The following is a 54656-nucleotide window of genomic DNA, read 5'->3' on the forward strand; positions in this document are numbered from 1 at the left end:
CCGCAGGAACAACACCCTGGCGTCCTGATCCGCAGCGCTTGGCCAGGCTGAAAACACAAAACCCCGACCAGTTGCCTGGCCGGGGTTTTGTTTTGTAGCAGGGAGGGTCAGCGGGTAACGCGGCTGGTACCGTTGACCGTCATGATGCGCACGCGGTCGCCCACGCGGAACACTTCGTTTTCCTGAACCTGCTGCACATAGGCACGCATGCTGCCGTCGTCTTCACGCACGGTGATTTCAACGCCCTGGGTACGGGTCAGGCCTTCTTCAGTGGCCGAGCCCAGCAGGCCGCCGGCTACTGCACCGATAACTGCGGTGACGATGCTGCCACGGCCGCCGCCGATGGCGCTGCCGCCAACGCCGCCGATCACAGCACCTGCAGCGCCGCCGATCGGGGTCTTGGTGCCTTCGATTTTCACCGGACGCAGGGATTCGATGGTGCCCATGCGCACGGTTTGCACACGACGCGCTTCATCACGGGAATAGGAGTCACCGGTCAGGTTGGAGGCACAGCCACCGAGCAACATTGCCATCGTGGTGAAGGATGCAACCAGCAAAACAGACTTACGCATAGGATCAACTCCAAAGGACAGATAATCATTAGACTCCGCAGCTTGACGCCTGTCACGGCGTCGCCCGGATAAAATTGCTTTCATTCAGCCAAAGTACAGGCTGCGTAAACGCCAGGCTTTCTCATTACGGTAGCTCCAGCTCCCTGCATAGCGCCACCGAACAAAGGATTTTCCATGGACTACTTCATCATCATCGCAACCACCGCAGCTGGCTTGTATTTCCACTGGTGGCTGTATGTACGCATCAAGCGTTGGACCGATCGGGACCTGGCCCTCTCCCTGGCCGGAACCGATGCCCAGAAGAAGCAATTCATGCTGGAGCAACTGGCCGAGGCCCAGCGCCAGAAAGTAAAACGCCGGGACCTGCCGCAATGGCTGGAAACCGCTGCGGCCGGCTACCCCGGCGAGTGACCTGCAATCCGATCAAGGAGCCAGACGTTCGCGGACCCACTCCTGGCCTTGCAGGCGATAGTTCAAACGGTCATGCAGTCGGCTGGGGCGCCCCTGCCAGAACTCGATGCGCTCCGGCAGCAAGCGATAACCACCCCAGTGTTCCGGGCAATCGGGCTGGCTATCGCTGAAGCGAGCCTCAGTGGCCTTGAGCAACTCTTGCAGTTCGTCACGATCGGCGATCACCCGGCTCTGCGGTGAAGCCCAGGCTCCCAGCCGGCTGCCCAGGGGGCGCACCTGATAATAGGCATCGGACTCCTGTGGAGTGACCTTGACCACCCGCCCTTCAATCCGCACCTGACGCTCCAGGGTCGGCCAGAAGAACGTCATGGCGGCGAAGGGCCGTGCAGCCAGCTGCTGGCCCTTGGCGCTCTCGTAGTTGGTGAAGAAGGTGAAGCCCTGCTCATCCAGGCCCTTGAGCAACAGGATGCGGCAGTGGGGGCGACCATCGGTATCGACGGTCGCCACGGTCATGGCATTGGCTTCCACCGGCGGTTGCTCGGTTTTCACCGCATCGGCAAACCACTGGTGGAACAGCGCAAAAGGTTCAGCCGGGGCCTGCGCCTCGGACAAGCCGTCGCGAGTGTAGTCGCGGCGCATATCAGCCAGGGACTGAGTCATGCCTGCTTCCTTATCCTTGAAAATCAGTTTTTAGCCTGGGCGGTAGCCGTTGCGGTCTTCGAAGAGGCGGCGGCCTTCTTCACCGGAGCCTTCTTGGCTGCCGGCTTCTTGGCCACGGTAGCCTTCTTCGCAGGCGCCGCTTTCTTGGCAGAAGCCGCGGGTACTGGAGGCACGGCATCCTGTACGGCAACCATTTCAGTCTCGGAAGGCGTCGGCTGGTTGTACTTGCTCAGCAGGCCCAGCATGGTGCTGCGCTGGGTCAGCATGATTTCCACCCGACGGTTCAGCGAGCGACCCTGGGGGCTGTCGTTGGCGGCACGCGGCATCACCGAACCCATGCCACGCAGCATCAGGCGGTCCTGCTTCAGGCCGCTGAGACTGAAGATTGCCGCTACGGACTGGGCACGATCACGGCTCAGTTTCTGGTTGGCCAGGGTCGGGCCGGTGGCGTCGGCATGGCCGAGAATCAGTACGGCAGTCTTCGGATCACCTTCCACCGCCTTGGCGACGCGGGTGAACGGACCCAAGGTGACCGGCAGCAGCATGGCTGGACGATCCGGGTTGAACGAGGCATCTACCAGCGCAGTGACCACCAGCACGTTTTCACGACGCTCGATCTGCAGCTTGCTGTCCTTCACCGCTTCGCGCAGGCGTGGCTCGTAGTCGTCCAGCCAGGCCTGGGTGATTTTCGGGTCGGGCATCGGGATGTCCGCTACATTGACCTTGCTCAAAGGCTTGGGCTGGCTCTTGGGGAACGGCCACCACCAGTGGGTTTCGGAGTCGGCTGCCGCTGCCACTGCCGGCGCTGGGGCAGGCTCGGCCTTCTTCGCTTCGGCCACTGGCTTGTCGGAAGAATCCTTGGAGGAGAACGGCCACCACCACTTGCTGCTCTCGGCCTTGGCGGCAGGAGCGGCAGGGGCTGCGGCAACGACCGGCGCTGGAGCTGGAGCTGGAGCGGGCTCGGCAGCAGCGACAGGCGCCGGCTTGGCGCCAGCAGCGGCCTTGGCGGCAGGGGCCGGGTGCTTGCCAGCGGCTGTGTTCTTGGCAGCAGGGGCCGGTGCAGCGGCCTTGGCCACTACCGCAGGCTTGCTTGCAGAAGCGGCAGGTGCGGCTTCAGTGGTGGCAACCGGCTTTTCAGGCGCAGCTGGGGTTTCCTTGCTGCTGGCCTTATCGGAGCCGAATGACCACCAGTGGCCGCCATCCGCTTCATTTTGTGGGGTTTGCGCGCAACCGGTGACGGTCAGGCAGATGGCCAAGGCTAGAGACTTGTTCGACGACATGGGATATCCACAAAATGAGATAAAAAATTCGGTCTAAACAACCGTTACAAACAGACGCTTGGAAATTATAAAAGCCACAGGGTTCCATCCTGCAGCTTTCCAAGCATGTTTAAGCAAAAAAGTTCTTAACAGCAACCCTTTTACAGACAATCCGACAAAACCCGCACCAGCTTCTGTGCCCGAGGGTCCATCAACACATAAGGCCCCAGGGTATTTGTCACAAAACCGAACGCCACATCGTGCTCCGGGTCAGCAAAACCGATGGAGCCCCCTGCCCCCGGATGCCCGAACGCCCGCGCGCCCAGGCCAAAGGTGGCATTGGCTACCTGGGGCTGGTCGAGCATGCAACCCAGGCCGAAGCGGGTCTGGGTCAGCAACGTCTTGTCCATGCCCAGGCTGTGTTCCCGAGTCAGCTCTTCGAGCATGTCGGCTTCCAGCAAACTGCCGTCCAGCAGGCCGCTGTAGAACCCGGCGAGGCTGCGGGCATTGCCGTGGCCGTTGGCCGCCGGCTGCTGCATGCGCCGCCACTCGGGTTTATTGGTGCTGGTCAGGATAGACGGTGGATTGGTAAACGCCCGAGTACTCATCGCATCGGGTTCGCGCATGGTGACTTGCAGCAGGCGCTGGGCCGCAGCATCGCCGATGTTGCCCTTGCCACGGGCGATATGCGCCACGCGGTAGAACTCCTCATCGGCCAGGCCGACATGGAAGTCCAGCCCCAAAGGCCTGGCGACCCGGGCCACGATGGACTCCCCCGGCCCGCGCCCATCGGCACGCCGGATCAACTCGCCCACCAGCCAGCCATAGGTGATGGCTGCGTAGCCGTGCCCCTCACCGGGCGTCCACCAGGGCTGCTCGGCGGCCAGGGCATCGACCATGGTCTGCCATTCGTACAGGGCTTGCGCGGGCAACAGCTCGCGCACTGCCGGCAGGCCGGCCTGATGGCAGAGCAACTGGCGCAAAGTAATGGCTGCCTTGCCCGCCGCGGCGAATTCCGGCCAGTAGTCGGCCACGGGCGCATCCAGCTTGAGCTTGCCCTCGGCCACCAACTGCAGCGCGGTGACTGCGGTAAAGGTCTTGGTGCAGGAGAACAGGTTGGCGATGGTGTCGCTGTGCCAGGCCTCGGCGCCGTCCTTGTCCGCGGTACCGGCCCACAGATCGATGACGGTTTCCCCGCCGACCTGGATGCACAGCGCCGCGCCGCGCTCCTGGGAGTCCTCGAACAGGGCGGCGAACGCCTCGCGTACCGCTTCGAATTTAAGCTCGTAATGACCTTGAATCTGCACCCCTGACTCCCCCTGCAACAAAGCTCGACAACGTGGCGCGCATTGTTCCAGCCCCGAAGGCATTTGGGAACAGCCGGCGAGCTGCCGGCTATCACCGGCAAACCCTCGTTTCAGAGGGCTGCCCGGGGTTTCCCGGAAAGCCGCTCAGGCCTTGTGAACGTCAATGACCGTTGCCGGCATGGCCTCCGGCGTGCCCGCCCGGGCCCTTGCCGGCGCGGCCTTTGTCAGCACCATCGCTCCCATGCTCGCCAGCCACGGCCTGTTCCGCCTCGACCCGAGCCTGCTCCGCGGCCTTGCCCAACTGGTCAATGGCCTGCAGGTTGCTCTTGCGCACGCTGTCGACAAAGCCCTGGAACGGCACATCGGTGATGCCCACCAGGCCGAAATGGCCGTTTTCACCGTCCAGCAGGCGCCCGGTCACCGGCTGGTCCAGATACTGGAACCAGTGCACGCCGACAATCGACGGCTCGCTGACCGCCTGCTTGAGGAAGTTGGCATAGGCCGGGCCACGGTCCTCTTCCCGGGCCAGCTCGGTCACACCGCCCCAGAACGGACCGCGATCCCGGGAACCGAAGTTGAACTCGGTCACCAGTACCGGCTTGTCGAGGCTGCGCAGGTAGGCAAAGTCCTGACCGTCCTGGGGCTTGAGGGTGTACATGTTGAAGCTCAAAACATCGCAGTACTGGGCGCAGGAAGCCACGGCCTCAGGGTTGCTCACGGCAAACCGCCCGCCCAGCAGCAGGTGGTTGGGGGCGTGCCATTTCAGCGAGTCGGAGATGGTCTTGAAGTAGGTATCGGCGAAGACCTTCTGGAAATACTTGAAGTCGGCCTCGATCTCCGGGTGCTCCGGGCTCGGCAACGGCGGCACGAACCCCGGGTCTTCCATCAACTCCCAGGCCGGCAGATCGATGCCCCAGGCTTTCGACAGCCCGGCCTGGTTGCGGTACTTGTCCCGCAGTTGCTTGAGAAACGCGCGCTTGGCCGGTACGTCGGTGGTCAGGCGCAGGGTGCCGTAGGCCAGGGCATAGCGGGATTTGGCATCGTCGCCGGGGCCGGCCCAGGCCAATTCGTTGTCGGCAAAGTAGCCGATCAGCCAGGGGTCGTCCCGATGGTCGCGGGCGGCAATGGCCACGGCACGTTCGGTGGCCATGGCAAAGCGCGGGTCGAAAGGATCCGGCATGCCGCCCCACCAGTCACTGCCGGTGCTGATGCTGGCGTAATCACCCACGATCGACAGCGGCAAGGTGTAAGGCACCCGGTCGGCCAGCCCCAGGGCCGGAGCGCTCCAGTTGCCGATGGTATTGAAGCCCCAGGCCTGCAAGCGGTCCAGGGTGTGGCCAACCCAGCGTTTCTGGTCGAAGGCCGGTGCCACGCAAGGAGTTGCCTGGGGCGCCGGCGAGGTGTCGGCCGGCGCCTGCTGCGCAGTGGCACTGTTCGCGGTGCAGGGCTTGCCGTAGGTCCGTTGCAGGTTGGCCTGATAGAAGTCATACCAGCGCCCTGAACCATAGCCACGGCCCTGGTCGGCGCCATTGCCGCCACGGTTGTCGCCTTCACCGTAATACGCCGCCAGGGGTTCGTCGTCCTTGGGCAAGGCGCCGAACATCCATTCCCGGCCCGCGACATAGGTCTGGTTGTTGTCGGGCGCCACAGTATTGACCCCCAGGGAATAGAACGGATGCCCCTGCGGGGTCACGAGGAACCAGCGGCCATCTCGTTTTTCCGTGCGAAAGAAGCCGCTGGCCTTGAAGCTCGGCCCCTTGTTCCAGCCACCGTAGCTGTCCAGCGAAGCCTTCTCGCGCTCCCCCAGCCAGCCCTGGAGCTGTTGCTGCTCCTTGGCGTCGGCCGCCTTGAGCTGATCGTCGCTGGTGATCTTTTCCGGCCAGCGGGCCCGGGTCGATTGACCGTAGGCATCCACCAGGGAACCGTAGACCGCCTTGATCACCCCCTCGCCGTCCTGCACGCCGAAACGCTCCAGCAGAATGCTCTGGGCCGCCTTGGGGTTGTCCATGGACAAGGTCACCGACACCACCTGGCTGCGGTCCAGTTGCCCTTCACTGCTGGCCAGCAGGATGCGCTGGCCGTCCAGGGTCATCGGCATCGGTGGCGCGGCCTTCATGCCCTGGCTCAGCGGACTGCTGGCCACCAGCGGCACCAGCAGGGTCTGCGCCGGGCCGGCCGGGAGGTCGACGCGGCTGACCAGAGTCTTGCCATCATTGCTCTGGATGGCCACGTAGAGGGTCAGGGCCCAGTTCATCGCGCTCTGGATACGCAGGCTCATCATCCCCGACTGCGACCAGTCCCAGGCCCCGCTCTGGGGCGCCAGGCTCAGGCTCGGCCGGCTCGTGGGGTTGAAGATGATGCGCCGCAGCACTTCGCCTTCGGCCGTTTGCTCTGCGTTGGATTGCGGCAGGCTGGCATCCTGTGTCGCCACCTGCACCACAGCAGCAGGTCGGACAAAGTTGAACAGCGTCTGTTGTCCGGCAGGGGCCGCCCAGACGGGCGCGGCAAACAACAGGGCAAATACAGCGGGCAACGAACGGCGAATCATATGAACCTGGCTCTCCCTAAAGACCGATGAACGGCCGGTGCTGAAGCGGTGACATGAAATAGACAGCACGGCACGCAAATATGCGGGCCGTGCTTAAGATATTTCTCGGCGAAACGGCGGCAAGGCATTGAGGATAGCCTTGCCATAGCGCTGGGTGACCAGACGGCGGTCCAGCAGAGTGATGGTGCCGCGGTCCTGTTCGGTGCGCAGCAGGCGACCGCAGGCCTGGACCAGCTTGAGGGATGCATCCGGCACCGAGATTTCCATGAACGGGTTGCCGCCACGGGCTTCGATCCACTCCGCCAGCGCCGCCTCCACCGGGTCATCCGGCACCGAGAACGGGATCTTGGCGATCACCACGTGTTCGCAGTAGGCCCCGGGCAAGTCCACCCCTTCGGCGAAACTCGCCAGGCCGAACAGCACGCTGGAATCGCCACCGTCGACCCGCGCCTTGTGCTTGTTCAGGGTTTCCTGCTTGGACAGGTTGCCCTGGATGAACACCTGCTTGCGCCAGTCCCGGTCCAGGCCGTCGAACACGTCCTGCATCTGCTTGCGCGAGGAGAACAGCACCAGGGTGCCCCGCGAGCCCTCCACCAGTTCCGGCAGGTCGCGGATGATCGCCGCGGTATGCGCCGGCGCGTCCCGCGGGTCGGCCCGCAGGTCGGGCACCCGCAGCACCCCGGCATCGGCATGGTGGAAAGGGCTCGGCACCACGGCGGTCACGGCCTTTTTCGGCAGGCCGGCACGCATGCGGAAACGGTCGAAAGTGCCCAGGGCAGTCAGGGTCGCCGACGTAACCAGGGCACCGTAGGCCACGTTCCACAGATTGCGCCGGAGCATTTCCGCAGCGAGGATCGGGCTGGCGTTGACCTCGATGTCGAACAGCGAGCCGCTTTCGGCCAGGGTCAGCCAACGGGCCATGGGCGGATTGTCTTCCGGGTCCTCGACGGTGAACGCGGTCCACAGTTCCCAGTTGCCCGAGGCACGGGCCAGCAGGCTGCCGAACAGCGGGTACCACTCTTCGGCCTGGTTGCTGGCGATACCGATGTTGACCTCGCCATCCATGCCTTCCTTGAGCAACTCGGTCAGGCGGGTGAACAGGTCGGTGAGACGGGAAAAGCCCTTTTTCAACTCAAGGCCCATCTCGCGCATATGCTCGGGGATCAGCCCGCCGACAAAACGGTGGCGTGGCCGCTCGCGGCCTTCCATGTCCTCGCCGGTGCGGAAATCAGCGATCTGCTCGCAGGCGGTGAACATGAACTGCTGCTGGGTCTTGATCTCCCGCGCCAGCTCCGGCACCTGCTCGATCAGGCGTCCCAGATCACCCGGCAACGGGTGCTGGGCCAGCAGCTTGGTGAGGTTCTTGGCGGTCTGCTCCAGCCAGTCGGCAGTGGAGCGCAGGCGGGTGTAATGGGCGAAGTGGCCAATGGCCTTGTCCGGCAGGTGGTGACCTTCGTCGAACACATAGAGAGTGTCGCGCGGGTCCGGCAGCACGGCGCCGCCACCCAGGGCCAGGTCGGCCAGGACCATGTCGTGGTTGGTGACAATCACATCGACCTTGCCCATGCCTTCCCGAGCCTTATAGAAGGCGCACTGGCCGAAGTTCGGGCAATGGCGGTTGGTGCACTGGCTGTGGTCGGTGGTCAGGCGCGCCCAGTCGGCGTCTTCCAGGGCCGTGGGCCAGCTGTCGCGGTCGCCGTCCCATTTATTGCCGGCGAGTTTTTCGATCATGCTGGTGAACAGCTTCTGGCTGGCTTCATCCACTTCGATCTTGAAGCCTTCTTCCTCGAACAGCTGGGCCGTGGCGGTCTGGGCGTGGCCTTCCTGGAGCAGCATGTCGAGCTTGGACAGGCACATGTAGCGACCGCGGCCCTTGGCCAGGGAGAAGCTGAAGTTCAGCCCGCTGTTGCGCATCAGGTCGGGCAGGTCCTTGTAGACGATCTGCTCCTGCAGGGCGACGGTGGCGGTAGCGATCACCAGGCGCTTGCCAGCGGCCTTGGCCGTGGGAATTGCCGCCAGGCTGTAGGCCACGGTCTTGCCGGTACCGGTGCCGGCTTCCACGGCGACCACCGCCGGGTCGCCACTGCGCCGACCTTCGTCGTCGGTGTCGATATCACCCAGGACCTTGGCCACTTCGGCGATCATCAGGCGCTGGCCGTAACGCGGCTTGAGGCTCTTGGCTTCGAGAAAACGCGAGTAGGCGCCCTGGATCGTGGTTTTGAGTTCGTTGCTGATCATGGTTTTTCGGGCGCATAAAACGCTGGATAAATTTTCAGTGGTTCGAATCGGCCGCTATCATACCCCGCTAATTCATCCCGCGCAGAACGGAGTACCCGAATGACCCCTTTCGCCCTTGCCTACACCCTGCATGTCCTGGCCGCCCTGGTCTGGGTCGGCGGCATGTTCTTCGCCTGGATGGTCCTGCGCCCGGCGGCCATGGTGGCCCTGGAGGGGCCGGCGCGGCTGAAGTTGTGGGCGCAAGTGTTTCCGCGTTTTTTCGTCTGGGTGTGGATCGCCGTGGTGCTGTTGCCGATCAGCGGTATCGGCCTGCTGCATTTGCGCTTCAGCGGCTTTGAAACCGCGCCCAAGTATGTGCAGATCATGATGGGCCTGTACCTGGTGATGACCGCCCTGTTCATCCGCATCCAGTCCCTGCAGTTGCCGGAGCTGCGCAAGGCAGTAGCGGCCGAGGATTGGCCCGCTGGTGCCGCGGCGCTGGGCAAGATCCGCCGGCTGGTGGGCAGCAACCTGATCATCGGCCTGGTGCTGGTCGCCCTGGCGGCGGCCCGGCCGACCTTCTGAAAACAGGCCGCCCGCTACAGAAGCGGGCGGCCGGGCAAGGTTCAACGCAAGCGTTACGGCTTACAGGCGCTGCACCGTCAGCGCGCCAGGCTCGCCGGCCGGGCCGGGCTGCCCCTGGGCGCCGGGCCGTCCGCTCTTGCCACCGTCGGTGCGGTACACCAGGCACCCCTTGGACTTGCCGCCCGCACCCGGCTTGCCACCGGCACCGGCCAGCCCGCCTGCGCCACCATCGACCCAGACCTTGATCTGCTCGCTGGGGAAGTCCCGCGGCAGTTCCACCCGGACCTGGGCGCCTGCCGCACCAGGACGGCCATCGCCGCCATTGTCACCGTCAGCCCCACGCCCCGCGCTGCCCCAGGTGCAGCCCGGTTCCTGGCCATTGGCGCCATCCAGACCGACATAACCCGGCGCACCGGCACCACCCCGGGCGTCCACGGACAGCGTCTCGGCCTGTAACGACTCGATGCGCAGGTTCAGGTTGCGCCCCGGCTTGGCGGCCTTCAGGTAGGTACCCGGCGCGCCGCGGGAAGTGATCTGGCTGCCCGCTTCCAGCTCCGCACGGCGGACAGTCAAGTGCAGGCTCTGTTCGGTAGGGACGATGGCGATCCGCGCCTCATGCCCCAGCCGCAGTTCGTCCACCTTGAGTTCGGTGACATTGGCCGGGATCAGCAAGGTGCCATAGTCCGCCACTTCCAGCCGCTCCAGTTGCAGAGTGCTGGCGGTATTGGGCAGACGCATCAGGGAGTTGGTTTCGACCTTGACCACCTGGGCCATGGCCAGGGGGCTGCAGAAAAGAGCCAGCAGGCAGAGCTTACGCATGGTCGGCCTCGACAACGACAGGAGCAGGAAGAGTCTGCAGGTGGAAGATCCCCACCAGCAGGATGTACAGCCGGTCACGCCAGGGATGTGGCCGATCCTTGAGGCTGCCGTTGAACAGCAGCAGTTCCAGCAAATGGGTCAGCAGCAACAGGCTGCCCGCCAGATTCACTAGAAGATGCAGCGGGTTGATCAACGGCCTGGCCAGGTTGATCAGCACCACCAACCAGAAAACCAAGGTCAGAAACTTCCCCAGCCCCCATAAAACCTTCATACGCTCCCCTCGTGAATTATTCTTTGCGCGCACAGTAACGACTTATCCCGGGGGTAAGCCAGAGGGGAATGAAAATTCTTCACGAAGTGGCTGTTTAGCCACCGGATCGACGAGGATCGCCCGTTACAGACAGGCTGAGCCCATCGCCGAGAAGACACCGGGATCAAAGGCTCCTGCGCCATCAGCATGGTCCTGGCACAGGAGCAGAGGCGGCCACGTGCGGCTCGTCGCCGCACAGGCCCTGGGGTTTCAGCGGTTGATCTGGATTTCCGTACGACGGTTCATCGCCCGGCCTTCGGCGGTCTTGTTATCCGCCACTGGCTTGCTTTCACCGGCGCCGGTTACCGAGACGAAGCTGCTGCGGGGAATGCCGTTGCTGATCAGGTACTCCACGACCGAGTGGGCGCGCTTGTCCGAGAGTTTCTGGTTGTAGGCATCGCTGCCGACGCTGTCGGTATGGCCGGTCACTCGCAGTTGGGCACTCGACGCCTCCTGTTTCAGTCGGGTGACAATGGTGTTGAGCTTGGTTTTGTCGGCATCGGTCAGCTTGGCCGAGTCGAAATGGAAGTGCACATCACGAATGACAATGGTTTCTTCCTTGACCACTACCACCTCTTCTACCACCGGTGGCGGTGGTGGGCAGCCGTTGGCATCGACCTGGACGCCTCTGGGAGTGTGGGGGCACTTGTCGCGGCTGTCCGGCACGCCATCGCCGTCCTCGTCGCCATCACCTTTTACCCAGCAGTACGCACCCGCCAGGCCGCCGACCAACAGTGCGCCGCCGCCCGCCCACGAGGAGCTTTCGGTGGCGCCCAGCGCCGCGCCCGTGACGCCACCTACCGCGGCGCAGATCGGCCAGTCGGTTTTCTGCAAACCTGCACAACCAGTCAACACACTGGTTAACAGAACCAGGGGTACTGCCGTCCGAATGATGCTCATCTGATTTCTCCTGAGGGATCGGCTCAAGGCCGATTCACGGAGTAAAGACCGCGCATTTCATCTGCGCCAGCACCCGGCTATCACCGGTTTCGCCCTGTAAACACGGGAGGTTCGCCGATTTAGTGGTGAACCGCTCTAGGCCCGCAGATGCCGGCGCGCTAGTCTTTAGCGTTCTGACCGAGGAGCTAAGATGAGCGCCGGCATTTCCGACCGTACCCCGCAGCAGGCCCTGGCGGCTTTGCTGGATCGCTACGCACCACAACAGCTGCTGCTGATCGGTGCCAGCGACTTCCCCGCCCTGGCTGCCTTCAAGGAGGCCCACCCCACGACCCAAGTGGCCCAGGCGGCACCCGGCCCTCTGCCTGTGGAACTGGCAGCGCGGCGCTTCGACCTGGCCCTGGCCGTGGATTGCCTGGAGCACTTGCCCAAGCGCGACGGCCTGAACCTGCTGGGAGGCATCCGCAACCTCAATGCCAGCCGGATCGCCGTACTGGCCGATCTGCAGGCCTGCGGCTGGCAGGAAACCGACTTCTATTCCCTGGCGTTGCAGGCCAGCGAACGTTTTCAGCGCGATGAACAGGTCTTGACCCTGTTCACCTACGATCTGCTTGAATACAAGCAAGTGCCCGATTGGCTCAATTCACGCTTCTGGGCAAACCCGGAAAACTTTGGAAAGTATTGGTGGTAACACAATGAGTGCCTCGATTTGTCCCTGCGGCAGCGGCAACCTGCTGGATGCCTGCTGCGGCCACTACCATGCCGGTCATCCGGCGCCCTGCGCGGAAGCCCTGATGCGTTCGCGCTACAGCGCCTATGTGCTGGGGCAGGTGGATTACCTGCTGGCCACCACCCTGCCGGCGCAACAGGCGGGCCTGGATCGCCAGTCCATCAGCGACTGGAGCGCCCAAAGCACCTGGCTGGGGTTGCAGGTCGAAAGCTCGGAAGTCTTCGGCGGCCAGCCCGAGCATGCCTTTGTCACCTTTACTGCCCGCTGGCACGACAGCCAGGGCGAGCATAGCCACCGCGAACGCTCATCCTTCGTGCAGAACCAGGGACGCTGGTATTTCATCGACCCCACGGTTCCCCTCAAATCCGGCCGCAACGACGCCTGCCCCTGTGGCAGCGGGCACAAGTTCAAGAAGTGCTGCGCCAGCTATTTCAGCCGCTGAGCCGCGACCGGCCGCTACCAACCCGGGCCCAGGATGGGCACCGGCATCCAGAGGGAGTCTTGCAATGATCGGTGAGCTGCGTGCGTTACGAACCTTGTGCCTGCTCGGCGCGCTGAGCCTGACGGGTTGTGCCTCCTGGTTCAGCGATGAGTCCGTCGACCCGACGGTGCATCTGGTCAAGGTCGAGGTGGTCAAGGCCAACCTGCTGGAACAACGCTTCACCCTGCACCTGCGGGTGGATAACCCCAACGACAGCGACCTGACCGTGCGTCGCCTGACCTACAAGGTCTACCTGGAGCGCTTCCTGCTCAGCGAAGGCGAGCACGAACACTGGTTCACCGTCACGCCCCACAGCAGCCGCTTCTTCAAGGTGCCGGTGCGGACCAACCTGTGGCCGCAGATCCGCGATGTGGTGAAATTGCTGCGCAAGCCCGAGCGACCTATCCCCTACCGCCTCGAAGGGGAACTGGAAATCGGATTATTCATCGGCCAGGACGTGCACCTGAAGCGCAATGGCGTGATAATTCCCGGCGATTTTATCCCGGAGTAACCCGCAATGACCCAGCAACCTCATGTCCATGGCCCTGACTGCAACCACGATCATGACCATCACGATCACGACCATGGCCATGTTCACGGCCCGCACTGCAACCACGCTCACCAGGAGCCGGTACGCAACGCACTGAAAGACGTTGGCCGCAACGACCCTTGCCCATGCGGCAGCAGCAAGAAATTCAAGAAGTGCCACGGCGCCTGACTTGAGCGCGGGCGGGGCCTGCCTTAGCACTTGCGCCTTCAGCTGCCCCCGGCCTCCTGGGCCAGCAACTGCGCCAGGTCCAGGACGGTGGCGTACTCGCCATCCAGATTGGCCAGCGACATGGCATGCACCTCCTCGGCACTACGGGCCCGACCGTTGAAGTCGGGCTTGTCGAAGGTGTAGCAGGCGTCGGCCACCACCCACACGGCAAAGCCCAGGTTGCCAGCCGTACGCGCCGTCGACTCCACAGAGTTGTTGGTGGCAACACCGACAATCACCAACCCGGCAATCCCCTCGCGCCGCAAATCCGCTTCCAGCGAATTGGCGCAAAACGCATCCGGCACCTGCTTCTGAACCCGCCATTCCCCGTCCCGGAGCTCAAAGCACGGTTGAAACTCCACCCCCGACTGCCCGGGCCAGAACACCGAATCCGGCGAACGCGACAGGTGTTGCACATGGATCACCGGCCAGCCGCGGGCGCGCCAGTGGGCCAGCAGTTCGAGCATCCGCTCCTGCGCCTCGGGGTTGTTGCGCGGGCCAAGCCGAGGCTGGAGGATGCCTTGCTGCTGGTCGATGAGCATCAGTGCGGTGGTGGCCGGAAGGGGCATGTTTTTCTCTGTGGAGGTCATTGAATTTGCCGCACTTGAGCATCACTTAGCTGTTCAGGCAAGCCATCGAATGCAGACAGGACGACCTAATGCCGGAGTTTGCTGTCCTTAAGCACAGATACATCCCAATTGGAGCGTTCCATGATCGACCTGTATTACTGGACCACCCCCAACGGCCACAAGATCTCCCTGTTCCTGGAAGAAACCGGCCTGCCCTACACCCTGTACCCGGTGAACATCGGCCTGGGTGAGCAGTTCAAGCCCGAGTTCCTGAAGATCGCGCCCAACAACCGCATTCCGGCGATCGTTGACCACCAACCCGCCGATGGCGGCCAGCCACTGTCGCTGTTCGAGTCCGGGGCGATCCTGTTGTACCTCGCGGAAAAGACCGGCCAGTTCCTGCCCCAGGACCTGCGCGGGCGCCAGGAAGCCCTGCAATGGCTGTTCTGGCAGATGGGCGGGCTGGGACCGATGGCTGGGCAGAATCATCACTTCAGCCAGTTCGCCCCGGAAAAGATCCCCTACGCCATCAAACGTTATGTGGATGAAACCGCGCGCCTGTACGGCGTGCTCGATCGGCGCCTGGCGGACCGCAAGTTCGTCGCCGGCAGCGACTACAGCATTGCCGACATGGCGATCTATCCCTGGATCGCTTCCTACAAGAAGCAGAGCCAGAAACTCGAGGACTTCCCGCATCTGCAGCGCTGGTTCAACAGCATCCAGGCCCGGCCGGCTACCGAGCGGGCCTATGCCCTGGTAGAGCAGGTCAATCCCGCCTCCTGAACCTTGTGCCTGCAGGAGCTGGCTTGCCAGTCACGGTGCCCGCAAGGGCCAGCCAAGGCCAGAAGGCCTCTTCGCCGGCAAGCCGGCTCCTACGGGTTTTGCCAGGCGCCGACGCGCCGGCGATCGCTATTTGCAGCGTCGTCGAGAAATACCTCCTGCCCCCGCTTGCGCGGCACTCGCCTGCTCACTAACGTAGCGCCTTTATCGACGCTACCCCCCGCAGGAGCTTTGCCATGGCCTCGCCAGCCTTCTCACATTTTCTTCCCCGGTTCGGCGTTGCCGCGGCAGTGGCCAGTGCTCTGAGCCTGGCCGGTTGCCAGTCCTGGAACACTCAAGACACCCTGCCCCCCACCTCTGGCGTGCAACCGCTCAAGGGCCTGGCACAGAACGTTTCCGTGCGGCGCAACGCGGTCGGCGTACCGCTGATCGAAAGCAGCAGCTTCCATGACGCCCTGTTCACCCTGGGTTATGTGCACGCCAGCGACCGCATTGGCCAGATGGTGACCCTGCGCCTGCTGGCACAGGGCCGCCTGGCCGAAATGTCCGGTGCCGACGCACTGGAAGTGGACCGCCTGATGCGCGCGATCAACCTGAAGAAAAGCGCCGATGAGCTGTACAAGGCTTCGTCGCCACGGATCAAGCGCTTCTTCGAGGTCTATGCCCGGGGCGTCAACGCCTACCTGTTCCGCTATCGCGACAAGCTGCCGCCGGACCTGGCAGCCCAGGGCTACACCCCCGAATACTGGAAAGCCGAGGATTCGGCGCTGATCTTCTGCCTGCTGAACTTCGGCCAGTCCGCCAACCTGCAAGAAGAGATCAACGCCCTGGTGCTGGCGCAGAAAGTCGGCAGCGACAAACTGCCGTGGCTGACTCCGAGCTATCCCGATGAACCCCTGCCCCTGGCCGAAGCGGACAAGCTCAAGGGCCTGAATCTCACTGTGCCGGGCCTGAACGAAGTCAGCCGCGCCATCAACCGTCTGGCCCAGCTCAACAGCCTGGGCACCCGCGGCGGCAGCAACCTGGCCATCGCCCCACAGCGCAGCCGCACCGGCCGCAGCCTGCTGGCCGCCGACAGCCACCTGCAAGCCTGGTACTACGCCCAGATCCGCGCGCCGAAATACCAGGCCGCTGGCGCGTCCATCGCTGGCCTGCCGGCGATTCTCCAGGGCTTCAACGGCAAGGTGGCCTGGAGCATGAGCTCGGTGGAGGGAGACAACCAGGACCTGTTCCTGGAAAAGCTCAAGCGCCAGGGCAACGCCCTGTACTACCAGAACAACGGCAAATGGCAGCCGGTGACCGTGCGCAACGAAACCTACTTCGTCAAAGGCCAGCGGCCGATTCGCGAAGCCGTGTACGAAACCCGCCATGGCCCGCTGCTCAACAGCGCCCTGGGGGCAGCGCTCGGTAACGGTTTCGGCCTGGCCCTGCAGACGCCGGAGCTCAAGGACGACAAGACCCTGGACGCCTTCTTCGACCTGTCCCGGGCGCAGAATGTCGAGAAGGCCTCGGATGCCAGTCGGGAAATCCGCGCCATCGCCCTGAACATGGCGTTTGCCGACGCCAGCAACATCGGCTGGCAGGTCACCGGGCGCTTCCCCAACCGCCGCGAAGGCGAAGGCTTGCTGCCCTCACCGGGTTGGGATGGCCGTTACGACTGGGACGGCTACGCCGACCCGATGCTCCACCCCTACGACCAGGACCCGCCCCAGGGCTGGATCGCCACCGCCAACCAGCGAGTGATCTCGCGGGGCTACGGCATGCAGCTGTCCAATTCCTGGCACGCCCCGGAACGGGCCGAGCGCATGGCCGGTCTGGCCTCCAGCGGCAAGCAGGACAACCGCAGCCTGATCGCCCTGCAGTACGACCAAAGCACCCTGTTCGCCGCCAAACTGAAAAAGATGTTCGAAGCTCCGGGCATGGCCCAGCCGCTGAAGCAGGCCATCGAGGCCTTGCCCGATACCGAACGCGCCAAGGCCAGGGAAGCCTATAGCCGCTTGCTGGCGTTCGACGGCAAGGTCAGCGCCGGCTCGGCCGACGCGGCGTTGTACGAATTGTTCCTGCAGGAGAGCGCCAAGCAGATCTTCCTCGACAAGCTCGGCCCCGAGTCCAGTGACGCCTGGCAAGCCTTCGTCGCCAACGGCAACCTTTCCTACTCGGCCCAGGCCGACCACCTGCTGGGCCAGGACGACAGCCCGTTCTGGGACGATTCGCGCACCGCGCAAAAGGAAGACAAGCCAGCCATCCTCGCCCGCAGCCTGGCAGCCGCCATCAGCTCCGGCGAGCAACTGCTGGGCGCCGACCGCAAGGCCTGGCAATGGGGCAAGCTGCACAGCTACCAGTGGACCAACGCCAATGGCCGGCAGATCCGTGGCCCGCTTCAGGCCGGGGGCGACCACAACACCATCAACAGCGCCGCGTACCGTTGGGGGCAGGATTTTGCCATCACTGATACACCGGCCCTGCGCTTGATCGTGGATTTCGGCCTCAGCGAACCCTTGATGGGCCTCAACAGCAGCGGCCAGTCCGGCAACCCGGTGAGCCCCAACTATGCCAACGGCATCGACGGCTGGCTCAAGGCCCAGTACCTGAGCCTGCCGATGCAACCGCAGAACTTCGAGCGCAGCTACGGCAAGACCCGCCTGACCCTGGTTCCAGGCAAGTAACCTTCCCCCACCCGCTTGCACGTCCTGTGCAAGCGGGCCTGCTCCAAAACGAACAGCTCACCGGCGCCCTCAACCGCGCTTGGCACTAGCAGCCCTGTCAGTTCGCCCATCGTAGATTGCCCACCCCTTCGCACCTTATTGGCGCCTGCCAAAAATCACGCCCCATCTCGGCGCACGGGTTCCCTCGTGTCGCTGCTTTCCAGCGCTTTTAAAACACCTGTTCGGGACTCTGGTTCGGAAATTGCTACTTTCATTAAGTCTTATGCGGTCCAGTAACAGTACTCATGCGCCACAAGCGCTCATATTGGTTCTTAGGGATTGAATAATGAAAAAAGCATTGCTGACCCTTTCTGCATTGGCTCTCTGCATGGCCGCCGGCTCCGCGCTGGCCAAGGAATACAAGGAACTGCGCTTCGGCGTCGACCCTTCCTACGCCCCCTTCGAATCCAAGGCCGCCGACGGCAGCCTGGTGGGTTTCGACATCGACCTGGGCAATGCCATCTGTGCCGAGCTGAAGGTCAAGTGCAAGTGGGTCGAAAGTGACTTCGACGGCATGATTCCAGGCCTCAAGGCCAATAAATTCGACGGTGTGATCTCGTCCATGACCGTCACCCCGGCTCGCGAGAAAGTCATCGACTTCTCCAACGAACTGTTTTCCGGCCCCACTGCATTCGTGTTCAAGAAAGGCTCGGGACTGAGCGAAGACACCGCCTCGCTCAAGGGCAAGACCGTCGGCTACGAGCAGGGCACCATTCAGGAAGCCTACGCCAAGGCCGTGCTGGACAAGGCCGGGGTCAAGACCCAGGCCTATCAGAACCAGGACCAGGTCTATGCCGACCTGACTTCCGGGCGCCTCGATGCCTCGATCCAGGACATGCTGCAGGCCGAACTGGGCTTCCTCAAGTCACCGCAAGGCGCTGACTATGAGATCAGCAAGCCGGTGGACGACCCGCTGCTGCCGGCCAAGACCGCGGTGGGTATCTCGAAAGGTAACAAAGAGCTGAAAGCGCTTCTGGATAAAGGTATCAAAGCGTTACACGATGATGGCACCTACGCCACCATCCAGAAAAAACACTTCGGTGACCTGAACCTCTACAGCGGTAAATAACCTGTCGGCGCCCATCCTCGATGGGCGCCTTTTTTATCGCTACGGGTCACAGATCGATGCTCGAAGAACTTCTAAAAAACCTGGGGCTTTCCGCGCTCAGCCTGAAGGGTTTCGGCCCTCTGCTGCTGGAAGGTACCTGGATGACCATCAAGTTGTCGGTGTTGTCGCTGCTGGTCAGCGTTTTACTGGGGCTGATCGGCGCCAGCGCCAAATTGTCCAGCGTTGCCCTGCTGCGGGTTCCGGCACAGCTCTACACCACCCTGATCCGCGGCGTGCCGGACCTGGTCCTGATGCTGCTGATTTTCTACAGCCTGCAAACCTGGTTGACCTCCTTTACCGATTTCATGGAGTGGGACTACATCGAGATCAATCCCTTCAGCGCCGGGGTGATCACTCTGGGTTTCATCTATGGCGCCTACTTCACCGAAACCTTTCGCGGGGCGATCCTTGCCGTGCCCCGGGGCCAGGTGGAAGCGGCCACCGCCTATGGCCTGAAACGCGGCCAGCGCTTTCGCTTCGTGGTCTTTCCGCAAATGATGCGCTTTGCCCTGCCAGGCATCGGCAACAACTGGATGGTGATGCTCAAGGCCACGGCCCTGGTATCGATCATTGGCCTGGCCGACCTGGTCAAGGCTGCGCAGGACGCCGGCAAGAGCACCTACCAACTCTTCTACTTCCTGGTTCTGGCGGCGCTGATCTACCTGTTGATCACCAGTGCCTCCAACTTTGTCCTGCGCAGGCTTGAACGGCGCTACGCCGCAGGCGCCCGGGAGGCCGTGCGATGATCGAACTCCTGCAGGAATACTGGCGTCCCTTCCTTTATAGCGATGGCTACCACGTGACCGGCCTGGCCATGACCATGTGGCTGCTCAGTGCCTCGATCTGCATCGGCTTTTTGGTGTCGATCCCGCTGTCCATCGCCCGGGTCTCGCCCAAGCGCTACATCCGCTGGCCGGTGCAGTTCTACACCTACCTGTTTCGTGGCACACCGCTCTATATCCAGTTGCTGATCTGCTACACCGGGATCTACAGCATCGCCGCGATTCGCGCACAGCCAGTCCTGGATGCGTTCTTTCGCGATGCAATGAACTGCACCATCCTTGCCTTCGCCATGAACACCTGCGCCTACACCACGGAGATCTTCGCCGGGGCGATCCGCAGCATGGCCCACGGCGAAGTCGAAGCGGCCAAGGCCTATGGCCTCAGCGGCTGGAAGCTGTACGCCTACGTGATCATGCCCTCGGCCCTGCGCCGCTCGTTGCCCTACTACAGCAACGAAGTGATCCTGATGCTGCACTCCACCACCGTGGCCTTCACCGCGACCATTCCCGACATTCTGAAAATCGCCCGCGACGCCAACTCGGCGACCTTCCTGACATTTCAGTCGTTCGGCATCGCCGCCATCATCTACCTGTGCGTGACCTTCGCCCTGGTGGGCCTGTTCCGCCTCTCCGAACGCCGCTGGCTGGCTTTCCTCGGGCCGACCCACTAGGACTTGCTGCAGGAAAACCGTCAATGCGCCACGAGATCCACGACCTGCTCGCCCCGCTGCCGGGCACCGCGCGCCAGGTCCACAGCTTTCACTTCGGCCCGCCCCAGGCCGCCGGCAAGGTCTATATCCAGTCCTCCCTGCACGCCGACGAGTTGCCCGGCATGCTGGTGGCCTGGCACCTCAAGCAACACCTGGCCGAGCTGGAAGCCGCCGGGCGCCTGCGCCAGGAAATCGTCCTGGTGCCGGTGGCCAATCCGGTGGGCCTGGAACAGGTGCTGATGGATGTGCCCCTGGGCCGCTACCAGCTGGAAAGCGGGCAGAACTTCAACCGCGGCTTCGCCGACCTGGGCGAACAAGTCGGCGATGCCATCGAAGGGCTGCTCAATGCCGACCCTGAACACAACCTTGAACTGATCCGCCGTCACCTGATCGATGCCCTGGCGCGCCAGCGGCCGCAAACCCAACTGCAGTCCCTGCAGTTGACCCTGCAACGGCTGGCCTGCGATGCCGACATGGTGCTGGACCTGCATTGCGACTTCGAGGCTGTGGCGCATCTCTACACCACCCCCGAAGCCTGGCCCCGGGTGGAGCCGCTGGCTCGCTACCTGGGCGCCGAAGCCTGCCTGCTGGCCACCGACTCCGCGGCCTGGTCGTTCGACGAATGCTTCAGCCTGCTGTGGTGGCAACTTCAACAGCGCTTCGGCGAGCGCTTCGCCATCCCGACAGGCAGCTTTGCGGTGACCGTCGAGCTGCGCGGCCAGGGCGACGTCAACCACGGCCTGGCCAGCCTCGACTGCCAGGCCCTGATCGACTACCTGACCCGGCTTGGGGCCATCGACGGTGAAGCGCCGCCACTGCCCGAGCTGCCCTTCCCGGCCACGCCCCTGGCCGGTGTCGAACCGGTGGCGACCCCGGTAGGCGGGCTGCTGGTGTTCAACGCGCTGCCGGGGGAATACCTGGAAGCCGGGCAACTGGTGGCCGAAATCATCGACCCGATCCACGACCGGGTCACCCCCATCCATTGCAACAACGCCGGGCTCATGTACGCCCGCTCGCTGCGACGCATGGCCACCGCAGGCATGGTGATCGCCCATGTCGCCGGTCGCGAGGCCTATCGCAGCGGTTACCTACTTTCGCCTTGAGGATGCACGCCCCCATGTACAAATTGACCGTTGAAGGCCTGCATAAATGCTATGGCGACAATGAAGTGCTCAAAGGTGTTTCCCTCAAGGCCAGGACCGGCGACGTGATCAGCCTGATCGGCGCCAGCGGCTCGGGCAAGAGCACCTTCCTGCGCTGCATCAACTTTCTCGAAACCCCGGATGACGGCGCCATGAGCCTGGATGGCCAGCAGATCCGCATGGTCAGCGACCGCCACGGCATGCACGTGGCCGACCCGGCCGAGCTGCAGCGGATTCGCACCCGCCTGGCAATGGTGTTCCAGCACTTCAACCTGTGGAGCCACATGACCGTGCTGGAAAACATCACCATGGCCCCGCGCCGGGTGCTGGGGGTCAGCACCAGGGAGGCCGAGGAACGCGCCCGGCGTTACCTGGACAAGGTCGGCCTGCCGGCACGAGTGGCCAGCCAGTACCCGGCGTTTCTCTCCGGCGGCCAGCAGCAACGGGTGGCCATCGCCCGGGCCCTGGCCATGGAGCCGGAGGTCATGCTGTTCGACGAACCCACCTCGGCCCTGGACCCGGAGCTGGTAGGCGAGGTGCTCAAGGTGATCCAGGGCCTGGCCGAAGAGGGCCGGACCATGATCATGGTCACCCACGAGATGAGTTTTGCGCGCAAGGTGTCCAGCCAGGTGCTGTTCCTGCACAAGGGCCTGGTGGAAGAAGAAGGGGCTCCGGAGGACGTGCTGGGCAACCCGAAAAGCGAGCGCTTGCAGCAGTTTCTCAGCGGCAACCTGAAGTAACAGCGGTACCGCGCCCGTTCAGGCTCTGGGCCGGGCGGGCGCGGTACGGGCTTCAGGCGACAGGCGCGGGAGGCGGCTCGTCGGGCAGGGTCGGTTCGCCCGGCTCGGTGGGTTCAAGGGGTTGCGGGGAATCGGGATCCGGCTGGCCGGGAATGCCACCGGCCATGCTGACGGGAGGATGCGCCAGCAGGGTCCAGGCCAGTACGCCAACCTGATTGGGTTCCAGCCTGGCCAAGGTGGCACTGATTCGCGGATCTATCTTCATGAGGGCACTCCTGAGCTGTGCCGGGTACGCCTTGCGCGTACCGGCAGTACCTCCAATAGAGTGCCTGCCGGCTCAGGAATTCCCGCTATTCGTCAGACAGACGAACTCAGGTGCGTGGCAGGGTCACGCCGCGCTGGCCCTGGTATTTGCCGCCACGGTCCTTGTAGGACACTTCGCACTCTTCGTCCGACTCAAGGAACAGCATCTGCGCCACGCCTTCGTTGGCGTAGATCTTCGCCGGCAAGGTGGTGGTGTTGGAGAATTCCAGGGTCACGTGGCCTTCCCACTCGGGTTCCAGCGGGGTCACGTTGACGATGATGCCGCAACGGGCATAGGTGCTCTTGCCCAGGCAGATGGTCAGCACGTTGCGCGGAATGCGGAAGTACTCGACGGTGCGTGCCAGGGCAAAGGAGTTCGGCGGAATGATGCAGACGTCGCTCTTGATGTCGACGAAGCTCTTTTCATCGAAGTTCTTCGGATCGACAGTGGCCGAATTGATGTTGGTGAACACCTTGAATTCGTCGGCGCAACGCACGTCGTAGCCGTAGCTCGACACCCCGAAGGAGATCAGCCGATCCTGGCCTTCGCCACGCATCTGGCGCTCTACGAAGGGCTCGATCATGCCGTGCTCTTGCGCCATGCGGCGAATCCACTTGTCCGATTTGATGCTCATGGCGGGTGTCCTGAAATAGCGAGGTGAAAAAAAACGGTCTGGCATCTTACCGGGGCGCGAGGTCGGGTTCAAAGTCTGGGACGTTTTTCTCGCCTCACGCCACGATTTTCAAGGGCTGGGCGACGAGCGCCCCGCCGTCAGTCACGAAAACCGAGAAACCTTCGCACTGACCATTGGCACGTTCAGGAAAAAGGGTTAAGGTGGCGCCACTGTGCTGCTTGTGTCACTGAGAATCTCTACACGATGTTGAATTTCGATCCAACCATCTCCAAGAATTTTTCCTGCTCTTTGCACTCAGTCTCGGCCAGGGCTTTTCCTGAGTCGCAGTTAACTTTGTCCAAGGAGATACACCATGTCTAATCGCCAAACCGGTACCGTTAAGTGGTTCAACGATGAAAAAGGCTTCGGCTTCATCACTCCACAATCCGGTGACGACCTGTTCGTACACTTCAAAGCTATCCAATCCGACGGCTTCAAAAGCCTGAAAGAAGGCCAACAGGTTTCTTTCATCGCTACCCGCGGTCAGAAAGGCATGCAAGCTGAAGAAGTTCAAGTTATCTAACTTGTACTGATCCAGTAAAAAAGCCCCGCCCTCAACAGCGGGGCTTTTTTGTGCCCGTCACTTTTGTCGGCGCCCTCGTTGAAAAGGCGCCCATGCGTCCCGGGTTACCAGGTCACGCCAAAGCCCACGGTGTAGCGGGTCTTGTCCAGATCGCTGTCTTCGGTACCGCGGATCAGGTCTTTTTCCGCCTTGAGGTTCAATGAAGCCCAGTCGGTGACCTTGTAGCGCAGCCCCATCTCGGCATCCAGTGCATAGTCGGCCACCCCCGAAAGCGGCCGCCCCACCTCGCCATTGGTGAAGAACTCCACCCGCTTGCCGATCAGGTAACGGTTGTAGTCCCACTTCATCGCCAGGGAATAGAAGTTGTCCTTGCCGCCATCGGCGTACTCGTAATCGGTACGGTTGAGCAGCGAGCCCAGGGAGAACGCACCCAGCTCATCATCCCAGAACTGGTAGCCGGGGCCGGTACCCACCACCCGCTGCCGCGCCAGGTCCTCGACCTTGTCCCGCTTGTAGGTCAGGCGCCCTTCCCAGAACCACTTTTCCGTGATGAAACGGTCCAGAGCGTACTCGGCGCTCCAGTTGTCCGTGGTCACCACATGATCCTGGAACTCACGGTTGTATTCGCCCTGGGCATTGTGGCGCCAGGCCCCGTGACGCGCCGAGGTCTTGAAGTCGATGTCGTAGTCATCAGTGTTCTTTTCGGCGCGCTTGTAGTCCATGGCCACATCGACGTTGCCTTTCCAGACCATGTCCTCCACCAGCGGCTTGGGCTTCATGATCTGCTGGATGCTCGCCAGCTCCACCGTCTTGGGCGCCTCGCCGTTGGCCAGGATCACCTTGCCTTCGTCCGCCGCCTGCAGCGACTTGGCCTTCTCCCCGGTGTAGGCATCCTGCTTGACCAGCAGCTCCTGGTCGCTCTCCAGAGTCTTGACCTGCTTCCAGTCAATATTGATGGCGCCGCCATAGTCGGTCTGGATCAACAGCTTGCCGCCGTCGAACACCTTGATCTTGCCACTCAGGCGATCACCGTTCTTCAACCACACGGTATCGGCCAATACAGGCATGGAGGCGCTGAGCACCGCGAAACACAGCAAAGTTCTAGGCAACATAAGCAATAGAGGACTCGATCTTGCGAAAAAAAACGGCATTATTCCTGCTGAACAAGCCTTAGTCAGGACTGACCCGGGTATTGAGAGTGAGTTCAATACTCATCCGGCTTTGATCACCACAGCCGACCAGCGTCCCTCCTCTATTATCTGGAACCGCGAATGTGACCGAACACAGCGAAGAGCCGCAAAGCCCTGCACAGATCCGACGTACGGCGCTGTACCTGACCCTGGCCCAGGTCCCCGAAGGCAGGGTGGTGAGCTATGGCCAACTGGCGGAGATGGCAGGCCTGGGGCGGGCGGCACGCTGGGTCGGGCGCACCCTCAGCCAGTTACCCGCCGACACCAGTCTGCCCTGGCATCGAGTGCTCGGCGCCGGTGGTCGCCTGAGCTTGCCGGCCGGCAGTCCCTCGGGCGACGAGCAGCGGGCCAGACTGCGTGGCGAAGGTGTCTCTATCCTGAACAATCGCGTGGATATTCAGCGCCATGGCTGGCGCCCGGTGGAGCACAGCGGTTAGAGTGCGCGCTTTGTTTCCGTAATCTGAGGCAGACTTCAGCCCATGCCCCGTAAAACCTGGCGCGCCGCACTTGCCGCCTATGCCAGCCCCTCGACGCTCGTGCTGTTGCTGCTTGGTTTCGCCGCCGGCATGCCTTACATGCTGGTGTTCTCGACTCTTTCGGTGTGGTTGCGCGAGGCCGGTGTGGCCCGTGAAACCATCGGTTACGCCAGCCTGATCGGCCTGGCCTATGCCTTCAAGTGGGTATGGTCGCCCTTGCTCGACCAATGGCGCCTGCCCCTCCTGGGCAAGCTCGGTCGACGTCGTTCCTGGCTGGTGCTGGCGCAGACCCTGGTGATTCTCGGCCTGATCGGCATGGGCTTCTGCGACCCGCAAAAGCACCTTTCCTGGCTGATTGCCATTGCGGTGATCGTGGCATTCGCCTCGGCCACCCAGGACATCGCCATCGACGCCTACCGCCTGGAAATCGCCGACGACAGCCGCCAGGCCGCCCTTGCCGCCAGTTACATGTCCGGCTATCGGGTTGCCGTGCTGCTGGCCACTGCCGGCGCACTGTTTTTCGCCGAAGGCTTCGGCTCCACCGGTTTCAGCTACAAGCACTCGGCCTGGACCGGCACCTACGTGCTGTTCGGGGTGCTGATGATCCCGGCCCTGATCACCACCTTGCTGATGCGTGAACCCGCGGTGCCGCTGCGCACCCAACTGTCCGCCGGGCGCTACAGCTTCGCTCACCAGTTGATCTCGGTATTCGTGCTGATCGTGCTACTGGTTTCCGTCCCCGCCACCTTCACCCAGCTGTACAACACCGACTTCGCCAGCGTGATCTTCGACGGCGTCAGCCTGCTGGACCTGCTGCTGGAAGACCGCGCCTTCCTGCGGGCCATCCTCTACATCACCCTCAGCACCCTGTGCCTCTCGGCCATGGGCCGCCGGGGCCTGGCGCCGGTGCTGACGCCGGTCAACGACTTCATCCTGCGCTATCGCTGGCAAGCCTTTCTGCTATTGGGGCTGATTGCCACCTATCGCATGTCGGACACGGTCATGGGCGTCATGGCCAACGTGTTCTACATCGACCAGGGTTTCACCAAAGACCAGATCGCCGGGGTCAGCAAGATCTTCGGGCTGATCATGACCCTGCTCGGTGCCGGCATGGGCGGCCTGCTGATCGTGCGGTTCGGCATCCTGCCGATCCTGTTCATCGGCGGCGCCGCATCGGCCGGGACCAACCTGCTGTTCCTCATGCTTGCCGACATGGGCCCGAACCTGAAGATGCTGATCGTCACCATTTCCCTGGACAACTTCAGTTCAGGCATGGCCACTTCAGCCTTCGTCGCCTACCTGTCGAGCCTGACCAACCTCAAGTTCTCCGCCACCCAGTACGCCCTGCTCAGTTCCATCATGCTGCTGCTGCCGCGCCTGATCGGCGGCTATTCCGGGGTCATGGTGGAAAAGTTCGGCTATCACGACTTCTTTCTCATCACCGCGATCCTCGGGGTGCCGACACTGATCCTGATCGCCATTCACTGGTTCCAGGAGAGCCGCCGCGCCGGGCCGAAACCCGAGCCCGAAAGCTCCGCCAACAGCACCGCAGTCGGCGAAGAATCCTAGAAAATCCCGGGGGTTGCGCACTTTTCGCAGTAGCCCCCGGCCCCTCCGAGCGCAATCCTGTACGCCAGCGGAACTCGCCCGTACAATGCTCCGTCACTTCCAGTCTTCAGCAACCGACAACGGCCTACCATGCGCACCAGTCAATATTTGCTCGCCACACAGAAAGAAACGCCTTCCGACGCGGTCGTGATCAGCCATCAGCTGATGCTGCGCGCCGGCATGATCCGTAAACTGGCTTCCGGCCTGTACACCTGGCTGCCGATGGGCTTGCGGGTGATGCGCAAGGTTGAAGCCATCGTTCGCGAAGAAATGAACGCCGCGGGCGCGCTTGAAGTGTTGATGCCGAGCACTCAGCCGGCTGAGCTGTGGCAGGAATCCGGTCGCTGGGAAGAATACGGCCCGGAGCTGCTGCGCTTCAAAGACCGTCACGGTCGCGATTTCTGCGCCGGCCCGACCCACGAAGAAGTGATCACCGATCTGGCTCGCAACGAGCTGAGCAGCTACAAGCAGCTGCCGCTGAACCTGTACCAGATCCAGACCAAATTCCGCGATGAAATCCGCCCACGCTTCGGTCTGATGCGCGGCCGCGAGTTCATCATGAAGGACGCCTACTCCTTCCACGCCGACCAGGCGTCCTTGCAGGTCACCTACGACCGCATGCACCAGGCTTATTGCAATGTCTTCACCCGCCTGGGCCTGAAGTTCCGCCCGGTTGAAGCGGACAACGGCTCCATCGGCGGCGCCGGCTCCCACGAATTCCACGTGCTGGCCGAATCCGGTGAAGACGATATCGTCTTCAGCAACGGCTCCGACTACGCGGCGAACATCGAGAAAGCCGAGGCCGTGCCTCGCGAAACCTCGCGCCCAGCGCCAGCCGAAGAACTGCGCCTGGTCGATACGCCAGACACCAAGACCATTGCCGCGCTGGTGGAAAAATTCAATCTGCCGATTGAAAAGACCATCAAGACCCTGATCGTCCACGCCGAAGAGCCAGGCAAGCTGATTGCCCTGATCATCCGTGGCGACCACGAACTCAACGAAATCAAGGCCGCCAACCAGCCTGGCGTTGCCAGCCCGCTGGTCATGGCGTCCGATGCCGAACTGCGTGACGCCATTGGCGCCGGCGCCGGTTCCCTCGGCCCGCTGAACCTGCCGCTGCCGATCATCATCGATCGCTCGGTCGAGCTGATGAGCGACTTCGGTATCGGTGCGAACATCGACGACAAGCACTACTTCGGCGTCAACTGGGAACGCGATCTGCCGGTTCCGACCGTGGCCGACCTGCGTAACGTGGTGGCCGGCGACCCGAGCCCGGACGGCAAGGGCACCCTGGAAATCAAGCGCGGCATCGAAGTCGGGCACATCTTCCAGCTGGGCAACAAGTACAGCAAGGCGATGAAGTGCGAAGTGCTGGGCGAAAACGGCAAGCCGGTGACCCTGGAAATGGGTTGCTACGGCATTGGCGTATCCCGTGTGGTGGCTGCTGCCATCGAGCAGAACAACGATGCCAACGGCATCATCTGGAGCGACACCCTGGCGCCGTTCCAGATTGCCCTGGTGCCACTGCGCTACGAAACCGAGCAGGTTCGCGAAGCCACCGACAAGCTCTACTCGGAACTCACCGCTGCCGGCTTCGAAGTGCTGCTGGACGATCGTGACAAGAAGACCAGCCCGGGCATCAAGTTCGCGGACATGGAGCTGATCGGCATTCCTCACCGGATCGTGGTCAGCGACCGCGGCCTCGCCGAAGGCAACCTGGAATACAAGAGCCGTACCGAAGCCGAGGCGCAAGCACTGCCCGTGGCCGACGTACTGTCCTTCCTTCAAGCCCGTATCCGTCGCGAAACCAGATAGAGAAGTCATGTTCAAGCGAAACACCTTAAGCCTCGGGGGCGCCGCTTTATGCGGCGCCCTGCTGGTCAGCGGCTGTGCCAACCAGATGTCGCAACGCAGCGAACACGAGGAACGTGTCGAGCGCAAACTGCTCGATCACAGCCTGCAGATCGATGTCGGTGAGCCTAAGGTGCTTGAGCTGCCGCAACGCCGAGTGCGCATTCACGAACAGAAGACCTTCGAAGTCACCGAGTTCGAGGTCACCCGCCGCTACGATCGCTACACGCCCTACCAACCCTGGCGCGAGATCTACGAGATCCCGCTGGGCGCGGTGGCACTGGTGGCGGGCGTCGGGGCCAATGTGGTCAATGTGTTCGCCCTGGGCAACCTGCCGGACAGCGTGACCAAGGACTGGATCAGCTACGGCGTGTCCGGACTCAACCCGTTCATGAACATGCCCTCCCATGGCCGTGCCCAGCAGAACCTGGCAGCCATCGATGAAGTCCAGCGCGACAAGCGCCTGGAGTATTCGAGCCTGCCATGGAGCGAGCGTCCGGTGCAGGTCAAGGCCGGCAAGCAGACCTACGAGCTGAGCACCGACCGCAATGGCGTGCTGCGCTTGAACCTGCTGGACAATCCGTTTTCCGAGCAGGACCTGAATCACATCGGCAAGCTGCAGATCAGTGTCGAAGACGCTCAGGACGAAGTGCATTCGGACTCCTCCCTGAGCATCAGCAGCGGCCTGCGCAGCAAGTTGCAGGAAGCCCATGCACTGATCTACGACGACCTGGAAGATGATGAGGTGAGCCAGTGGGTGCACCGGGTCAAACGCCTGTCGGAGCTGGGCCTGGAGGAAGAAGCCAGCGAACTGGAGCAAAGCCTGATCGAGCTGACCCGCAACGATCCGGAGCTGCAGAACGAGTTCCTCAAGTCCCTGACCAAGAATGCCGGCCGCCTGGTGGCCGACCCCGGCAGCAACTGACCCCCTGTAGGAGCCGGCTTGCCGGCGAAAGCGATGCCTCGGATGGATCGCAACCGGCCAGCCCCTACCCCCCCCCTCGGAACAGCTCCAGCTGTTCATGAGCGCCGCGCATATCCTGCAAACGCACGCCAATTCCCAGCAGGCGCACCGGCTTGCCGCCGCGCTTGAAGGCCTGGGTCAGCAATTGCCGATAACTCTCCAGGTCACGCCCCGCCCCCGCCTGTTCCAGGGTGGTCTGGGTAAAATCATGAAACTTCACTTTGACGAAAGGCTTGCCCGGCCGGTAGCTGCTGTCGATGCGCGCCATGCGCCCCGCCAGGGTCTCCATCAGTTCCGGCAACTTCTGCAGGCAACTGTCCAGATCCGGCAGGTCCACGTCGTAGGTATTCTCCACGCTGATCGACTGCCGCCGGCTATCGTTCTGCACTGGCCGCTCATCGATGCCCCGGGCCAGGCTCCACAGGCGCTCGCCAAAACTGCCGAACTCGCGCACCAGCGCCAGCTTGCTCCAGTCCCGTAATTGCAGGCAGTCGACAATGCCCAGGCGCCCCAGCTTGTCCGCCGTGACCTTACCCACTCCGTGCAGCTTGCTGACTGGCAGCTCGGAGACGAAATCCTCCACCTGGTCAGGGGTGATCACAAACAGGCCGTTGGGCTTTTTCCAGTCACTGGCGATCTTCGCCAGGAATTTGTTCGGCGCCACCCCGGCCGACACGGTGATGTGCAACTGATTGGAAACCCGACGGCGAATGTCCTGGGCGATACGCGTGGCGCTGCCGGCAAAGCTCGGGCTTTCGGAAACATCCAGGTAGGCCTCGTCCAGCGACAAGGGTTCGATCAGGTCGGTGTAGTCGCGAAAGATCGTATGAATCTCTTTGGAAGCTTCCCGATAGGCCTCCATGCGCGGCTTGACGATCACCAGGTCCGGGCACAGGGTCAGGGCGTGCCGGGAGGACATGGCCGAGCGCACCCCATAGGCCCGCGCCTCATAATTGCAGGTAGCAATCACCCCCCGTCGATCCGCTGACCCGCCCACCGCCAGCGGCTTGCTGGCCAGGTGCGGGGCGTCGCGCATTTCGATGGCGGCGTAGAAGCAATCGCAGTCAATGTGGATGATTTTGCGCTGCATCATATAAAGGCAGAGATCATGAAAGGCACAGGTCGCAATGAAAGCAGAAGGCAAGTATCTACCGACACCTGTATATAGCACCAGTACCTTGCATCTTCGCGCTGACCTTCATCAGGTCCGGCTGAATTTATTTGCTCAATGACAACAACGCCTTCAATAGAGCTGCAAGCCCCGTTCTAGCTAGGCCCGAGCCTTCCGAAAAGCCCCTTCAAGGAAGCTAAGCGATTGAACCGGAAGCAATTTTCAAAATTTAATGATTGACAGGATCTGCCAGCTCTGTAGAATTCGGCCACACAGACGCGGGATGGAGCAGTGTCTGGTAGCTCGTCGGGCTCATAACCCGAAGGTCGTCGGTTCAAATCCGGCTCCCGCAACCAAACATCAAAAAAGGCTACTCGAAAGAGTGGCCTTTTTTGTGCGCGCGTGTTTTTCCCTACCTTCACGCCCTGTAAAACTCCTTGCAGGTCCATGACTTAAGTCGGCCAGCCAGGTTTTCGACGTTAATTTGACCTCTGGGACCATTAACGGTTGACACTCGGTCGTTCGCCTGTAGAATGCCGCCACACAGACGCGGGATGGAGCAGTCTGGTAGCTCGTCGGGCTCATAACCCGAAGGTCGTCGGTTCAAATCCGGCTCCCGCAACCAAACATCAAAAAAGGCTGCTCGAAAGAGTGGCCTTTTTTGTATCTGTTGAAAAAGTCCTTTGGCAACAATGATCTGGCAATGTGTTGCGAACCTTTAGCAGCGCGTCGACTCTTCACCATGCAAGCTATGCTCTGTCTCGGGGCAACCACCTTGCGTTGATCGCGCAGGCTCGCCGGGCCACGGTGAGACGCGTTAATATTTGAAATTATTTTTTCTACAGGGATTGGTAACTTGGCTGGATACCCCCATCCTGTCGCGCACAATCCACGAGGTGATTGATGCGCGCCAACATGTCTGATTCACAAGACGCCGATACCGCTACCGCCACTCAACCCATTACAGTCACTCGCTTGCGCTGGCTGGACCTGTTGAGCAAATACCGCCAGCCGCTGGGCCTGGCCGTGACCCTGCTACTGTTCGCCATTGCCCTGATCGCCTGTCGCCACCTGCTCAGCGAGCTGGACTTCTACGCACTGCACGACTCGATCCTCGACGTGCCCAAGCCGGCCCTGCTCGGCGCCCTGGGCGCGACCATCGTCGGCTTCATCATCCTGCTGGGCTACGAGTGGTCCGCCAGCCGCTATGCCGGGGTCAACCTGCCCGGCCGCACCCTGGCCCTGGGCGGCTTCACGGCCTTCGCCATCGGCAATGCCATAGGCCTGTCGCTGCTCTCCGGCGGTTCAGTGCGCTACCGGCTGTACGCCCGCCATGGGCTGGGGGCCGCCGATGTGGCCCACATGACCCTGTTCGCCAGCCTGTCCCTGGGCTGTGCCCTGCCTCCGCTGGCAGCCCTGGCCACACTGAGCAACCTGCCGGCAGCCTCCGCGGCCCTGCGCCTGCCGGAAAGCCTGCTGGCGGGTATCGCCCTGGCCATCCTGGTGCTGGGAGCGGTGCTAGCCATCGGCATCTATCGCCGGCGCCTGCCGGAACAGCCCCTGCGCGACAACCTGCTGGTGCGCGTCGGCCGCCGCACCCTGCGCCTGCCCGGACGCCGCCTGACCTTCCTGCAACTGATCATCACCGCCCTGGACGTCGCCGCAGCCGCCACCGTACTTTATCTGCTGCTGCCCGAAGCGCCGCCGTTCGGCGCCTTCCTGCTGGTGTACCTACTGGCCTTGGCCGCAGGTGTGCTCAGCCACGTGCCCGGTGGCGTCGGGGTGTTCGAAGCCATCCTGCTGGCGGCCTTCGCCGACAAGCTCGGTGCCGCGCCCCTGGCTGCGGCACTGCTGTTGTACCGATTGATCTACGTGGTGCTGCCGATGCTGGTGGCCTGCGTCCTGCTGCTGATCAACGAAGCCCAGCGCCTGTTCCAGACCCGCCAATCGCTGCGGGTGGCGTCCGGCCTGGCCGCTCCAATCCTCGCGGTGCTGGTGTTCCTCTCCGGTGTGGTGCTGCTGTTTTCCGGCGCCACCCCGGAAATCGATACCCGCCTGCAACACATCGGTTTCCTGATTCCCCATCGCCTGGTGGATGCCTCGCACTTCGGCGCCAGCCTGATCGGCGTGCTCTGCCTGCTGCTGGCCCAGGGCCTGCGCCGGCGCCTGTCGGCGGCCTGGATGCTGACCACCATTCTCTTGCTGGTGGGTGCCCTGCTCTCCCTGCTCAAGGGTTTTGACTGGGAAGAAGCCTGCCTGATGACCCTCACCGCCAGCCTGCTGGCCGTGTTCCGCCGCTCGTTCTATCGCCCCAGCCGCCTCACCGAACTGCCGTTCTCGCCGCTGTACCTGGTGGCCAGCGTCTGCGTGCTGGGGGCTTCCATCTGGCTGCTGCTGTTCGCCTATCAGGACGTGCCCTACAGCCATCAGCTGTGGTGGCAGTTCACTCTCGACGCCGACGCCCCCCGTGGCCTGCGCTCGCTGCTGGGCGCCGCGGTGCTGCTGCTGGTGGTGTCCCTGACCTGGCTGCTGCGCACCGCGCGCCCGGTGATCCACCTGCCCACCAGCGAGGAGCTAGACAAAGCTGCGAAGATCCTAATGGCCTCGTCCCAACCCGATGGCGGCCTGGCCCTGACCGGCGACAAGGCGCTGCTGTTCCACCCCAACGACGACGCCTTCCTCATGTACGCCCGCCGCGGCCGCAGCCTGGTGGCGCTGTACGACCCCATTGGCCCGACCCAGCAACGCGCGGAAATGATCTGGCAGTTCCGCGACCTGTGCGACGTGCACCACGCGCGCCCGGTGTTCTACCAGGTACGGGCGGAGAACCTGCCCTACTACATGGACATCGGCCTGACCGCGATCAAGCTCGGCGAAGAAGCCCGGGTCGACTTGCAGCGCTTTGATCTCGAAGCCAAGGGCAAGGAGATGAAGGACCTGCGCTACACCTGGAACCGTGGCACCCGCGACGGCCTGTCGCTGGAGATCCACGAGCCGGGCCAAGCACCGATGGACGAGCTGAAAGTGATCTCCGACGCCTGGCTGACCGGCAAGAATGTCCGCGAGAAAGGCTTCTCCCTGGGCCGCTTCAGCGACGACTACCTCAAGCACTTCCGCATCGCCATCATTCGTTTTGAAGGGCGCCCGGTGGCCTTCGCCAACCTGCTCGAGACCTACAGCCACGACCTGGCCAGCCTCGACCTGATGCGCGCGCACCCGGACGCGCCGAAGCTGACCATGGAGTTCATGATGGTCGGCCTGATCCAGCATTATAAAAATCATGGATATGCCCGCTTCAGCCTGGGGATGGTGCCGTTGTCCGGCCTGCAACCACGGCGTGGCGCACCGCTGACCCAGCGCCTGGGCTCGATGGTGTTCCGCCGTGGCGAACAGCTGTACAACTTCCAGGGCCTGCGCCGTTTCAAAGACAAGTTCCAGCCTGACTGGGAACCCCGTTACATGGCCGTGCCGGCAGGGCTGGACCCGCTGGTTGCACTGGCCGACACTGCCGCCCTGATCGCAGGCGGCTTGACTGGATTGGTGAAACGCTAATGATTCAACGCTCTTGGCGGTACCTGCTGGCGACCCTGGTGGTGCTGGCTCTGATTGCAGGTGGCGGCTACTGGTGGTGGAACCGCCCCGCTCCCGAACCGACCCTGGAACAACTGACTCAGGCCGACGGCTCGACCCTGAACCGTGTGACCCCAGGTACCCAGGCCAAGGCCCGGGTAGTGGTGGCAGTGCTGCCTGACGCGACCCTGACCGACAAGCAACTGCTGGCCCTGAGCCGCAGCGGCGCGGCGCAGATCGTCCAGGTGGTCCTGCCCAAGGACGACTGCAAGCTGCAGGAACAAGCCCTGCAGAACGCCCTGCCGCAACTCGCCGGCCCGGCCACCCTGGTCAGCGGCATCGGCCCGGGCGCAGCCCTGGCCTGGCGCTGGATCGCCAGCCAGAACGACGACAAGGCCCAGGCCGTGTCGGTGGGTTTCACCATCAACCCGGCGCCCGGCTGCACCGATCCCTTGCCCAAGACCCTGGCCCACGGCCATTGGCTGGTGGCCTGGAACGACAACCCGGATGACGAAAGCGCCGGCTTCGTGCGTGATACCCCCAACGCCACCACCAGCATCAGCGACTACGACATCCACCTGCCCCAGGTACTGAACAACGAGTTGCGCAAGCTGCTGGTGGGTTCGGAAAACGGCGGCCTGAGCATCCCCGTGGTGGAAGTGCCGGCCGGCCAGGCCAAGGACACCGTGACCCTGTTCCTCTCCGGCGACGGCGGCTGGCGCGACCTGGACCGCGACGTGGCCGGCGAGATGGCCAAGATCGGCTACCCGGTGGTGGGCATCGACACCCTGCGCTACTACTGGCAGCACAAGACCCCGGAACAGAGCGCCATCGACCTCACCGAGCTGATGCAGCACTACCGGCAGAAATGGGGCACCAAGCGCTTCGTGCTGACCGGCTACTCCTTCGGCGCCGACGTGCTGCCTGCCATCTACAACCGCCTGCCGGAAGCCGAGCAGCAGCGTGTCGACGCCATTATCCTGCTGGCCTTCGCCCGCACCGGCAGCTTCGAGATCGAAGTCGAAGGCTGGCTGGGCAACGCCGGCAAGGAAGCCGCCACCGGCCCGGAAATGGCCAAGCTGCCGGCCGCCAAGGTGGTGTGCATCTACGGCGTGGAAGAGGTCGATGAAAGCGGTTGCACCGACAAGACCGCCGTTGGTGAAGCCATGAAGCTGCCAGGGGGCCATCACTTCGATGAGAACTACCCGGCACTGGCCAAGCGCCTGGTGGATGCCATCGAGAAGCGCCAGGCCAAGGATCAGGCCACCGCTCAAGAGTGAGCCGAGCCTCGCCCGACAAAGCCCCCGCAGCCTCAGGTTGCGGGGGCTTTTTTACATCGACGGTATAAATGCCCTCACTGAGTGGGGACGGATTAGGTTTGTGGGAAGCCTCCGACCTGCCGCCCCTGGCCAAGGCCTTTGCCAAGGACGCCGCCTACAGCAAGGACAGCGATCGTCAAGCCTGGGCAGCATACTACCTGAGCGCCATGGGCAAGGCGGTGGTGGACGATGTGGTGCAGGCGCTAGCCGCGTAACGACCAAGGGCGATCTCGGGGCCGGTGGGCTCCGGGAGAAACCGTCCTGTCATTAGCATCGATATCGATGGCCGGTCCGTTATCGCGAGCAAGCTCGCTCCTACAGGGCCGTGAAACGAAAAAGCCCCCGTTGCCTTTCGGCAGCGGGGGCTTTTGTTGGCTCGGGGTTACATCTCGACCTGGGTGCCCAGCTCGATCACCCGGTTCACCGGCAGCTTGAAGAAGCGCAGGTTGCCGTTGGCGTTCTTCAACATGAAGGCGAACAGCGCTTCGCGCCAGCGGGCCATGCCCACCAGCTTGGAGGCGATCACCGTCTCGCGGCTGAGGAAGTAGGTGGTCCGCATCGGGCTGAAGTCCAGTTCATCCAGGTGGCACAGTTTCAGGGCTTCCGGTACATCCGGCTCGTCAGTGAAGCCGAAGTGCAGGATCACCCGGAAGAAACCTTCGCCGTAGGAATCCACCTCGAAGCGCCGCTGTGCAGGCACCCGGGGAATGTCCTCGTAGACCACGGTCAGCAGCACCACTTGCTCATGCAGCACCTGGTTATGCAGCAGGTTATGCAACAGCGCGTGGGGCACGGCATCCGGGCGGGCGGTGAGGAACACCGCAGTACCCTGCACCCGATGTGGAGGCTGCACGCGGATGCTGCCGATGAAAATCGGCAGTGGCAGGCCGCCTTCGTCCAGGCGATCCACCAGCAGCTCCTTGCCGCGCTTCCAGGTGGTCATGAGGATGAACAGCACGATCCCCGCCAGTACCGGGAAGGCGCCGCCCTGGAAGATCTTCGGCACGTTGGCGGCGAAGAACAGCCCGTCCACCAGCAGGAAACCCACCAGGAGCGGCACCACCAGCATCGGAGGCCACTTCCACAGCAGCAGGATCACCGCCGACACCAGGATGCTGGTGATCAGCATGGTCCCGGTCACTGCCACGCCGTAAGCCGAAGCCAGGGCACCGGAGGACTCGAAACCGAGCACCAGCAGGATCACACCCACCATCAGCGCCCAGTTCACCGCGCCGATGTAGATCTGCCCCTGCTCGGCGCTGGAGGTGTGCTGAATGTGCATCCGCGGGATGTAACCCAGCTGGATTGCTTGGCGAGTCAGGGAGAAAGCCCCGGAAATCACCGCCTGGGACGCGATCACTGTGGCCAGGGTGGCCAGCACCACCAGCGGAATCAGGGCCCAGCTCGGCGCCAGCAGGTAGAAGGGGTTGCGGGCGGCTTCAGGGTTTTCCAGCAGCAGCGCGCCCTGGCCGAAGTAGTTCAGCACCAGCGCCGGCAACACCAAGGCAAACCAGGCCCGGGCAATGGGCTTGCGCCCGAAGTGCCCCATGTCGGCATACAAGGCTTCGGCACCGGTCAATGCCAGAACCACCGCACCGAGGATGGCGACCCCCATGCCCGGATGGACAATGAAGAAGCGCACGCCCCACATCGGGTTCAACGCCTGCAGCACTTCCGGGTGCTGGAGAATGCCGTTGACCCCCAACCCGCCCAGAACCACGAACCAGGCCACCATCACCGGACCAAACAGCTTGCCGATGCGATCAGTGCCGTGTTTCTGGATCAGGAACAAGGCCACCAGTACCACCAGCGCCATCGGTACTACCCAATGCTCCAGGCCGCTGAATGCCAGCTCCAGGCCCTCTACCGCCGACAGCACGGAAATCGCCGGGGTGATCATGCTGTCGCCATAGAACAGGGCTGCACCGATCAGGCCCAGAATCACCAGCATCGAACGCAAGCGCGGATAGGAGCCGGAAGCCCGCCTGGCCAGCGCGGTCAGGGCCATAATGCCGCCCTCGCCCTGGTTGTCGGCCCGCAGGACGAACAGCACGTACTTGATCGAGACGACCCAGACCAACGACCAGAAAATCAGGGCCAGGATGCCAAACACCCCGTCGTGATTGACCTGAACCCCATAATGGCCGGCAAACACCTCCTTGAGGGTGTAGAGCGGACTGGTGCCGATATCGCCATACACCACCCCGACCGCCGCCACCAGCATCCCCAGAGGCTTGCCCCCGGAGTGCTCGCCACTCGCCGCCTGACTACTTGCCTGACCCATCAATGACTCCTACTACTCAAGACCGGGGCTTCTTATATAGAAAGCGCAAGGTTATACAAGCGCTATTCTCTTAAGTTGCGCAGTTTGCCATGTAATTTGCAGATTCTTATTACCACTAAGGCACCAACTAACACCGTATGAAAGCAACCGGGTATAACGGGACGAAGCATAGTCCAGCGCTCGTCGTATTTCCCCCGCATAAAGCTGGTCAAGCGCTTCGACCATCGCTAGAATTGCGCACTTTTTGATCAGAGGCGCAGCCAGCGCCCAACCGTCGCACTTGCCCCCCAAGTGGCTCGACACCCAATACCGAGGTTAGACATGTCCACCCCCTCCGCGCCGGCCAACCCGAAAGTCGGCTTCGTATCCCTGGGTTGCCCAAAAGCTCTGGTCGACTCCGAGCGCATCCTCACTCAACTGCGCATGGAAGGCTATGACGTGGTCTCCACCTACCAGGACGCCGACGTCGTGGTGGTCAACACCTGCGGTTTCATCGACTCGGCCAAGGCCGAATCCCTGGAAGTGATCGGCGAAGCCATCAAGGAAAACGGCAAGGTCATCGTCACCGGCTGCATGGGCGTGGAAGAAGGCAATATCCGTGACGTGCACCCTAGCGTGCTGGCGGTCACCGGCCCCCAACAGTACGAGCAGGTGGTCAACGCCGTGCACGAAGTGGTGCCACCGAAACAGGACCACAACCCGCTGATCGACCTGGTGCCGCCGCAAGGCATCAAGCTGACCCCGCGGCACTACGCCTACCTGAAGATTTCCGAAGGCTGCAACCACAGCTGCAGCTTCTGCATCATCCCGTCGATGCGCGGCAAGCTGGTCAGCCGCCCGGTGGGCGATGTGCTCGACGAAGCCCAGCGCCTGGTCAAGTCCGGGGTCAAGGAACTGCTGGTGATCTCCCAGGACACCAGCGCCTATGGCGTCGACGTCAAGTACCGCACCGGCTTCTGGAACGGCGCGCCGGTGAAGACCCGCATGACCGAGCTCTGCGAAGCCCTGAGCACCCTGGGCGTATGGGTTCGCCTGCACTACGTCTACCCCTACCCGCACGTGGACGAGCTGATTCCGCTGATGGCCGCCGGCAAGATCCTGCCGTATCTGGACATCCCGTTCCAGCATGCCAGCCCGAAAGTGCTCAAGGCCATGAAGCGCCCGGCCTTCGAAGACAAGACCCTGGCGCGAATCAAGAACTGGCGCGAGATCTGCCCTGAACTGATCATCCGTTCGACCTTTATCGTTGGCTTCCCGGGCGAAACCGAAGAAGACTTCCAGTACCTGCTGAACTGGCTGACCGAAGCCCAACTGGACCGCGTCGGCTGCTTCCAGTACTCGCCGGTGGAAGGCGCTCCAGCCAACGACCTGGACCTGGAAGTGGTCCCGGACGAGGTCAAGCAGGACCGTTGGGAGCGCTTCATGGCGCACCAGCAGGAAATCAGCTCGGCACGCCTGCAACAGCGCATCGGCAAGGAAATCGAAGTGCTGATCGATGAAGTCGACGAGAATGGCGCCGTGGGCCGCTGCTTCTTCGATGCTCCGGAAATCGACGGCAATGTGTTCATCGACGGCGCGGGCGACCTGAAGCCGGGCGACAAGGTCTGGTGCCGGGTGACCGACGCCGACGAATACGACCTCTGGGCCGAAACCCTGTAAGGCGTAAAAAAACTGCCAAGCCCCGCTCTCGCCACGAGATGCGGGGCTTTTTTCGGTCTATCGTTTGCTCTGCCAGGCCTGCAATCACTGCGGCCTATCACTTCAGGGGCAGGCGGCATGCGCCAACACTCGGTCGTGCATACACCCAAACTCAGCGATTACCCGGAACTGACCCAGGTCTGGGAAGCCTCGGTACGTGCCACCCACGACTTTCTCCCGGACAGCTATATAGAGTTGCTGCGCAAACTGGTGCTGACCCGCTACCTGGACGCGGTGATGCTGATCTGCACCCGCGATGCACGCCAGCGCATCACCGGCTTTGCCGGGGTCGCGGCGGGCAAGGTGGAAATGCTCTTCATCGACCCGGCCCACCGGGGCCGAGGCCTGGGCCGCCAGCTGCTGCAGTACGCGGTGGAACACCTCAATGCCAAGCAGTTGGACGTCAACGAGCAGAACCCCCAAGCCCTGGGCTTCTACTTCAGGCAAGGCTTCGAAGTGGTCGGGCGCTCGGAGCAGGACGGCATGGGCCAGCCCTACCCGCTGCTGCACATGCGCCTGAAACAGGCACAACTGCAGGCCCGGCGCGGCTAAAAGCCACAGCCGGCAAATGGACCCGCGATTAACCGGCGCCAGGCAGGTACAATAGCTGCCCTCTTTTGTTACGGCCCCTGTCATGACTGACCCGATTCGTCTCTCCAAACGCCTCATCGAACTGGTCGGCTGCTCCCGCCGGGAGGCTGAGCTGTTCATCGAGGGCGGCTGGGTCACCGTAGACGGCGAAGTCATCGACGAACCGCAGTTCAAGGTCGGCGCGCAAACCGTCGCTCTGGACCCCGAGGCCAAGGCCACCGCGCCGGAGCCTGTGACCATCCTGCTCAACGTGCCTGCCGGCCAGGACCTGGACAGCGCCATGCAGTCCATTGGCGCTGACAGCCTGTCCGAAGAACACCGCTACGGCAAACGTCCATTGCGCGGGCATTTCCTGCGCCTGACCGCCAGCGATGACTTGCAGCCCAACGCCAGCGGCTTGCTGGTGTTCACCCAGGACTGGAAAGTGCTGCGCAAGCTGACTGCCGACGCGGCCAAGATCGAGCAGGAATACGTGGTCGAGGTCGAAGGCGAGATGATCGACCACGGGCTCAACCGCCTGAACCACGGCCTGACCTACAAAGGCCGCGAGCTGCCACCGGTAAAAGCCAGCTGGCAGAACGAGAACCGCCTGCGCTTCGCCATGAAGAACCCGCAGCCGGGTGTGATTGCGCTGTTTTGCCAGGCCGTCGGCCTCAAGGTCGTCGCCATCCGCCGCATACGAGTCGGCGGCGTGTCCATCGGCAAGGTGCCGCTGGGCCAGTGGCGCTACCTGTCGGCCAAAGAGAAGTTCTAAAGCCGCCCCCATTCAGACGCCGTGCCCTTGCGCGGCGCTCCACGCGCATTGATCAGGACTGTAACCATGATTCATAACGATGTACTGCGCAGCGTGCGCTACATGCTCGACATCAGCGACAAGAAGGTCGTCGAGATCATCAAGCTCACCGGTTTCAAGGTCAGCCTGGACGATGTCGTCAGCTACCTGAAGAAGGATGAGGAAGAAGGTTTTGTGCATTGCCCGGACGAAGTCATGGCGCACTTCCTCGATGGCCTGGTGATCTTCAAGCGCGGCAAGGACGAAAGCCGTCCCCCGCTGCCGATCGAACTGCCGGTCACCAACAACATCATTCTGAAGAAGCTGCGAGTGGCCTTCGAACTCAAGGAAGACGACATGCACGCCGTGCTCAAGGCGGCCGACTTCCCGGTGTCCAAGCCGGAGCTGAGCGCGCTGTTCCGCAAGTTCGGCCACACCAACTACCGCCCGTGCGGCGATCAGCTGCTGCGCAACTTTCTCAAGGGCCTGACCCTGCGCGTACGCGGCTGAACCCCTCGCGCGGCCGCAGTACATTCTCAGCGGCCCTGATGAGCCGCTATTGCCCCAGGCAATAGTGGCTCCCCGGCAAGCGCCTGAAGACTAGGGTAGGCACACACCTATCTGCTCAGGACTTCCCATGCATCCCTATTTCTCCCTGCAAGGCCGCACCGCCCTGGTGACCGGCGGCACCCGTGGTATCGGCAAGATGATTGCCAAGGCCTTTGTCGAAGCCGGCGCCCGGGTGTATATCTGCGCCCGTGATCCCGACGCCTGCCAGCAGGTCGCCGAGGAACTGGCCGCATTCGGAGAGTGCCGGGGGCTGGCCGCCAACCTGGCCAATGAGGAAGGCGTGCAGCAGCTTGCCGCCACTTTGGGCCAGCAACTCGACTCCCTGGACATCCTGGTGAACAACGCCGGCACGACCTGGGGCGCGCCACTGGAAAGCTACCCGGCCAAGGGTTGGGAAAAGGTCATGCAATTGAACGTGACCTCGGTGTTCAGCTGTATCCAGCAGTTGCTGCCGCTGCTGCGCCGTGCCGGCTCGGCGGCCCATCCGGCGCGCATCATCAATATCGGCTCGGTGGCCGGAATCAGCTCCTTCGGCGAACAGGCCTACGCCTATGGCCCGAGCAAGGCGGCGCTGCACCAGATGTCGCGGATCCTCGCCCGGGAGCTGGTGAGCCAGCACATCAACGTCAATGTCATCGCGCCGGGACGTTTTCCCAGCAAGATGACTCAGCACATCGGTAACGATGAACAGGCCCTGGCCGAAGACGTGGCGCTGATCCCGATGAAACGCTGGGGCCGGGAAGAGGAAATGGCCGCGCTGGCCATCAGCCTGGCAAGCACTGCGGGGGCCTACATGACCGGCAACATCATTCCTCTGGATGGCGGCTTCAGTCTCTGATCGATGTTGTGCAATTCGCCGGCAAGCCGGCTCCTACAGGTGGCGCGGGTGTTGTAGAAGCTGGCTTGCCAGCGAACGGGTTATCATGCCCTCCCCTTACAGCCTCGACCCCAGAACATGACCTACAGCGTTTCCCCCATCGGCTTCGTGCGCTCCTGCTTCAAGGAGAAGTTCGCCATCCCGCGCCAACCGCAACTGGCTACGGCCGCGCGCGGGGTGCTGGAACTGGTGGCGCCTTTCGACCAGGGCGACGCGGTGCAAGGGCTGGAGCAGGTCAGCCACGTCTGGCTGCTATTCCTGTTTCACCAGGCCCTGGAGGACAAGCCGCGACTCAAGGTGCGCCCGCCGCGCCTGGGGGGCAACAAGTCCATGGGGGTCTTCGCCACCCGCGCCACCCATCGCCCCAATGGCATCGGCCAGTCGGTGGTCAAGCTGGACAAGGTCGAGGCCAACCGCCTGTGGATCTCCGGCATCGACCTGCTGGACGGTACGCCGATCCTCGATATCAAGCCCTACGTGCCCTACGCCGACATCATTGCCACGGCGAGCAATGAGATCGCTAGCGCCGCGCCGCAGATTATTCCGGTGCAGTGGCAGGACAATGCCCTGCAACAGGCTCAGATCCACGCTCAGCGTCTGCAGGAGCCCCTGGTGGAGCTGATCGAGCAGTGCCTGGCTCAGGATCCGCGTCCGGCCTACCAAGTGCCCACGGCCGAGCGTGAGTACGGCGCCCAGTTCTGGGATCTGGACGTGCGCTGGCATTACCCAGAGCCCGGGGTGATCCGGGTGCTGGAAGTGGTCCCGGCGGGCTGAACCCCGGAAACGAAAAAGCCCGCGCTGCCTTTCCAGGCAACGCGGGCTTTTCTGTGTCCGGCAGAAACCGCCCAGTCAGCACCAATGCGCTGCCTGGACGGTCTTCGCGAGCACGCTCGCTCCTACTTTTCGACGAATGCACGCTCGATCAGGTAGTCACCCGGCTCGCGCATGCGCGGCGAAACGGTCAGGCCGAAACTGTTGAGCACTTCGCTGGTTTCATCCAGCATGCTCGGGCTGCCGCACAGCATGGCGCGGTCGTCCTGCGGGTTGATCGGCGGCAGGCCGATGTCGCGGAACAGCTTGCCGCTGCGCATCAGGTCGGTCAGGCGGCCTTCGTTCTCGAACGGCTCGCGGGTCACGGTGGGGTAGTAGATCAGCTTTTCACGCAAGGCTTCGCCGAAGAACTCGTTCTGCGGCAGGTGCTCGGTGATGAACTCGCGGTAGGCGACTTCGTTGACGTAGCGTACGCCGTGGCACAGGATCACTTTTTCGAAACGCTCGTAGGTTTCCGGATCCTGGATCACGCTCATGAACGGCGCCAGGCCGGTACCGGTGCTGAGCAGGTACAGGTGTTTGCCGGGCTTCAAGTCATCCAGTACCAGGGTACCGGTTGGCTTCTTGCTGATGATGATCTCGTCGCCTTCCTTCAGATGCTGCAGCTGGGAAGTCAACGGACCGTCTGGAACCTTGATGCTGAAGAATTCGAGATGCTCTTCCCAGTTCGGGCTGGCAATGGAGTAGGCACGCATAAGCGGACGGCCATTAGGCTGTTGCAGGCCGATCATCACGAACTGACCGTTCTCGAAGCGCAGACCCGGATCGCGGGTGCACTTGAAGCTGAACAGAGTGTCATTCCAGTGATGAACACTGAGGACACGCTCGTGGTTCATGTTGCTCATGTACGGGGGCTCCTAGAAATTGCCTGCGCTGACCATGAGCGCAATTGCACAGCATTCTAATGGCGGCGACAATATCTGTTAACTGGATTATTAAGATAAGGGTTATCGGTTATATCGATATGCGATTTACTCTCCGTCAACTGCAAGTCTTCGTCGCCGTCGCCCAGCAAGAGAGCGTTTCTCGTGCTGCGGGGCTGCTGTCCCTCTCGCAATCGGCCGCCAGTACCTCGATCACCGAACTCGAGCGCCAATCCAGTTGCCAGCTGTTCGATCGCGCGGGCAAGCGCCTGAGCCTCAATGCCTTGGGCAAACAGCTGCTGCCACAGGCAGTGGCCCTGCTGGACCAGGCCAAGGAGATCGAAGACCTGCTCAACGGCAAGTCCGGGTTCGGCTCGCTTTCGGTGGGTGCGACCCTGACCATCGGCAACTACCTGGCCACCCTGCTGATCGGCAGTTTCATGCAGGTGCACCCGGAGAGCCAGGTGAAGCTCCATGTGCAGAACACTGCGCATATCGTGCAACAGGTGGCCCACTACGAAATTGATCTGGGTCTAATCGAGGGCGACTGCAGCCATCCGGATATCGAAGTCCAGACCTGGGTCGAAGATGAACTGGTGGTGTTCTGCGCGCCCCAGCATCCACTGGCCAAGCGCGGCCACGCCACCATGGAAGAACTGACCCATGAAGCCTGGATCCTTCGCGAACAGGGTTCCGGGACGCGCCTGACCTTTGACCAGGCCATGCGTCACCACCGCAGTGCACTGAACATCCGCCTGGAGTTGGAGCACACCGAAGCCATCAAGCGTGCGGTGGAGTCGGGTTTGGGGATTGGCTGCATTTCCCGGCTGGCCCTGCGCGATGCGTTTCGCCGCGGCAGCCTGGTGCCGGTGGAAACCCCTGGCCTGGACCTGGCCCGGCAGTTCTACTTCATCTGGCACAAGCAGAAGTACCAGACCTCGGCCATGCGCGAATTCCTGGAACTGTGTCGCGCCTTTACCGCCGGGGTGCAACGCAGCGACGAGATCGTCCTGCCGAGCATTCCCTGATTCAGATCAGGATCACTGCCCAGACGATGGTGATCATGCTCAGAGCGACAAACTGCGCCGCGCTGCCCATGTCCTTGGCGTTTTTCGACAAGGGATGACGATCCAGGGAGATGCGGTCGATGGCCGCCTCCACCGCCGAATTGAGCAGCTCGACGATCAGCGCCAGCAGGCACACGGCGATCAACAGCGCACGCTCGACCCGGCTGACATTGAGCAGGAAGCTCAGGGGAATCAGGATCACATTGAGCAGCACCAACTGACGGAATGCCGCCTCGCCAGTGAACGCCGCGCGCAAGCCATCGAACGAATAGCCGGCGGCGTTAAGGATACGTTTGAGACCGGTTTGACCTTTGAAAGGCGACATAAGCTGGGCAACTGAAGAAAAAGAAGTGGGGAAGCTAGTTCAACCAAAGTCAAAAAAGCGTGAACAAACAGCCGGTTAATGGCTGGAAATTGACTCAAGTTGTTGCAAGAGCAGCGCTGCCTGGGTCCGGGTACGCACCCCGAGCTTGCGGAAGATCGCCGTCACGTGGGCCTTGATCGTGGCTTCCGACACGCTCAGTTCGTAGGCAATCTGCTTGTTCAGCAACCCTTCGCAAACCATGGTCAGAACCCGGAACTGCTGGGGCGTCAGGCTAGCCAGGCCTTCGCTGGCGGCCTTGGCTTCGGCTGAGACACTGACCTCTTCAAACGCCTGGGGCGGCCACCAGACATCACCGTCGAGCACACTGCGCACGGCCTGCTGGATGACTTCCAGGGAACTGGACTTGGGAATGAAACCGCTGGCGCCGAACTCTCGGGAGCGCACCATGACGGAGGCTTCTTCCTGCGCCGAAACCATCACCACCGGAATTTGCGGGTACTGCCCGCGCAACAGCACCAGACCGGAAAAACCGTAGGCACCGGGCATGTTCAGGTCCAGCAGGACCAGATCCCAGTCGGATTTTTCGGTGAGTCGCACTTCCAGTTCGGCAATGCTTGCCACTTCCACCAGACGCACATCGGGGCCCAGGCCCAAGGTGACAGCTTGATGCAGTGCACTGCGAAAAAGCGGGTGATCATCGGCAATCAGGATTTCGTATGTGGCCATTTTTCAAATGATCCTGTTTTTCATGGCAGGACTGATGCATTCAGCCCTCACCAAAGCAACACGGAGGCACGCCAGAATACCGCACCCAAAGAGCACGAACGCCGCGAAAAGCCTGAGCAAAACAGTGGTTCAAACAGCGCCGGCGCCCTAATCGGCGCCAAGCATGCCCAGCCAAGCCAGGGTGGTCAAGCGTGAAGCTTTGCGGCATCTTAGCTGGCTAACTAATAAGAGAGCCATCATGCGCAGCCAAGCCTTGCGTGCCGATGTCCTGATGCTGATTACCGCGGTGATCTGGGGCTCGGCGTTTGTCGCACAAACTTCCGGTATGAATCATATCGGCCCCTTCCTTTATTCCGGCCTGCGCTTCGCCCTGGGCTCACTCTGCCTCTTGCCGCTGGTGCTGCGTAAAACACCCACGGATCGTCAGCCCGAACCCTTGCTCAATCGTGGGCTGCTACTGGGCGGCGTACTCATGGGGCTGGCCCTGGCCCTGGGCATCAATCTGCAACAAGTGGGGCTGATGTTCACCACCGTCACCAATGCAGGTTTCATCACCGGGCTCTATGTCATTGTAGTGCCGCTTCTGGGGCTGCTGATTGGCCACAAGACTGGCTTGGGTACCTGGCTCGGCGCCGTGCTGGCGGTGGTGGGCATGTTCCTGCTGAGCGTCAGCGACAGCTTCCACGTTGCCTCGGGAGATTGGCTGCAGTTGATTGGCGCCTTCGTCTGGGGTGGGCACGTGATTCTGGTGGGGGTTTTCGCCGGCCGTCATGACCCGATTCGCCTGGCGTTCCTGCAATTTGCTACCTGCGCGGTGGTCAGCCTGATCCTGGCGTTGTGCCTGGAACCGCTTCGCTGGGAAGCGATTGTCGGCGCCGGGCCGGCCATTCTCTATGGCGGGGTGGTGGCCGTCGGTATCGGCTACACCTTGCAGGTGATTGCCCAAAAGGACGCAATCGCCTCTCACGCGGCAATCATTCTGTCCCTGGAAGCGGTATTTGCCGCCATTGCCGGGGCCTGGTTGCTGGATGAGTCGCTGCAGGCCCGCGGCTACTTCGGCTGCGCGCTGATGCTCAGCGGCATGCTGGTAGCCCAGCTATGGCCACAAAAGCCTCATTCCAGCACGACTACACAAAGGGCTTGAGCCGGGCATGCACATCGTCATCCGGATCGATGGCCTTCTGGAACTTCGCTGACAGGTAATGGGTGCTGAACACATCGAGGTAGGCATCCAGTACCTGGCTGACCTGCTCATCGCCGGCCAGTTCCAGGCATAACGCCGCCACTTCAGCGGTACAGAAGTGATCATCACGCTTGGAGCGACGCAGCTTGTAGCGCGAGAGCTTCTCCGGGGACAGGCTGAGAACCGGCAAGTGCTCCAGGTAAGGGCTCTTGCGGAACATCTTGCGCGCCTCGCTCCAGGTAGCGTCCAGCAGAATGAACAGCGGCCGCTTGCCCTCCTCCTGCCTGACTTCGCTGACCACCCGTTCGGGCGCGACGAACTCGCCCGGAAACACGATATAGGGCTGCCACTGCGGGTCGGCCAGCAACGCCAGCAGTTGCGGGTCGACCTCAGTACGCGACCAGCTGAACGCCGTCGTGTCGCCGATCACATCGGCAATCAGCCAACCGGTATTGCTCGGCTTGAGCGGTTCGACGTCGTGCATCACCAGGCACATGGCTGACCGGGCAACGACTTTCGGTCGCCAGGCACACAGGCAATGGCTGGGAATCACTCGGCAGCGGGGGCAGCGTTCAGCCCGTGAGCCGCGTGCGAAAAAGGGCTTGGCCACGCGCGCCATCCGCAGATCACGTAGACGGGAAACCGCATGACTCATCGCAGGACATGCCAGCAAGAAACAGAAATCAACACGACAAACACTCAAGAGGGTAAAAAGTCGGACAAGTTTATCAGAGCTATCTGTTCAAACCTGTACCGCCCTGCGGCCTCTCCCCCTATAATTCGTCGCCACTGAACGCACAGTCGAGTGGCTGGTCGAAGCATCAGTCACTGCACCAGGAGAGTTTCATGTTGCGCTTTACCATTCCTACCGTCGCCCTTCTGCTGGCCCTGCCCCTGGGTGCCCAAGCTGCGTCCCTGCAAGAATTCGAACTGGGCAAAATGCTGGAGAAGGTCGCTGCGGAAAGCAACGTCGGCACTCCTCGGGAAATCAACGAGAACATTCTCGACCAGGGCTATACCGTTGAAGGCAAGGAACTGATCAACCACCTCAGCGTGCAGTCTGGCCATGCCGAGCAGATGCGCGCCAATCCCAAGGCGGTCTACCTGCAGCTTGGGGCAAGCGTCTGCCGCAATCCCAACTACCGCAAGCTGATGGCCAAAGGCGCCATCATGCGTTACGAGTTCACTGAAAACCGCACCAATCGCCCAGTGGCCTCGGCGCGCTTTCAGGAGTCGGATTGCCCGGCGCAAAGCACGCCCAAGAAAAAGTAATCACGAACGAGCGGCGCGCCGCTGCTGATCATCGGCGCGAAGTTCGGCGACCAGGGCCTGTAGGTATCGCGATGGCCGCTCCTGTGCTGCCAATCGGCGCCGGCACTCATCCTCCAGGCTTATTTGATGGTCAGCGGCGGCGGCTTGCAGCAGCTGATACAACTGCGGATCAATCTCCAGCGTGACAATGGTCATCCCCTGCCTCCCTGCTCTGGGCCTGCATGGCCCAGAACCCGCTTGCCTCTCTCCGGCCCCTGCTCCTGCGCCAGACGCTGCACCTTAGTAAATCAGAGCCGTCATCCCTTGCCGCCCCTCCTGACCAGCGGTGCCAGCCTGGGGAAAACCGCGAACAAGCGGTTGCCAGCCAAGACTTTATGAGCACATGATCAAGCCATGTCCGAAACGGCTTGCGGACGGTTGAGGAGGCCGTCCTTGTGCGTCTTGCTGTGCAAATGTTCTCAAATAAAGGAAAGCAGGACCTCTGTGGATGACCCCAACACTGCCCAGCGATTATCAGCTGTGATCGGGTCCGGAAATTCGCTCATTCGCTGGGCTGAGTAGACAGCGACACAGGCAGTGTCGTGGCACATTCGAATATCTCGATCGTGCGCAAGGTTCTGTGCAGAAGGAGAAGCTGAATGCCTTACCAATCGAATGACCTGTTAAGTCGTCATTTTCAGAGCAACGGTGTCGACCTGACGAACCAGGTCGAAGCGCAACTCAACCAGATAGCCCCCAACAGCCCGAATCTTCCTCTTTACCGCGACATGGTGCTCACCGTCCTGCGCATGGCCGAGGATGACCTCAATCGCTGGAATGCCAAGATAACCCTGCAGGCCCTGCGCGAACTGGAGCACGCCTTCCGTGTCCTGGAACAGTTCAAGGGCCGACGCAAAGTGACGGTCTTCGGCTCGGCACGCACCCCCAGTGAACACCCGCTATACGCCATGGCCCGAGAGCTGGGCGCGGCCCTGGCCCGCTCGGATCTGATGGTCATTACCGGGGCCGGCGGGGGCATCATGGCCGCCGCCCACGATGGTGCAGGCCTGGAGCACAGCTTGGGGTTCAACATCACCCTGCCTTTCGAGCAGCATGCCAACCCCACCGTTGGCGGTACGGAGAAGCTGCTGTCGTTCCACTTTTTCTTCACCCGCAAGCTGTTCTTCGTCAAGGAGGCCGACGCACTGGTGCTTTGCCCTGGCGGCTTTGGCACCCTTGATGAAGCCCTGGAAGTACTGACCCTGATTCAGACCGGCAAAAGCCCGCTGGTACCCGTGGTACTGCTGGACATGCCGGGTGGACAGTTCTGGCAAGGCGCCCTGGACTTCATCCACAACCAACTGGAAGCCAATCGCTACATTCTGCCCAGTGACATGAAGCTGGTGCGCCTGGTGCACAGCACTGAAGAAGCGGTGCAGGAAATCCAGCAGTTCTATGCCAACTTCCACTCCAGCCGCTGGCTCAAGCAACAGTTCGTCATCCGCATGAACTACAACCTCAATGAGCAGGCGCTGGAGCAGATGCAGACAGCATTCGCCGACCTGTGCCTGAGTGGCCAGTTTCAACAGCATGCCTACAGCGGGGAGGAACACGACGAAGTGCAGTTCAGCCATCTGGCGCGGCTGTCATTCGCCTTCAATGCTCGCGACAACGGTCGCCTGCGCGAGCTGATCGACTTCATCAACCTGCCGGAAAACTGGGCCAGGCCTCAGCCCCAAACAACGCAACGGGCACGAGAAACCAGCAAAGCCAACTGACCCCAGCCCTAGCCCGCTGCGTTATGCAGCGGGTACGGCGTCAGTCGTCCATGCCTCGGCCACTCAACAAGCGGCTGATCATGTCCATGGAATACCCGCGATAACTCAGGAAACGCCCTTGCTTGGCACGCTCTCGAGCATCTACAGGAAACCGCCCGGCAAACTTGCGCTGCCAGACGTCACGCAATTGTTCCTGCCAATCGATACCGCACTCGCGCAGCGCAAGATCAATATCGCTGCGCTGCAAGCCGCGCTGGCCCAGTTCTTCGCGAATACGCACGGGCCCGTAACCGGACCGTGCACGATAGGAAACAAAGCTTTCGAGATAACGGGATTCGGACAGCAGGCCCTCTTCCGTCAAACGGTCAAGGGCTGCTTCGATCATTTCAGGAGGGGCGCCGCGCTGACGCAGTTTACGCGTCAGCTCGACACGACCGTGCTCGCGTCTTGCGAGCAGGTCCATTGCGGTTCGCCGCACCGCGACGAGGGTATCGAGTACGGCGGTCATTGGATCAATCAGATATCAGCGTCGGCCATATCGTCTTCGGTCTCTTTGACCGGGTTGGCTTTGACGTCTGGCGATGCAGTCAGCAGTTTTTCACGGATCTGCTTCTCCAGCGCGTTGCCGATTTCCGGGTTGTCCTGCAGGAACTTGGCCGAGTTGGCCTTGCCCTGACCGATCTTGTTGCCCTGGTAGCTGTACCAGGCACCGGATTTCTCCAGGAAGCCATGCAGCACGCCCAGATCGATGATCTCGCCGTTGAGGTAGATGCCCTTGCCGTAAAGAATCTGGAACTCGGCCTGACGGAATGGCGGAGCCACCTTGTTCTTGACGATCTTGACCCGGGTTTCGCTGCCCACCACTTCGTCGCCTTCCTTCACCGCGCCGGTACGGCGGATGTCCAGACGGACCGAAGCGTAGAACTTCAGCGCGTTACCACCGGTGGTGGTTTCCGGGCTACCGAACATCACACCGATCTTCATGCGGATCTGGTTGATGAAGATCACCAGGCAGTTGGCGTTCTTGATGTTACCGGTGATTTTACGCAGCGCCTGGGACATCAGGCGGGCTTGCAGGCCCACGTGCATGTCGCCCATTTCACCTTCGATTTCAGCCTTGGGCACCAGGGCCGCCACGGAGTCGACGATGATCACGTCAACCGCGTTGGAACGCACCAGCATGTCGGTGATTTCCAGGGCCTGTTCGCCGGTGTCCGGCTGGGAAACCAGCAGGTCGTCAACATTCACACCCAGCTTGCCGGCGTATTCCGGATCCAGTGCGTGCTCGGCATCGACGAACGCACAAGTGGCACCGGCTTTCTGCGCCTGGGCAATAACCGACAGAGTCAGGGTAGTTTTACCGGACGACTCAGGGCCGTAGATTTCAACGATACGGCCTTTTGGCAGACCGCCAATGCCCAGAGCAATGTCCAGACCCAGAGAGCCGGTGGAAATGGCCGGGATCGCCTGACGGTCGTGATCGCCCATACGCATTACGGCACCCTTGCCGAATTGACGTTCGATCTGACCCAGGGCCGCAGCCAAGGCTTTCTTCTTGTTGTCGTCCATTAAAGTCCTCACGTAATCAATAAGGCCTGACGGCCAACACCTGTATAAGTAGCCAGTATTATTCCACAGCGCTCGAGGATCGCCTACCCCTGATTTGCGATTTCTGCCGCAGCATGTTGCAGCAACCCCTCTAGCGCGGCCTTCACCGTTTGTCGGCGGACCTCATCGCGATTCCCCGGAAAGTGCCGGCACTCGGTGGTCAGCGTCTCTCCCGCCCCCCAGGCCAGCCACACAGTGCCCACAGGCTTCTGCGCAGAACCGCCATCCGGCCCGGCGATACCGCTGACCGCCACGGCAAAATGCGCATGACTCCTGGCCTGTGCCCCCCGGACCATGGCCTCGACCACTTCACGACTGACAGCGCCGACCGAATTGAACAAATCGGCCGGCACATTCAATTGCAGGGTCTTCTGGCGATTGGAATAGGTGACATAACCGGCCTCGAACCAGGCCGAACTGCCAGGGATCCGCGTGATCGCCTCGGCGATGCCTCCCCCGGTGCAGGACTCTGCGGTGGTGACGTGGGCATTCAGAACCTGCAAACGCCTGCCGAGTTCAGCGGCAAGCTGGGTGATTTCTTTCACAATCCTCTCCTGATGGGGCTGGCGTGTGCTTACCGTACACCAGGCGAGGTGGCTTGCAAGTGACAAGCCGTAGGGCGACTAAACAACCTTCCAAAACCTGAACTCTTGCCAAAATTCTCAATAAATTTACAACCCAAGCCTTTGCCACGAAGGCAAAGGCAGGGCTCAAAGCGCTACGCCTGATTCAAGCCAGCAAGTCCCAGGTCAGGGCAATACCTGCCGGACGCGGAGTAGTTGCAGGCACTGAAGTACCGAGCCACAGGCCCTTGCCTGCTGGAACAAAGAGCGGATAGGGCAACACCACCTCAGAATGCGATCCAGCGGCGCTGTTCCCGTTACCAGAGAAGATAATCGGCACAGTTCTATCACCAACAATTTTCGGTGCGGTGACGCCACAATAAACGTCAACAGCTCCATTCGAAGGGGCGATATAACCCGTGCGAATGATAACTCCGTTAGTGTTAGAGGCCGGGTCAACGATGGTAGTTACACCGCTGGGAATTGGGTAAATCGATACGAAGTGGTTACCAACTGGTACTGCGTCCATTTTTTACACCTTATTAGGTCAAGTGATTGTGCGCGGAGAATCCGCATTCATATCGCTCAAAGGCGTTTGCTCGAGGCTCGTAGCCTTCACATGATTCAAGGTCCCGCATCGGGAGCATTTGATCTGGAGCTCGGTAAACTCACCCACTCGGGCGAGAAGTCTTTTGCAATGACCGCATCTGCACTCTTTTAGCATCGGCACATCCGTTTGATGGTGTCCTGACTGTTACCCCGTACTTATGGGCAACGTTGTGTCCCTTTACTCTCAGTGCCGTTGCTCGGCTGTCGAAGCGCCCCCCAGCACAGCCTGGGATTCGCGCACCCACCGCTGCAACGCCTTCAATTGCTCGGCATTGGCGTGGCATTCGCTGTAGTTGTCGACGACGCTGGCGGCGACGGTAGAGAGTGCAAGGCCCGAGGCGGCGCCATCAGTGACGCTGGGGCCTCCGGCCACGGGCAGGTTGGCGGCGCCGGCGTCGTGCACCCGGACAAAACCAGCAGGCACAACGCAGGATCTATCAGCCGCTTTCGAAACATAGACAGGAACCTCCTTGGTGATGGTGGCGCCCGCCTGATAGACCTTGACGATACGGTCGACGTACTCGACCACCACCTTTTCCCTGACCGTGCCCAGGGCCCGGCCTTGTTCAAAGGATTGTTTGAGACGAGCCTCATCGAGGCGTTGGTTGTTACTGCGCTCACTGCCGGCACCGCTGACGTAGCCGAGTGCATAAAGCAACCCGGCCGCCACAGCGATGGCCAGCCAGCCACGGATATTCATCAGCCCTCCTGAGGCGGGCAGGAAATGAGTCACCCAGCCTGCCAAAAAAACCTGTAGCCGCTGCCGCAGGCTGCGAAAAGGTCCGCAGGACCTTCAGACGGCAGCCCTCACACCACCGGCGAACACAGCACCGCCCGCGCCCTGGCCCAGAGTTGCAGGCGGTCCTGCAAGCCATTCAGGCCCCCATTGATCCGCCGGGTAATGCTGTTGAACTCATCGCGATCAGCCAGGGCATTGAGCCCACCGCGCTCCCAGAACCAGGCCGCCGACTCGGCGGCCCATTGCGCTTGCTCCAGCAGCTCCGGCAACTCCAGCAGGCGCTCATCGCCAAACAGCCCGAGGCTGCACTGGTGATAGTTGCTGCGCCCGGTGATCTGGATCAGCCCGCGCCCGCGATACCGCTGGCCGTCGCCATCCGCCTCGGGGGTATTGCCCAGGCGCGCGGCGAGAGGGCCCGTGTCGTACTTGCTCAGGTATTGATCACTGCCCAGTTCGCGTACGTATTGCAGCTGCCCGGATTCGTGTCCGATCTGAGCCAGAAAGGCCGCCTGGCGCTTCGGCGTATCGATCTGCCGCTTGGCCATGGCGGTGTTGAGTGGAGAAACAAAAACGCCCGCTTGGCGGCGGGCGTTAGGCATGATTTGCAGCAGTTGTTCTTCGGTTATTGGCATGGTCAGTGTTT

Annotated in this window: 58 protein-coding genes, 2 tRNA genes and 1 pseudogene (1 of these 61 cut by a window edge); 34 read left to right on the top strand and 27 right to left on the bottom strand. The window is 62.1% G+C overall.

Going from position 1 to position 54656, the window contains the following annotated elements; genetic code table 11:
* Nucleotides 1-28, top strand: partial view of a Na+/H+ antiporter NhaA gene (nhaA, locus tag AC1RCO_RS10070; protein ID WP_011059628.1) — the 3' end only. It extends 1160 nt beyond the left edge of the window; only the last 28 of its 1188 coding nucleotides appear in the window; the start codon falls outside the window, past its left edge; its stop codon occupies nt 26-28.
* Between the two features lie 79 nt (nt 29-107).
* Here the strand turns inward: nhaA and AC1RCO_RS10075 are convergent, their stop codons facing one another.
* Nucleotides 108-572: an outer membrane lipoprotein gene (locus AC1RCO_RS10075; protein WP_011059627.1), complete on the bottom strand. Its 465-nt coding sequence runs from the start codon at nt 570-572 to the stop codon at nt 108-110.
* A 174-nt stretch (nt 573-746) separates the two neighbouring features.
* On the opposite strand from AC1RCO_RS10075, the gene AC1RCO_RS10080 reads away from it, so the two are divergent.
* Nucleotides 747-983, top strand: coding sequence for a hypothetical protein (locus tag AC1RCO_RS10080; RefSeq protein WP_011059626.1), 237 nt, complete (start codon nt 747-749; stop codon nt 981-983).
* 12 nt (nt 984-995) lie between these two features.
* Here the strand turns inward: AC1RCO_RS10080 and pdxH are convergent, their stop codons facing one another.
* The 5 genes from pdxH to dinG all read right to left on the bottom strand — a co-directional run bounded on the left by pdxH (nt 996) and on the right by dinG (nt 8995).
* Nucleotides 996-1643, bottom strand: coding sequence for a pyridoxamine 5'-phosphate oxidase (pdxH, locus tag AC1RCO_RS10085; protein ID WP_011059625.1), 648 nt, complete (start codon nt 1641-1643; stop codon nt 996-998).
* 23 nt (nt 1644-1666) lie between these two features.
* Nucleotides 1667-2923: an OmpA family protein gene (locus AC1RCO_RS10090; RefSeq protein ID WP_220223802.1), complete on the bottom strand. Its 1257-nt coding sequence runs from the start codon at nt 2921-2923 to the stop codon at nt 1667-1669.
* 140 nt (nt 2924-3063) lie between these two features.
* Nucleotides 3064-4209 (bottom strand): EstA family serine hydrolase, encoded by a 1146-nt coding sequence (locus AC1RCO_RS10095; RefSeq protein ID WP_019094465.1) that lies wholly within the window; start codon nt 4207-4209, stop codon nt 3064-3066.
* 160 nt (nt 4210-4369) lie between these two features.
* Complete coding sequence (locus tag AC1RCO_RS10100; protein WP_492617668.1) at nt 4370-6757, bottom strand: beta-galactosidase; 2388 nt, start codon at nt 6755-6757, stop codon at nt 4370-4372.
* Between the two features lie 93 nt (nt 6758-6850).
* On the bottom strand, nt 6851-8995 hold the full coding sequence (gene dinG / locus AC1RCO_RS10105) for an ATP-dependent DNA helicase DinG (protein WP_011059621.1): 2145 nt from the start codon (nt 8993-8995) through the stop codon (nt 6851-6853).
* A gap of 99 nt (nt 8996-9094) precedes the next feature.
* On the opposite strand from dinG, the gene AC1RCO_RS10110 reads away from it, so the two are divergent.
* Nucleotides 9095-9559: a CopD family protein gene (locus AC1RCO_RS10110; protein WP_011059620.1), complete on the top strand. Its 465-nt coding sequence runs from the start codon at nt 9095-9097 to the stop codon at nt 9557-9559.
* A 60-nt stretch (nt 9560-9619) separates the two neighbouring features.
* Here the strand turns inward: AC1RCO_RS10110 and AC1RCO_RS10115 are convergent, their stop codons facing one another.
* The 3 genes from AC1RCO_RS10115 to AC1RCO_RS10125 form a co-directional block, all read right to left on the bottom strand.
* Complete coding sequence (locus tag AC1RCO_RS10115; RefSeq protein ID WP_026020132.1) at nt 9620-10378, bottom strand: hypothetical protein; 759 nt, start codon at nt 10376-10378, stop codon at nt 9620-9622.
* The gene (locus AC1RCO_RS10120; protein WP_011059618.1) at nt 10371-10649 is read right to left on the bottom strand and encodes a DUF1145 domain-containing protein; all 279 of its coding nucleotides are present in this window, start codon (nt 10647-10649) and stop codon (nt 10371-10373) included. Before AC1RCO_RS10120 ends, AC1RCO_RS10115 begins: the two co-directional genes overlap by 8 nt.
* A gap of 249 nt (nt 10650-10898) precedes the next feature.
* Nucleotides 10899-11588, bottom strand: coding sequence for a PA1041 family peptidoglycan-binding anchor lipoprotein (locus tag AC1RCO_RS10125; RefSeq protein WP_065364463.1), 690 nt, complete (start codon nt 11586-11588; stop codon nt 10899-10901).
* 190 nt (nt 11589-11778) lie between these two features.
* Here AC1RCO_RS10125 and AC1RCO_RS10130 point away from each other — a divergent pair, with 190 nt between their 5' ends.
* The 4 genes from AC1RCO_RS10130 to AC1RCO_RS10145 all read left to right on the top strand — a co-directional run bounded on the left by AC1RCO_RS10130 (nt 11779) and on the right by AC1RCO_RS10145 (nt 13514).
* The gene (locus AC1RCO_RS10130) at nt 11779-12276 is read left to right on the top strand and encodes a DUF6231 family protein (RefSeq protein ID WP_065364464.1); all 498 of its coding nucleotides are present in this window, start codon (nt 11779-11781) and stop codon (nt 12274-12276) included.
* 4 nt (nt 12277-12280) lie between these two features.
* Complete coding sequence (locus AC1RCO_RS10135; protein WP_011059615.1) at nt 12281-12757, top strand: YchJ family protein; 477 nt, start codon at nt 12281-12283, stop codon at nt 12755-12757.
* A 64-nt stretch (nt 12758-12821) separates the two neighbouring features.
* Nucleotides 12822-13307 (top strand): LEA/WHy family protein, encoded by a 486-nt coding sequence (locus AC1RCO_RS10140; RefSeq protein ID WP_011059614.1) that lies wholly within the window; start codon nt 12822-12824, stop codon nt 13305-13307.
* Nucleotides 13308-13313: 6 nt separating this feature from the next.
* Complete coding sequence (locus AC1RCO_RS10145) at nt 13314-13514, top strand: SEC-C metal-binding domain-containing protein (RefSeq protein WP_007923047.1); 201 nt, start codon at nt 13314-13316, stop codon at nt 13512-13514.
* Nucleotides 13515-13552: 38 nt separating this feature from the next.
* Here AC1RCO_RS10145 and AC1RCO_RS10150 read toward each other — a convergent pair whose 3' ends face one another.
* Nucleotides 13553-14122, bottom strand: a complete 570-nt coding sequence (locus AC1RCO_RS10150) for a cysteine hydrolase family protein (protein ID WP_492617669.1) — start codon at nt 14120-14122, stop codon at nt 13553-13555.
* A gap of 141 nt (nt 14123-14263) precedes the next feature.
* Here AC1RCO_RS10150 and AC1RCO_RS10155 point away from each other — a divergent pair, with 141 nt between their 5' ends.
* The 7 genes from AC1RCO_RS10155 to AC1RCO_RS10185 all read left to right on the top strand — a co-directional run bounded on the left by AC1RCO_RS10155 (nt 14264) and on the right by AC1RCO_RS10185 (nt 22089).
* A complete protein-coding gene (locus AC1RCO_RS10155; protein WP_492617670.1) occupies nt 14264-14905 on the top strand; it encodes a glutathione binding-like protein in 642 nt (213 codons plus the stop codon).
* A 233-nt stretch (nt 14906-15138) separates the two neighbouring features.
* Nucleotides 15139-17568, top strand: coding sequence for a penicillin acylase family protein (locus tag AC1RCO_RS10160; protein ID WP_492617671.1), 2430 nt, complete (start codon nt 15139-15141; stop codon nt 17566-17568).
* A 325-nt stretch (nt 17569-17893) separates the two neighbouring features.
* On the top strand, nt 17894-18676 hold the full coding sequence (locus AC1RCO_RS10165; protein ID WP_011059610.1) for a transporter substrate-binding domain-containing protein: 783 nt from the start codon (nt 17894-17896) through the stop codon (nt 18674-18676).
* Between the two features lie 56 nt (nt 18677-18732).
* Nucleotides 18733-19461, top strand: coding sequence for an ABC transporter permease (locus AC1RCO_RS10170; RefSeq protein WP_011059609.1), 729 nt, complete (start codon nt 18733-18735; stop codon nt 19459-19461).
* The gene (locus tag AC1RCO_RS10175) at nt 19458-20168 is read left to right on the top strand and encodes an ABC transporter permease (protein WP_492617672.1); all 711 of its coding nucleotides are present in this window, start codon (nt 19458-19460) and stop codon (nt 20166-20168) included. Before AC1RCO_RS10170 ends, AC1RCO_RS10175 begins: the two co-directional genes overlap by 4 nt.
* A gap of 23 nt (nt 20169-20191) precedes the next feature.
* Complete coding sequence (locus AC1RCO_RS10180; RefSeq protein WP_152686593.1) at nt 20192-21310, top strand: succinylglutamate desuccinylase/aspartoacylase family protein; 1119 nt, start codon at nt 20192-20194, stop codon at nt 21308-21310.
* Nucleotides 21311-21324: 14 nt separating this feature from the next.
* Nucleotides 21325-22089 carry an ABC transporter ATP-binding protein gene (locus tag AC1RCO_RS10185; RefSeq protein ID WP_015634391.1) on the top strand — a complete coding sequence of 255 codons (765 nt, stop codon included), beginning with the start codon at nt 21325-21327 and terminating at the stop codon, nt 22087-22089.
* Between the two features lie 52 nt (nt 22090-22141).
* Here the strand turns inward: AC1RCO_RS10185 and AC1RCO_RS10190 are convergent, their stop codons facing one another.
* Nucleotides 22142-22354 carry a hypothetical protein gene (locus AC1RCO_RS10190; protein ID WP_011059605.1) on the bottom strand — a complete coding sequence of 71 codons (213 nt, stop codon included), beginning with the start codon at nt 22352-22354 and terminating at the stop codon, nt 22142-22144.
* A gap of 106 nt (nt 22355-22460) precedes the next feature.
* Nucleotides 22461-23027, bottom strand: a complete 567-nt coding sequence (gene dcd, locus AC1RCO_RS10195; RefSeq protein ID WP_011059604.1) for a dCTP deaminase — start codon at nt 23025-23027, stop codon at nt 22461-22463.
* Between the two features lie 352 nt (nt 23028-23379).
* Between dcd and AC1RCO_RS10200 the strand changes: the two genes are divergently transcribed.
* Nucleotides 23380-23589 carry a cold-shock protein gene (locus AC1RCO_RS10200; protein ID WP_002554837.1) on the top strand — a complete coding sequence of 70 codons (210 nt, stop codon included), beginning with the start codon at nt 23380-23382 and terminating at the stop codon, nt 23587-23589.
* Nucleotides 23590-23693: 104 nt separating this feature from the next.
* Here AC1RCO_RS10200 and AC1RCO_RS10205 read toward each other — a convergent pair whose 3' ends face one another.
* A complete protein-coding gene (locus tag AC1RCO_RS10205; protein ID WP_026020131.1) occupies nt 23694-24701 on the bottom strand; it encodes a DUF481 domain-containing protein in 1008 nt (335 codons plus the stop codon).
* Between the two features lie 161 nt (nt 24702-24862).
* Here AC1RCO_RS10205 and AC1RCO_RS10210 point away from each other — a divergent pair, with 161 nt between their 5' ends.
* The 4 genes from AC1RCO_RS10210 to AC1RCO_RS10225 all read left to right on the top strand — a co-directional run bounded on the left by AC1RCO_RS10210 (nt 24863) and on the right by AC1RCO_RS10225 (nt 29639).
* Nucleotides 24863-25216: an MGMT family protein gene (locus AC1RCO_RS10210; protein ID WP_015634389.1), complete on the top strand. Its 354-nt coding sequence runs from the start codon at nt 24863-24865 to the stop codon at nt 25214-25216.
* Nucleotides 25217-25258: 42 nt separating this feature from the next.
* Nucleotides 25259-26824: an AmpG family muropeptide MFS transporter gene (locus AC1RCO_RS10215; RefSeq protein ID WP_011059601.1), complete on the top strand. Its 1566-nt coding sequence runs from the start codon at nt 25259-25261 to the stop codon at nt 26822-26824.
* Between the two features lie 129 nt (nt 26825-26953).
* Nucleotides 26954-28678: a proline--tRNA ligase gene (locus AC1RCO_RS10220; RefSeq protein WP_492617673.1), complete on the top strand. Its 1725-nt coding sequence runs from the start codon at nt 26954-26956 to the stop codon at nt 28676-28678.
* Between the two features lie 7 nt (nt 28679-28685).
* A complete protein-coding gene (locus AC1RCO_RS10225) occupies nt 28686-29639 on the top strand; it encodes a hypothetical protein (RefSeq protein WP_011059599.1) in 954 nt (317 codons plus the stop codon).
* Between the two features lie 64 nt (nt 29640-29703).
* Here the strand turns inward: AC1RCO_RS10225 and dinB are convergent, their stop codons facing one another.
* Complete coding sequence (gene dinB / locus AC1RCO_RS10230; RefSeq protein WP_492617674.1) at nt 29704-30771, bottom strand: DNA polymerase IV; 1068 nt, start codon at nt 30769-30771, stop codon at nt 29704-29706.
* A 295-nt stretch (nt 30772-31066) separates the two neighbouring features.
* Between dinB and AC1RCO_RS10235 the strand changes: the two genes are divergently transcribed.
* The 5 genes and pseudogenes from AC1RCO_RS10235 to AC1RCO_RS10255 form a co-directional block, all read left to right on the top strand.
* A tRNA-Met gene (locus AC1RCO_RS10235) sits at nt 31067-31145 on the top strand.
* Nucleotides 31146-31337: 192 nt separating this feature from the next.
* Nucleotides 31338-31414, top strand: a tRNA-Met gene (locus AC1RCO_RS10240).
* Nucleotides 31415-31692: 278 nt separating this feature from the next.
* Entirely contained in the window at nt 31693-34341 is a 2649-nt protein-coding gene (gene mprF / locus AC1RCO_RS10245; RefSeq protein ID WP_019094458.1) for a bifunctional lysylphosphatidylglycerol flippase/synthetase MprF, read from the top strand.
* Complete coding sequence (locus tag AC1RCO_RS10250; protein WP_492617675.1) at nt 34341-35639, top strand: virulence factor family protein; 1299 nt, start codon at nt 34341-34343, stop codon at nt 35637-35639. The genes mprF and AC1RCO_RS10250 overlap by 1 nt, the downstream gene beginning before the upstream one ends.
* An 89-nt stretch (nt 35640-35728) precedes the next feature.
* Nucleotides 35729-35893: pseudogene (locus tag AC1RCO_RS10255) on the top strand (DUF3077 domain-containing protein); the annotation flags it as partial.
* A 167-nt stretch (nt 35894-36060) separates the two neighbouring features.
* Here the strand turns inward: AC1RCO_RS10255 and AC1RCO_RS10260 are convergent.
* Entirely contained in the window at nt 36061-37902 is a 1842-nt protein-coding gene (locus AC1RCO_RS10260; protein WP_373873504.1) for a potassium transporter Kup, read from the bottom strand.
* A 381-nt stretch (nt 37903-38283) separates the two neighbouring features.
* Between AC1RCO_RS10260 and rimO the strand changes: the two genes are divergently transcribed.
* From rimO to tsaA, 6 genes are all read left to right on the top strand, one after another.
* Nucleotides 38284-39621: a 30S ribosomal protein S12 methylthiotransferase RimO gene (gene rimO, locus AC1RCO_RS10265; protein ID WP_011059594.1), complete on the top strand. Its 1338-nt coding sequence runs from the start codon at nt 38284-38286 to the stop codon at nt 39619-39621.
* 117 nt (nt 39622-39738) lie between these two features.
* A complete protein-coding gene (locus AC1RCO_RS10270) occupies nt 39739-40212 on the top strand; it encodes a GNAT family N-acetyltransferase (protein ID WP_492617676.1) in 474 nt (157 codons plus the stop codon).
* Nucleotides 40213-40294: 82 nt separating this feature from the next.
* A complete protein-coding gene (locus AC1RCO_RS10275; RefSeq protein ID WP_015634380.1) occupies nt 40295-41005 on the top strand; it encodes an rRNA pseudouridine synthase in 711 nt (236 codons plus the stop codon).
* Nucleotides 41006-41071: 66 nt separating this feature from the next.
* Nucleotides 41072-41533, top strand: a complete 462-nt coding sequence (locus AC1RCO_RS10280) for a YehS family protein (RefSeq protein ID WP_011059591.1) — start codon at nt 41072-41074, stop codon at nt 41531-41533.
* A 127-nt stretch (nt 41534-41660) separates the two neighbouring features.
* Entirely contained in the window at nt 41661-42431 is a 771-nt protein-coding gene (locus AC1RCO_RS10285; RefSeq protein WP_015634379.1) for an SDR family oxidoreductase, read from the top strand.
* A 117-nt stretch (nt 42432-42548) separates the two neighbouring features.
* Nucleotides 42549-43244, top strand: a complete 696-nt coding sequence (gene tsaA, locus AC1RCO_RS10290) for a tRNA (N6-threonylcarbamoyladenosine(37)-N6)-methyltransferase TrmO (RefSeq protein ID WP_015634378.1) — start codon at nt 42549-42551, stop codon at nt 43242-43244.
* A 122-nt stretch (nt 43245-43366) separates the two neighbouring features.
* Here tsaA and fpr read toward each other — a convergent pair whose 3' ends face one another.
* Nucleotides 43367-44146, bottom strand: a complete 780-nt coding sequence (fpr, locus tag AC1RCO_RS10295) for a ferredoxin-NADP reductase (protein WP_003198368.1) — start codon at nt 44144-44146, stop codon at nt 43367-43369.
* 119 nt (nt 44147-44265) lie between these two features.
* Here fpr and AC1RCO_RS10300 point away from each other — a divergent pair, with 119 nt between their 5' ends.
* On the top strand, nt 44266-45192 hold the full coding sequence (locus AC1RCO_RS10300; protein WP_011059588.1) for a LysR family transcriptional regulator: 927 nt from the start codon (nt 44266-44268) through the stop codon (nt 45190-45192).
* 1 nt (nt 45193) lies between these two features.
* On the opposite strand, the gene AC1RCO_RS10305 is transcribed toward AC1RCO_RS10300, so the two are convergent.
* Together AC1RCO_RS10305 and erdR are read right to left on the bottom strand one after the other, a co-directional pair.
* Nucleotides 45194-45556, bottom strand: coding sequence for a diacylglycerol kinase (locus tag AC1RCO_RS10305; protein WP_011059587.1), 363 nt, complete (start codon nt 45554-45556; stop codon nt 45194-45196).
* Between the two features lie 75 nt (nt 45557-45631).
* Nucleotides 45632-46282, bottom strand: coding sequence for a response regulator transcription factor ErdR (gene erdR, locus AC1RCO_RS10310; protein WP_011059586.1), 651 nt, complete (start codon nt 46280-46282; stop codon nt 45632-45634).
* A 238-nt stretch (nt 46283-46520) separates the two neighbouring features.
* On the opposite strand from erdR, the gene AC1RCO_RS10315 reads away from it, so the two are divergent.
* A complete protein-coding gene (locus tag AC1RCO_RS10315; RefSeq protein WP_011059585.1) occupies nt 46521-47426 on the top strand; it encodes a DMT family transporter in 906 nt (301 codons plus the stop codon).
* Here AC1RCO_RS10315 and AC1RCO_RS10320 read toward each other — a convergent pair.
* Nucleotides 47410-48120, bottom strand: coding sequence for a tRNA-uridine aminocarboxypropyltransferase (locus tag AC1RCO_RS10320; protein ID WP_011059584.1), 711 nt, complete (start codon nt 48118-48120; stop codon nt 47410-47412). The two genes, AC1RCO_RS10315 and AC1RCO_RS10320, sit on opposite strands and share 17 nt — an antisense overlap.
* A 191-nt stretch (nt 48121-48311) precedes the next feature.
* Here AC1RCO_RS10320 and AC1RCO_RS10325 point away from each other — a divergent pair, with 191 nt between their 5' ends.
* On the top strand, nt 48312-48737 hold the full coding sequence (locus AC1RCO_RS10325; RefSeq protein WP_011059583.1) for a quorum-sensing-regulated virulence factor family protein: 426 nt from the start codon (nt 48312-48314) through the stop codon (nt 48735-48737).
* Here the strand turns inward: AC1RCO_RS10325 and AC1RCO_RS10330 are convergent, their stop codons facing one another.
* Complete coding sequence (locus AC1RCO_RS10330) at nt 48738-48932, bottom strand: hypothetical protein (protein WP_011059582.1); 195 nt, start codon at nt 48930-48932, stop codon at nt 48738-48740.
* 443 nt (nt 48933-49375) lie between these two features.
* Here AC1RCO_RS10330 and AC1RCO_RS10335 point away from each other — a divergent pair, with 443 nt between their 5' ends.
* On the top strand, nt 49376-50494 hold the full coding sequence (locus AC1RCO_RS10335; protein ID WP_492617677.1) for an LOG family protein: 1119 nt from the start codon (nt 49376-49378) through the stop codon (nt 50492-50494).
* Between the two features lie 40 nt (nt 50495-50534).
* On the opposite strand, the gene recX is transcribed toward AC1RCO_RS10335, so the two are convergent.
* From recX to AC1RCO_RS10370, 7 genes are all read right to left on the bottom strand, one after another.
* Nucleotides 50535-51002 carry a recombination regulator RecX gene (gene recX / locus AC1RCO_RS10340; RefSeq protein WP_492617678.1) on the bottom strand — a complete coding sequence of 156 codons (468 nt, stop codon included), beginning with the start codon at nt 51000-51002 and terminating at the stop codon, nt 50535-50537.
* An 8-nt stretch (nt 51003-51010) separates the two neighbouring features.
* Nucleotides 51011-52063 carry a recombinase RecA gene (gene recA / locus AC1RCO_RS10345; protein ID WP_011059579.1) on the bottom strand — a complete coding sequence of 351 codons (1053 nt, stop codon included), beginning with the start codon at nt 52061-52063 and terminating at the stop codon, nt 51011-51013.
* Nucleotides 52064-52146: 83 nt separating this feature from the next.
* Nucleotides 52147-52647, bottom strand: coding sequence for a CinA family protein (locus AC1RCO_RS10350; protein ID WP_011059578.1), 501 nt, complete (start codon nt 52645-52647; stop codon nt 52147-52149).
* Nucleotides 52648-52831: 184 nt separating this feature from the next.
* Nucleotides 52832-53194, bottom strand: coding sequence for a hypothetical protein (locus AC1RCO_RS10355; RefSeq protein WP_141679908.1), 363 nt, complete (start codon nt 53192-53194; stop codon nt 52832-52834).
* Nucleotides 53195-53212: 18 nt separating this feature from the next.
* On the bottom strand, nt 53213-53389 hold the full coding sequence (locus AC1RCO_RS10360; protein WP_080966908.1) for a Com family DNA-binding transcriptional regulator: 177 nt from the start codon (nt 53387-53389) through the stop codon (nt 53213-53215).
* 69 nt (nt 53390-53458) lie between these two features.
* On the bottom strand, nt 53459-53974 hold the full coding sequence (locus tag AC1RCO_RS10365; RefSeq protein ID WP_065364480.1) for a hypothetical protein: 516 nt from the start codon (nt 53972-53974) through the stop codon (nt 53459-53461).
* 107 nt (nt 53975-54081) lie between these two features.
* Nucleotides 54082-54645: a glycoside hydrolase family 19 protein gene (locus AC1RCO_RS10370; RefSeq protein WP_019093481.1), complete on the bottom strand. Its 564-nt coding sequence runs from the start codon at nt 54643-54645 to the stop codon at nt 54082-54084.
* Nucleotides 54646-54656 lie beyond the last annotated feature (11 nt).

It is taken from the genome of Pseudomonas sp. GW823-FHT03E05 (genome assembly GCF_058796855.1).

Coding starts and splice junctions, on each gene's coding strand:
- AC1RCO_RS10125 (WP_065364463.1), bottom strand. CDS start 11,588: ATGAGCATCATTCGGACGGCAGTACCCCTGGTTCTGTTAACCAGTGTG.
- AC1RCO_RS10140 (WP_011059614.1), top strand. CDS start 12,822: ATGATCGGTGAGCTGCGTGCGTTACGAACCTTGTGCCTGCTCGGCGCG.
- AC1RCO_RS10155 (WP_492617670.1), top strand. CDS start 14,264: ATGATCGACCTGTATTACTGGACCACCCCCAACGGCCACAAGATCTCC.
- AC1RCO_RS10355 (WP_141679908.1), bottom strand. CDS start 53,194: ATGGACGCAGTACCAGTTGGTAACCACTTCGTATCGATTTACCCAATT.
- AC1RCO_RS10220 (WP_492617673.1), top strand. CDS start 26,954: ATGCGCACCAGTCAATATTTGCTCGCCACACAGAAAGAAACGCCTTCC.
- AC1RCO_RS10190 (WP_011059605.1), bottom strand. CDS start 22,354: ATGAAGATAGATCCGCGAATCAGTGCCACCTTGGCCAGGCTGGAACCC.
- AC1RCO_RS10165 (WP_011059610.1), top strand. CDS start 17,894: ATGAAAAAAGCATTGCTGACCCTTTCTGCATTGGCTCTCTGCATGGCC.
- AC1RCO_RS10200 (WP_002554837.1), top strand. CDS start 23,380: ATGTCTAATCGCCAAACCGGTACCGTTAAGTGGTTCAACGATGAAAAA.
- dinB (WP_492617674.1), bottom strand. CDS start 30,771: ATGATGCAGCGCAAAATCATCCACATTGACTGCGATTGCTTCTACGCC.
- AC1RCO_RS10115 (WP_026020132.1), bottom strand. CDS start 10,378: ATGCGTAAGCTCTGCCTGCTGGCTCTTTTCTGCAGCCCCCTGGCCATG.
- fpr (WP_003198368.1), bottom strand. CDS start 44,146: ATGAGCAACATGAACCACGAGCGTGTCCTCAGTGTTCATCACTGGAAT.
- AC1RCO_RS10330 (WP_011059582.1), bottom strand. CDS start 48,932: ATGACCATTGTCACGCTGGAGATTGATCCGCAGTTGTATCAGCTGCTG.
- AC1RCO_RS10260 (WP_373873504.1), bottom strand. CDS start 37,902: ATGCTGGTGGCGGCGGTCGGGGTGGTGTATGGCGATATCGGCACCAGT.
- mprF (WP_019094458.1), top strand. CDS start 31,693: ATGCGCGCCAACATGTCTGATTCACAAGACGCCGATACCGCTACCGCC.
- AC1RCO_RS10075 (WP_011059627.1), bottom strand. CDS start 572: ATGCGTAAGTCTGTTTTGCTGGTTGCATCCTTCACCACGATGGCAATG.
- AC1RCO_RS10275 (WP_015634380.1), top strand. CDS start 40,295: ATGACTGACCCGATTCGTCTCTCCAAACGCCTCATCGAACTGGTCGGC.
- recX (WP_492617678.1), bottom strand. CDS start 51,002: ATGACCGCCGTACTCGATACCCTCGTCGCGGTGCGGCGAACCGCAATG.
- AC1RCO_RS10170 (WP_011059609.1), top strand. CDS start 18,733: ATGCTCGAAGAACTTCTAAAAAACCTGGGGCTTTCCGCGCTCAGCCTG.
- AC1RCO_RS10080 (WP_011059626.1), top strand. CDS start 747: ATGGACTACTTCATCATCATCGCAACCACCGCAGCTGGCTTGTATTTC.
- AC1RCO_RS10150 (WP_492617669.1), bottom strand. CDS start 14,122: ATGCCCCTTCCGGCCACCACCGCACTGATGCTCATCGACCAGCAGCAA.
- AC1RCO_RS10320 (WP_011059584.1), bottom strand. CDS start 48,120: ATGAGTCATGCGGTTTCCCGTCTACGTGATCTGCGGATGGCGCGCGTG.
- tsaA (WP_015634378.1), top strand. CDS start 42,549: ATGACCTACAGCGTTTCCCCCATCGGCTTCGTGCGCTCCTGCTTCAAG.
- AC1RCO_RS10305 (WP_011059587.1), bottom strand. CDS start 45,556: ATGTCGCCTTTCAAAGGTCAAACCGGTCTCAAACGTATCCTTAACGCC.
- AC1RCO_RS10175 (WP_492617672.1), top strand. CDS start 19,458: ATGATCGAACTCCTGCAGGAATACTGGCGTCCCTTCCTTTATAGCGAT.
- pdxH (WP_011059625.1), bottom strand. CDS start 1,643: ATGACTCAGTCCCTGGCTGATATGCGCCGCGACTACACTCGCGACGGC.
- AC1RCO_RS10300 (WP_011059588.1), top strand. CDS start 44,266: ATGCGATTTACTCTCCGTCAACTGCAAGTCTTCGTCGCCGTCGCCCAG.
- AC1RCO_RS10180 (WP_152686593.1), top strand. CDS start 20,192: ATGCGCCACGAGATCCACGACCTGCTCGCCCCGCTGCCGGGCACCGCG.
- AC1RCO_RS10205 (WP_026020131.1), bottom strand. CDS start 24,701: ATGTTGCCTAGAACTTTGCTGTGTTTCGCGGTGCTCAGCGCCTCCATG.
- AC1RCO_RS10365 (WP_065364480.1), bottom strand. CDS start 53,974: ATGAATATCCGTGGCTGGCTGGCCATCGCTGTGGCGGCCGGGTTGCTT.
- rimO (WP_011059594.1), top strand. CDS start 38,284: ATGTCCACCCCCTCCGCGCCGGCCAACCCGAAAGTCGGCTTCGTATCC.
- AC1RCO_RS10100 (WP_492617668.1), bottom strand. CDS start 6,757: ATGATTCGCCGTTCGTTGCCCGCTGTATTTGCCCTGTTGTTTGCCGCG.
- AC1RCO_RS10370 (WP_019093481.1), bottom strand. CDS start 54,645: ATGCCAATAACCGAAGAACAACTGCTGCAAATCATGCCTAACGCCCGC.
- AC1RCO_RS10130 (WP_065364464.1), top strand. CDS start 11,779: ATGAGCGCCGGCATTTCCGACCGTACCCCGCAGCAGGCCCTGGCGGCT.
- AC1RCO_RS10325 (WP_011059583.1), top strand. CDS start 48,312: ATGTTGCGCTTTACCATTCCTACCGTCGCCCTTCTGCTGGCCCTGCCC.
- AC1RCO_RS10315 (WP_011059585.1), top strand. CDS start 46,521: ATGCGCAGCCAAGCCTTGCGTGCCGATGTCCTGATGCTGATTACCGCG.
- AC1RCO_RS10185 (WP_015634391.1), top strand. CDS start 21,325: ATGTACAAATTGACCGTTGAAGGCCTGCATAAATGCTATGGCGACAAT.
- AC1RCO_RS10285 (WP_015634379.1), top strand. CDS start 41,661: ATGCATCCCTATTTCTCCCTGCAAGGCCGCACCGCCCTGGTGACCGGC.
- dcd (WP_011059604.1), bottom strand. CDS start 23,027: ATGAGCATCAAATCGGACAAGTGGATTCGCCGCATGGCGCAAGAGCAC.
- AC1RCO_RS10225 (WP_011059599.1), top strand. CDS start 28,686: ATGTTCAAGCGAAACACCTTAAGCCTCGGGGGCGCCGCTTTATGCGGC.
- AC1RCO_RS10110 (WP_011059620.1), top strand. CDS start 9,095: ATGACCCCTTTCGCCCTTGCCTACACCCTGCATGTCCTGGCCGCCCTG.
- AC1RCO_RS10250 (WP_492617675.1), top strand. CDS start 34,341: ATGATTCAACGCTCTTGGCGGTACCTGCTGGCGACCCTGGTGGTGCTG.
- erdR (WP_011059586.1), bottom strand. CDS start 46,282: ATGGCCACATACGAAATCCTGATTGCCGATGATCACCCGCTTTTTCGC.
- AC1RCO_RS10270 (WP_492617676.1), top strand. CDS start 39,739: ATGCGCCAACACTCGGTCGTGCATACACCCAAACTCAGCGATTACCCG.
- AC1RCO_RS10360 (WP_080966908.1), bottom strand. CDS start 53,389: ATGCTAAAAGAGTGCAGATGCGGTCATTGCAAAAGACTTCTCGCCCGA.
- AC1RCO_RS10215 (WP_011059601.1), top strand. CDS start 25,259: ATGCCCCGTAAAACCTGGCGCGCCGCACTTGCCGCCTATGCCAGCCCC.
- AC1RCO_RS10145 (WP_007923047.1), top strand. CDS start 13,314: ATGACCCAGCAACCTCATGTCCATGGCCCTGACTGCAACCACGATCAT.
- recA (WP_011059579.1), bottom strand. CDS start 52,063: ATGGACGACAACAAGAAGAAAGCCTTGGCTGCGGCCCTGGGTCAGATC.
- AC1RCO_RS10135 (WP_011059615.1), top strand. CDS start 12,281: ATGAGTGCCTCGATTTGTCCCTGCGGCAGCGGCAACCTGCTGGATGCC.
- dinG (WP_011059621.1), bottom strand. CDS start 8,995: ATGATCAGCAACGAACTCAAAACCACGATCCAGGGCGCCTACTCGCGT.
- AC1RCO_RS10280 (WP_011059591.1), top strand. CDS start 41,072: ATGATTCATAACGATGTACTGCGCAGCGTGCGCTACATGCTCGACATC.
- AC1RCO_RS10090 (WP_220223802.1), bottom strand. CDS start 2,923: ATGTCGTCGAACAAGTCTCTAGCCTTGGCCATCTGCCTGACCGTCACC.
- AC1RCO_RS10120 (WP_011059618.1), bottom strand. CDS start 10,649: ATGAAGGTTTTATGGGGGCTGGGGAAGTTTCTGACCTTGGTTTTCTGG.
- AC1RCO_RS10160 (WP_492617671.1), top strand. CDS start 15,139: ATGGCCTCGCCAGCCTTCTCACATTTTCTTCCCCGGTTCGGCGTTGCC.
- AC1RCO_RS10335 (WP_492617677.1), top strand. CDS start 49,376: ATGCCTTACCAATCGAATGACCTGTTAAGTCGTCATTTTCAGAGCAAC.